This is a genomic window from Bacillus sp. z50, assembly GCF_058313585.1.
This window is the reverse complement of sequence record NZ_JBZFQL010000004.1, coordinates 57672-115342: the sequence shown is the minus strand read 5'-3', so window position 1 is coordinate 115342 and position 57671 is coordinate 57672. Positions and strand designations below refer to the sequence as shown.

Sequence of the window (57671 nt, the reverse complement as noted above, 5' to 3'; positions counted from 1 at the left end):
ATTTCAGGAGAGTTTTGAGGGTTATAGAAGTTTGGATAAGGTCCGGAAATTGGACGCAGAATTTCATCTGGAAGTGGCAAGCTTTGTGAATAACTGGAATGCTACAATGGAAAATCGGTTATTGTATGGTACCTCATATGATGGAAAAGTTGTAACAGATACTTGGGGAGAAATCATGAGACATACCATTGCCCATGAAATTCACCATATGGGACAATTATCAATTTGGGCAAGAGGAATCGGAAAAACGCCGGTTTCTGCAAACCTTATTGGACGGGGTCTTTCATGAATTCAAATTGAATTTACTTTAGTCGGTATCTGTAAGTGCAGTAATTAAAATGATACTGAATAGCTTATATGTAAAAGTTGGATGGATAGGAGGGTGTCTATTTTCTTCCGCAGCATAGAAAACTTTTTTTATTGATATTGGTTAAATTGTTCAAAGTAGATTTTAAACAAGAAATGTTTACGGTTAATGATATAAAATTTCCTGACTTATGATGTGGGAGGATACTGATGAGTATGGAGAATGAGTATTTAAGGATTATTAAGGAACGATTTAAAAGTGTTAAAAGTCTTGGAGATAAAGCAATTTCACAATTATCAGAAGAAGATATACATTGGGCTTTAAATGAGGAATCCAATAGTGTAGCTGTTATCGTACAGCATTTAAGCGGCAATATGGTATCTAGATGGACCGATTTCTTGAATTCGGATGGAGAGAAGCCTAATCGGAATCGGGAACAGGAATTTATAACTCATCTTTTAACAAAGGATGAAATGATCGGTATTTTAGAAGACGGATGGAATACTCTCTTTAAAGCATTACATAATTTAGGCGGTGAAGATTTATTAAAGAAAGTATATATACGTGCGGAAAGCCATTTGGTAATAGACGCTATTGAGAGACAATTAGCTCATTATGCGTATCACATTGGACAAATCGTCTATATAGGTAAACAAATAAAGAGTAAAGAGTGGGAAAGTCTTAGCATACCAAAAGGCCAATCAGAAGCTTATTTGCAGCAAATGCTGAAAAAACATCAATCCTGAAATAGGGTATCCTCCTAATAAAACCCCTCTAAAAAGTAATTTGCCTATAGCAGACAGCCTTTCATTTGAAGTAAACAGTATATAACCTAAAGTGCTCACGAGCTGAAAGTACTTTAGGTTATCACGATTTAAAATGGATTGGAGATGTGTGAAAATGAAATGAGCTGCCAGTGTCCTTAATCCTTGTTCTTTACTAATTTTTCAATGATCATTCGTTTTCCAGTATTCAGGGTAAATTCAAAGCGGTTTTGTTCTTTGTTGTGCTCGTTAAAATGGTGGTGGACAGAGCAGATATAATCACCATTATCAAAAATGAAAAAGTTCGTGCCTGATGACTGGGCTGTAGATGAAAAGGATAATTGGTTATAGCCATAGATACAGTCATAAGCAGAGAAATCCATGCTGTTTAACGTCGTGATGAATTGAAAGAAAGCATCATCCCTTAATTCCTCCAGTAATCGTTCCAAAGAGTATTGTAAATTTTTTTTAATACGAACCTGGTCTTCATCTTTTATAAAAATAAGCTCTTTGCCCGATAAAAGCTTCCCGTCTTCTACTAATGTCCCTTTTCTCCAACGATTATTACGATAAATGGATATCTCATTATTCATATATTCCTCAAGTGGGTATGCCTCATCTGTTTCTTCATCGAAGAAGACCCATTGATCATTGATGTTTTCAAAGATTCCTTCTGTATATGCTCGCAGCTGTTTACTTAATAGTTGATTTCTAAGTTGATTTTTCATTTGTGCGCCTCCAAGTGCAGATAAAAGAGTCTATGTAGAACTCAAATTACTGCATATCCGTTTTGTAATGATAAAATTTATGGCACTGTTTTCTATTTCTTAACATAAGCATCTTCTTTTATAACCCCACCCCTTAAAGTTGGACAATTAACAACTTTGTGTAAGATGCATATCATGTTAGCAGGAATGGGCCATTTGCTTGTTTGAAAGGATGATGCATTTTGTGCGGTATTACTGGCTGGGTTGAATTTAATCGATCTATTGATCAAGAGAAAGAGATTCTCATTAAAATGACAAATACACTCTCAAAACGTGGACCGGATGACACGAATATTTGGGATAGCCAACATGTCGGTTTGGGACATAAAAGGCTCATTGTGGTGGATCCGATCTGTGGAAAACAACCTATGATCCGTGAAAAAAATGGGAATCAATTTGTACTATGCTATAATGGTGAACTTTACAATACAGAAGATATACGAAAAGAACTATTATTAAAAGGATATTCATTCACTGGCCATTCGGACACTGAAGTTCTGTTAACTGCCTATATGGAATGGCAAGAAAAATGCGTGGATTTTTTTAATGGGATATTCGCCTTTGCGATTTGGGATGAAGCCAAACAACAATTATTTGTGGCAAGAGATCGATTAGGGGTAAAACCTTTTTTTTATTCCCTACAAAATGGCCAATTTTTATTTGGTTCTGAAATAAAAGCTATTATGGCTCACCCGGGAGTCAAGCCGGTTCTAACAAGAGAAGGACTTGCAGAAATATTCGGACTTGGTCCTTCACGATCACCTGGTTCAGGGGTTTTTAAAAATATTCATGAACTCCGCCCAGGACATACCTTAACCTTTAATAGAGATGGACTTAAAATTAACCGATATTGGAATGTGAAGAGTGAAACACATCAGGAGAGTCTAGATGAAACCGTGGAAAAGGTCCGTTTTCTAGTGACGGATGCTGTAAAAAGACAATTGGTTTCAGATGTTCCATTATGTACATTCCTATCAGGCGGACTTGATTCAAGTGCCATTACAGCAATTGCTGCCAAGCAATATCAGATGGACGGGAAACCTGCTCTTAATACGTATTCGATTGATTATGAGGATAATGCTGCTCATTTTCAAGCGAATGAATTCCAGCCCAATGCGGATGGTCATTGGATTGAACTAATGAATCAGGAATTTGGCACGAAACATCACTATTGTGTCATCAGTCAGGAAGAACTGATTAATAATTTGGGAGAGGCCGTAATCGTAAAAGATTTACCGGGTATGGCAGATATCGATTCTTCTTTGCTTTGGTTTTGCAGAAAAATCAAAGAGGACTATGTCGTCGGTCTTTCTGGAGAATGTGCGGATGAGATTTTTGGAGGCTATCCATGGTTTCATAATCCTGAACAATTATCAAACGATACTTTTCCATGGATGCGCTCTATCCATGAACGAAATCAATTACTTAGACAAGACTGGAGAAAAAAGCTATCTCTTGAAGAGTATGTAAAGCATAAATATCAAGAAAGTCTACAGGAGACGCCTTTGCTTTCGGGAGAATCTGACTTAGAAACAAAAAGAAGGCAGTTATTTTATTTAAATATGACCTGGTTTATGACCAATCTGTTGGATCGTAAAGACCGAATGAGTATGGGAGCAAGTTTAGAAGTACGTGTTCCATTTGCAGATCATCGTCTAGTGGAATATGCCTGGAATATACCGTGGGATATGAAAATGGCAGGTAACCGGGAAAAGGGAATTCTAAGGAAAGCCTTGAAGGGAATCCTACCGGAAGATGTTTTATACAGAAAGAAAAGCCCATATCCGAAAACGCATAATCCTCTTTATACAAAGCTTGTGAAGGATTGGCTTGAGGAATTATTAGAGGATGGGGATTCCCCCCTATTCGAATTCTTCGATAAAGATCAGCTGAAAGCCCTTGTTGATACTGGAGGATCTTCATTTAAAAAGCCATGGTTTGGGCAATTGATGTCCGGTCCGCAATTACTTGCTTATTTGATTCAAGTACATTTATGGTTTAAGCATTACAATATTACTTTGGAGGATTCATAAGTAAAACTAAGGCTGCCTATATCATGGCAGCCTTTTCTCGTGCAAAATACGGTATAACTGAAGAATCTCGTTATGTAATTTATATTTTACATTATGGAATATATATGTTACTTTAACATCGAGGTGTATTATGGAAAATTTAGTAAAAGTTGCTCGTGTAAGAGTAGGTTTGACGCAACAGCAATTGGCTGAAGCTGTTGGTATTACAAGGCAAACGGTTAGTCTTATTGAGAAAGGGAAATACAACCCATCATTAAAGCTATGCTTGCAAATTTGCTATACAGTAAATACAAAATTAGATGAAATCTTTTGGATTGAAAAGGAGAATATTGAATGAAAAAGATTACAGATGAGAGGCTTATCTTCAAAAATTTACAAAATATTAAAATAGCTTATACCATACAAACACTTGGTATTCTATGTATACTTGGATACGATTTTTTTCAGGGCGGCCTTGAACAAATGCGTTCAAATCCTTTTTGGTTTTTATTTATATTAACTTCTGTTGTGTCTGCTTATTTATCAATGAGTGTAAGTATCGAACATGAGAAAGAAAACATTAATCCTAAAAAATCATTTATGATAAGTTTAATAGTATTGACAGCTATTGTAGTCATTTCTGCCTCTCTCATTTCAATTACACCTGGCTATGGATGGGGGGAAGGTCTGCTTGTAGGAGGTGTTATTTTTATCTGTGGTTTTACACCTTTGTATTATGTTTACCGGTTAAGAATGAAATAAGGAAATAATTTTGTAGATGAATAAGTATATAGAGATATGGTTTAGCAGCTTTATAAGGTCTAAGAAAAAAGTGATTCTACATAAAAAAACATGAGACGGAGGTAGTATATTGATTGATTTCTCTTTTTGCTTCAGTCAAACCGAAAGTGAAAAAATAATTAATCGCTTTGGGTTGGATTTTTATAAGAAGGTCTTGTTAGATCTTGTATATTATGCTGACAAGTGGAGTTTAACAGCTATTCAATTCATTCCGTCTTATTCCGCAAAGGTAGTGTTTAAGTGTCAATCTAAAAAATATGGTGATGTGGTCCTGAAACTAGGTGATCCTTCTTTAGGAGAGATTATTTCAGAATATCATACATTATGTCAATATCATGCGCGGGGATTTTGTAGAGTGATTGAAGCGGACATTGAAAATGGTGTCATTCTTGAAGCCCGTATACAGCCTGGTACATCTTTGAGAGAAGAGAATTCACTTGAAAAAAGATTATCTGTTTTTTGTCACTTTTACAAAGGACTTCATATCTCCCCATCTAAATCTGTGGTTTATCCTAGTTATATGCAATGGGTCGATCGAATAACAGAATACATGAGCAAACAAAAAGATTGTAGAGAGCTATATTTATATATGAAAAAAGCAAGGAATATTTATTTATCGATTTCAGCTATGTATTCTGAAAAGGCGTTGCTTCATGGTGATTTACATCATGATAATATCCTTCTTGGTATGGATGGAGAATATATAATTATTGATCCTAAGGGTGTCATCGGTGACCCAGTGTTTGATGTTCCGCGTTTTATATTAAATGAATTTGATAATAAAAAAGATAGGGAAACGTATAAGAAAATAAACAATATCATTGAAGTTTTAGAAAAAGAGCTTACTATCCCAGATTCTATTATAAGGCAATGCCTATATGTCGAAACTCTTATGAGCGTGTGTTGGTGTATAGAGGATGGTGGAGAATATTCAAGTGTTAAGAAAGATATTATATTAGCAGAAGCTTTGTTGAATAGCTGCTCTTTAAATCTCTGAACTAAATAGAAAGTTATTGGAGGATTAATCCATTATACTAGAAGAAAAACAGAATGAAACAATATATATAAAGCCGGAAACCTTCAGAGTAAATTTAGTCTCCAAGGCTCCCGGCCATTATATTACTTGAATATATGGTTAATGACTTCATCCATGGACATTGTACTATCAACTTCAAATACGCCAGGCTTCAGTTTGTTTTCCAGCTTTCTGCTTTCAATTGTTTTCGTAAAGCTAGAAGCATCATTAATGATTTTTCCTTTAACCAACGCTTGAGCAACATCAATACTGGTCATTCCGCTAGCTACATTTATTACTGTTTTGTAGATAACTTTTTGATCCTGCTGTTCAGAGGTTTCTTTTGCAGTTTGCTCTGCTTCTTTCAGTTCAGCGGAATATTCATCCTCTGTTTTTATAACATATCCCAAAGAAGATAGCTCATCTTTCATTTCATTTTCTGTCATTTCTTTAGTGATGGTATTTTTGGGAGATTCTGCAGCTTGAGTAACCGTTTCTTCCTCAGAGGAGGAATAATATACGGCGCCGCACACACCTGCTGCCACAATGATCCCAGCAGCAAAGCTACTTAGAACTTTAGGCGTCATTGGCTACTTTCCTCCTTCTTTGGCTAGGGCCTTCGTATGGAGCAAGCAATTCTACTACTTCTTCCTCCGTAAGTTTGTGCATAGAGGCAATACTTTTAGTGGAATAGCCGCGCTTATATAAGTCTAGCATTTTCACCATAGCTTGGCGTTCTTCAGAGTGATGAGTCATGATACCAGCTTCCTGAGCAGTAACCTCTGCATTTAATTCTAGTCTATTGATTTGCTCCTGCAGTTTGTTCGTTTCATCGAGCATGACTGCATAATAACTTTCTAACTGCCTTTTTTCCTCCTTCGTTTGCTTCTTCATTTTCATAAATGCAATAAGAAGTAAAACGACAGCTGTACTAAATAAGATAATTAAAGCTATATTCATTTGTTTATATCCTCCTATAAAAATCCTCTATTTATTATACATATAAAAATAGCATTTACGACAGAAATTGCCCAAAAGAAAAAAATTTGTAATCTTCTTTTCAAAAAAAGTGCTCTTTAACAAGCGATATGGATGACTGTTATACATAACTTGTTATTTTATTGGTAATATAGTGAATATTTAGGTGTGAGTTAAAGCAGGTAAGTTATAGATAAGTTTCATTTAATAGGAGGAAGGCAATGGTTAGATTGGAAGAAATGAAATCAGATGAGTTTCAAAATTATCAAGTTATGCAATTAAAAACTATGCAAATGAACACTTAAAGGCTGGTAATTGGAAGGAGGCAGAAGCAATTGATCAGGCTGCTGCAGAATTTAAAAGGTTATTACCTGATGGAAAAGATACCGCTAATCATCACCTATTCTCTATTCGTGAGGAAGAGAGAGAAGTAGGTATGATTTGGCTTGCTCAGCTTTCAACGATTAATATTTGGAAGGATAATCAAGGACTTGGTTATGGAAAAGAGGCAATGTAAGAAATTAAAATCTTCGCCCAAAATCAGGGTCTTAACTATATAGGGCTTCACGTCTTTGGTCACAATAAGTGGGCACGAGATTTATATGAGAAATTAGGATATATAGAAACGGATATTATCATGAGGAAAAAATTAAGATAAAAACAGTCCTTAAGTGGATTATTTGTATCTATGGTAAGTTTTATGGAGATAATTGCTGAAGAATGGAAAGCATTTTGTTGAAAAAAGCCGCCCAAAAACAGGCGGCTTTATAGATACTTTATTTAGAAACAGAAAGAATCGTATATCCGTCTTCAGAAAGTGTAAGCTGACCTTTATCATTCCATTGACTTTTAGAATCCATGTAAAGTGGCTTAGCACTCTTCCATTCTTTCAAAGAAATAGACTTTGATTGTTTGCCAAGATTAATGCACACATAGGCAAGAGATTCAGAGCTTTCTCTTTTATACATAACTACATCAGGATCATGAGCTACAAAGAGAAGATCACCTTCATTGGCGAGGACCTTATGATCTTTACGTAAGTTAATTAAGGATTGCACATGCTTACGAAGCTCGAGGTCTTGATTTTTGTCCTCCCAAGGCATACATTTACGGCAGCCCGGATCATCTTCACCATCTAGTCCAATTTCATCGCCATAATAAATGCATGGCGTTCCCGTAAAGGTAAGTAATATCGTGAAAATTTGTTTGATTTTATCAAGATTACCTTCACATTCTGTTAAAATCCTAGGTGTGTCATGGCTTCCGATTAAATTGAAGGCCGCCATATTCACAATATGTGGATACATATGATAAACCTTCGTCATTTTTTCAGCAAACTGTGTAGGTGTGATGGTGTTTTTGGCGAAAATTTCCAAGATTGCAGTTAAGAATGGATAGTTCATTACAGCATCAAATTGGTCTCCACGCAGCCACGGCATGGAATCATGCCAAATTTCGCCGAGTATGTATGCATCCTCTTTTTCAGATCTGACTGCTTTACGGAAATCACGCCAGAAATCAAAATCTACTTCATTGGCTACATCTAGTCTCCAGCCATCAATATTGCATTCACGGATCCAATACTTAGCCACATTTAGCAAGTATTCTTTTACTTCTGGATTCTTTGTATTTAATTTTGGCATTGTTTCTACAAAACCAAAGGCATCATAGTTGAGATTTTCTTCAACCATTGGAAGGCTGCGCGTATGGAACCAATCCTTATACTTGGAATCTTCTCCTTTTTCTAATACATCCTGGAATGGCTTGAAATGATAGCCGCTATGATTAAATACCGCATCAAGCATGACCCTTATACCGCGCTTGTGGCTTTCTTCAACGAGTCGTTTTAATGTTTCCTTCGTTCCAAATTGTGGGTCAAGCTCCATATAATCAATGGTGTCATATTTATGGTTGGAATAAGCATGAAATACAGGGGTGAAATAAATTCCAGTAATGCCTAAATCCTTGAGATAATCTAAATGATCGATGACCCCTGCCAAGTCACCGCCAAAGAAATTGGTTGGTGTCGGTGCGGCACTTCCCCATGGCAAAGTACCTTTAGGATTTAATTTTGCATCCCCGTTTGCAAACCGTTCGGGGAAGATTTGGTACCAAACAGTATCTTTAACCCACTCTGGTGCGCTGAATACTTCTGTATGATGAAGATATGGTAAAGCAAAGAGAAGGCCGACTTTAGGAAGTTCCTCGTAAAAACCTTTTTCAGAATAATAGGCTGTTTTAGCATTCTTATCTGTTAAACGGAAAGTATAGCGAGCTCGGCGGTGGGGAAGATCAATGGTAGAACGCCAATAATCATACAGTTCATCACTGCCGGTATAGTCCATATTTTTTGCTTTGTAAATCCATTCACTGCCCTGAAAATCATAGGGATCACCATATAGTAACTCCATCTTTTCAATATCATCTTTTTTACTCATGATCATAATCGTAATGGAGTTTAATGATGAACTATACATAAATTGATCTCTTGCAAAGTGAATAACAGATGCTTTTTCCATGTAACCTTTCTCCTCTCAATATACAAGTGAATATTAATGCAAACGCTTGCGCCTTCTATTCATTAACTATATCAGTTAATGATAAATTTTCAATCTCGAAAATTTCAGATAATAACAATGTGTTTTTACCCATAAAACGATGTAAAATAACTTAATAAATAATTCACAATTTTATTATTGTTAAATTTTGATAAATAAGTATAATAAAGGTGTTGAGTCTGCAATCGTTTTCATTAGAAAATTAATACAAAAATTATTATATTTGAACATCAAGTGCATTCTTATGTGCAAACGTTTGTTTACTTAGCGATATTATAAGAGGAGGGGTTGACCCATGAAAAAAGCATACTCCATGTTAATGGTGCTCATGCTCGTAATTGGCGTACTGGCTGCTTGTGGACCAGACAGAGAGAAAGAAACAGGCAGTAAGGAAGATACGAATACGGATAAACCTGAAAAACTAGTCATTTGGGAAGATACAGATAAAGGACCTGGCTTAGAGCCGGCTATAAAAGCATTTGAAAAAGAGCATGGAATTAAAGTTGAATATAAAGAAATGGGTATGGCAGATAAGATTCGTGAACAAATCAGATTGGATGGACCAGCTGGAAAAGGTCCGGATGTTATCACATTGCCGCATGATCAAATTGGTCAATTAGCTATTGAAGGTGTATTAGCTGAACTAAAAGTAGACCAAAGTGTAATCGATACTTTTACAGAATCTTCTGTTCAGGCACAAACCTATGATGGTAAATTATATGGCTTGCCAAAAGCTACTGAAACACCAGTCTTTATTTATAACAAGAAACTTATGGAAAAACCGCCTGCAACAATGGATGAATTATATACATTTGCAAAAGAGAACACAAAAGGCAAAACATATGGATTTACAGCTAAATGGGATGATTTTTATCATGCATATGGTGTAATTGGCGGTATGGGTGGTTATGTGTTTGGAGAAAAAGATGGATCTCTAAACCGTGATGATTTGGGACTAAATAATGAAGGTGCAATTGAAGGCGCTGAATTTATTGCTAAATGGTATAAAGAAGGCCTGTTCCCTAAAGGGATTATTGGAGAAAGCGGCGGTTCAGCACAGGATGGTTTATTTAATGAAGGAAAACTGGCTTCCGTACAAAATGGACCTTGGGCTTTCCAAGGATATAAAGATGCAGGTATAGATATTGGAGCAACTGCATTGCCGACACTTCCAAATGGAGAACACATGAAAACCTTCATGGGTGTTAAAGGATGGCACGTGTCAGCTTACTCTAAAAATACAGATTGGGCTACTAAATTGGTTGAACACTTAACTAATTATGATAGCGCGAAAGTTCGTTATGAAAAAACACAGGAGATTCCTCCGGTTAAAAAATTGATTGAAGATCCAATTATTGCTGACAATGAATTTTCTAAAGCAGTAGCAGAGCAATCCCAATATGCGATTCCAATGCCTAATATACCAGAAATGGGAGAAGTTTGGTCCCCGATGGCAGCGGCTTTAGAGACAATCGCAACTGGTAAAGCAGATGCTAAATCTGCAATGGATGAGGCAGCGAAGACAATCAAAACAAATATTGATACCAACCATAAAAAATAATGCTAGGTAAGGGTTAGGCGGTATCCAATTATTCTGGATATGGCCTATCCTTTTATAACAAGGTATTGGTTATATTGCATTTTAGTGAAAACTCGGGAAGAGACTTTCTCTTTGTTCATCTTCCCTTTAGAAAGTTTGTTTCTGGGCTTTCACAGAATATAGCCAATTCTTTTCGTAGAAAGGGGAAAAACCCACGATGGATATAATTCCTGCTCAAACAAAAACCAACTATGCTAAAAAGGCTGCTTTATTTTCGATTATTCCAGGGTTTGGACAGTTTTTTAATAAACAATACATAAAAGGAATTATCTTTCTTATTTTGACAGCCTCTTTTTTTATTGCTTTTGCAGATATGTTAAATATTGGATTTTGGGGATTGGTCACTTTAGGTGAAATTCCGAAGCTTGATCATTCTGTTATTTTATTGATAGACGGCATTCTAACGTTAATTGTAACGATTATTGGTTTAGGTATTTACGCTTTTAATATTTACGATGCTTATAACAATGGTAAAAAGAGAGACCAAGAGATTGCATTAAATTCTATACGCGAGCAATATCAAAATTTAATTGATAATGGATTCCCCTATCTAATTGTTTCTCCGGGATTTTTGTTATTAATTTTCGTTGTTATATTTCCGATTATCTTCTCTTTCCTTTTGGCATTCACAAACTATGATTTGTATCATTCCCCGCCTGCAAATCTGGTCGATTGGATTGGATTTCAGAACTTTATTGATATTTTTAAAATAGAAATATGGAGAACCACATTCTTTAAAGTGTTTGGCTGGACTATTGTATGGACATTTACAGCAACGACTTTACAAATTGCACTCGGAGTCTTTCTGGCAGTATTGGTTAATCAGAAAGATTTAAAGGGCAAGGCTATCATTAGAACCGTCCTGATTTTGCCTTGGGCCGTTCCTGCCTTTGTATCCATCCTTGTATTTTCAGGTATGTTTAATGAATCATTTGGTATTATCAATACGACGATTCTTCCGGCTCTTGGATTACCTCCAGTGGATTGGATGACGGAAGCAAACTGGACAAGACTTGCTTTAATTCTCATTCAGGGCTGGTTAGGATTTCCGTTTATTTTTGCCATGACAACAGGAGTCCTTCAATCTATACCGGAGGATTTATATGAAGCGGCCACGATAGATGGGGCTAGCTTGATGCAGAAATTTAGAAAAATTACTTTACCGCTCGTTTTGTTTGCCACTGCGCCTATACTAATCACACAGTATACGTTTAATTTTAATAACTTTAATTTAATCTTTTTATTTAATAACGGAGGCCCTGCCATACCGGGTCAAAATGCGTGGGGTACGGATATATTAATTTCGTGGATTTATAGATTGACAATGACATCGGCTCAATATGGAAAAGCTGCCGCAGTTACGATGATTCTTTCACTAATTGTCATGTCTGTAGCATTATGGCAATTCAAACGGACTAAGTCTTTCCAAGAGGAGGATATGATGTAATGAAGAGTTCAAAAAAGAATAAAATGATCCGCTTAACCTTATCTTATATAGTCATAGCCATCATGTTTGCCATTGTCATCTATCCAATTCTTTGGATTATAGGCTCATCCTTTAATCCGGGGAACAGTTTGTCCGGTTCAACGATGTTTCCCAAAAATCCAACGCTCGACCATTATAAAGAGCTATTTGATATGAAAAACAGTGATTATCTGATTTGGTACTTTAACTCTCTTAAAATTAGTATTATGACAATGATTTTAACGGTTATTACGGTTTCTTTTACAGCCTATGCGTTTTCACGATATCGGTTTGTTGGGAGAAAAAATGGATTAATGACCTTTTTGATTTTACAAATGATCCCGAACTTTGCAGCCTTGATTGCCATTTATGTATTGGCCGTTCGGACAGGATTGCTGGATACACATATCGGCTTAATTTTACTGTATGTGGGTGGACAAATTCCGATGAATACGTGGTTGATGAAGGGGTATCTTGATACCATTCCACGTGAACTCGATGAAAGTGCGAAGATGGATGGAGCTGGTCATTTACGTATCTTCTTCCAAATCGTCCTGCCTTTGGCAAAACCAATCATAGCGGTTGTAGCGTTATTCGCTTTTGTTGCTCCTTTCGGAGATTTTATTTTAGCGAAAATATTAATTAGCTCAAGTGATCAGTATACGATTGCAGTTGGTTTATATGAACTGGTTGGTAAGAAATTTGGAGCAGAATTCACCAAGTTTGCAGCAGGTTCGGTTTTAATTGCTATTCCAATTGCTACCCTTTTCCTATTCTTCCAAAAATACTTTGTTTCCGGATTGACGGCTGGCGGTACAAAGGGATAAGGTTATTTTGATGGGAGAAATAAGGGGGAAATTAGTATGTTAAAAAAAGTAATGGCCATTCTGCTGGCGCCGTTTATCTTACTTTCGACAATTCCAGTATCTGCGGAGGAAATAGAGGGAAGAGATTGGCAGGATGAGTCCATCTACTTCATCATGGTGGACAGATTTTATAATGGTAATACGAAAAACGATCATAGTGTGGACCTTGATAATCTTAATACATACCAAGGCGGGGATTTTGCCGGTATTATGCAAAAGTTAGATTATTTGCAGGAAATGGGCTTTACCACTATTGCACTGAATTCAATCGTTGAAAACACAGAATCAGGCTATCATGGAGATTGGGCTCTGGATTATAGAAAGATCAATGCGAATTATGGAACATTAAAGGAATTTAAACAGTTAGTGCAAGAAGCTCATAAACGTAATATGAAAGTGATCGTTGACTTTAATGCGAATCATGTCGGACCTAATCATCCATGGCTTAAGGATTCGGCAAAAGAAGATTGGTTTCATGAAAGAAAAGATGTGACCTCTGCAAGTAACCAGGAAGGGAAGCAGGCTGGATGGATAGATGGATTACCAGATTTAGCACAGGAAAATCCTGAAGTATCTGCTTACTTGCTGGATGCTGCGAAGTGGTGGATTACAGAAACCAATATTGACGGCTATCGCTTGAATGATTTGGAGTATGTTTCTGTTGATTTTTGGAGTAATTTCAGTAAAGAAATGAAATCGGTTAAAAATGATTTCTTTCTACTTGGTAATGGTACTATAGAAAATACATCTGATTTGGTTGGCCTTCAGGAATCAGGCATTGATGGTGTACTAGATAAACAACAAATGGAAGCGTTGAGAGAGGTATTTGCTAAACCGGATCAGAAGATGAATTCATTATTCACTATCTGGAATGAACGAATGCAAACGATGAGTCAGCCACATCAGTTGGGAGTTATGGTTGATACAGAAGATATACCTAGATTCACTAAGTCAATGCAGGATCATAATCAATTCCCTGGAACGAGATGGGAATTACTAATGACCCATATGTATACCATGCCTGGTATCCCAATGGTTTATTACGGATCCGAAATAGCCATGAATGGTAATGAGATACCTGATAATCGCCGTATGATGGATTTCAGAACAGATAAGGATTTAATTGAATATATTGGTAAAATAGCTGCACTGCGTAAAGAATATCCTGCTTTAAGGAAAGGAACTCTTGAACTTTTGAACGAGCAGGATGGAATGGCCGTCTACAAAAGAGAGTATGAAGACCAAATAATGATAGTTGCGATTAATAATAGCTCGAAAACAAAAACCATTCAACTTGATGCAGCTAATCTTCCAGCAAGTGAAGAGTTACGTGGCAGGCTTAATGCAGATATGGTCAGAAAAAGTAATGATACCTATTCAATTACTTTGGATCGTGAAACATCAGAAGTCTATTTGGCAGCAGAAAAAAGCGGCGTAAATTATGTATTCATTGCTGTAATCGTTTTAGTTAATATCTTGTTCTTTGGGTTCCTTTATTTGGCACGAAGAAAAGGCAAACGGCAAAACAATCATAATTGAACGAAAATGGAGGGATGTTATTTCTCTCCTTTTTTTTAATAATAATCATAGACTAGCATAAGTGAGGATGAAAGTGCTTGAATAAGAAATGGTGGAAGGAAGCAGTTTGTTATCAAATATATCCAAAGAGTTTTAAAGATTCCAATGGAGATGGGATTGGAGATTTACGAGGGGTAATTAATAAACTTGATTATTTAACCGAACTGGGGATAGATGTTATCTGGATTTGCCCTATTTATCAATCCCCCAATGCGGATAATGGTTATGATATCAGTGATTACCAAGCAATCATGGACGAGTTTGGAACGATGAAGGATTTTGACGAATTACTGGAGAAAGTTCATAAACGGGGTATGAAATTAATAATGGATCTGGTTGTTAACCATACAAGTGATGAGCACCCGTGGTTTTTAGAATCCAAAACATCAGTAGATTCACCTAAAAGAGATTGGTACATATGGAGTGATGGAAGCCCTAGTGGCCCACCGAATAATTGGGAGAGTATTTTCTCCGGCAGTGCATGGGAATATGATGTGGAAAGTGGGCAATATTATTTGCATGTATTTGCAACAAAACAGCCTGATTTGAATTGGGAGAACAAGGATATGAGAGAGGCCGTTTATAATATGGTCAATTGGTGGTTAGATAAAGGGATTGACGGATTCCGTATTGACGCTATTAGCCATATAAAAAAGAAGGCTGGTTTTCCAGATGCAGCAGGATTAGATGATAACGGGATAAAAGGTTTCAAGATGTATACGGACCAGGATGGGATTCATGATTTCCTTCAAGAATTAAAGATGAAAACATACTCAAACTATGACATTATGACGGTGGGAGAAGCAAGTGGGGTAAGAGCCGAAGATGCAGACCCCTGGGTAGAAGAGCAAAAAGGTGCTTTTGATATGGTATTTCAATTCGAGCATTTGAGCCTATGGGAAAAAGAAACTGAAGTTGATCTCGACCTTGTATCATTAAAAAGAATCCTGTCAAAATGGCAAACTGTATTACATGGTAAAGGCTGGAATGCGTTGTTCATTGAAAATCATGATAAACCACGTATTGTATCCGTACTGGGAAACGATCAGGAGTATTGGCAAGAAAGCGCTAAGATGCTAGGAACTATGTATTTCTTCATGCAGGGTACCCCTTTTATTTATCAAGGGCAGGAAATTGGCATGACAAATGTAGCCTTTCCTTCTATTAATGATTACGATGATATTAGCATGAAGAATTACTATCAGTTAGAAACTGCCAAAGGAAGAGACCATCTTGAAATTATGAAGGTAATATGGAAAAACGGACGTGATAATTCCAGAACACCAATGCAATGGGATGATTCGTTAAACGGTGGTTTTACATTAGGAATACCTTGGATGAAGGTGAATCCAAATTACCAGGAGATTAATGTAAAGCATCAGCGTCAGGATTCCAATTCGATTCTTTCCTTTTATAAAAAAATGATTCGCTTGCGCAAGCAGTATGATTGTCTTGTTTATGGTGAATATAAGCTTTACCTTGAAGATGATCCTAATGTGTACATGTACTCCAGATATACAGATGAACAAACCGCTTTAGTAATCTGTAATTTCAATAAAGATAGTGAAGCTATTACTTTACCGGTGTTCAATGGGTTGACAGGGGAGCTAATCCTTAGTAATTATAATAATCATAGTGAAGAAACAGACGAACAGGGTAATATCTATTTATCACCATATGAATCAAGAGTCTATCTCTTCAAACAGATCGCTGAATAGGAAATGGGGAACAATCGTATGGCGATAACGATAAAAGACGTAGCGAAATTGGCAAATGTGGCACCTTCGACAGTTTCCAGAGTAATTGCCAACAATCCAAGAATAAGCGAGAAGACAAAAAGAAAAGTAAGAGAAGCAATGGAAGAACTCGGCTATCATCCAAATTTTATAGCGAGAAGCTTGGCAAACAAGTCAAGTGAGGTTTTAGGAATCGTTATGCCCAAGTCTGGAGATGGATCTTTTTTAAATCCATTTTTCTCTACGGTTATGAAGGGTTTAAGCCAGGCTGCGCATGAAGACTTGTATGGCTTACATATTACTACGGGGATATCGGATGAAGGAATATTTAATGAAGTTGAAAAAATGGTACATGGCGGCAGAGTGGACGGAGTTATTTTGCTTTACTCTAAAGTTGACGATACCGTATTGAACTATCTATATAAAATAAATTTCCCATTTGTTGTTATTGGAAAACCACCAATGCATGACAGCAGTATTACGTATGTGGATAACGATAATTTTCAGGCCGGCAAGGATGTAGCCGATTATTTACTTGCGAACGGGCATAAGGATATCGCCTTTATTGGAGGGAGTGCCCATCTGGTCGTCACGATTGAACGGATGAGAGGGTACGAGGAAGCATTGAAGGAAGCTGGAATACCTATTTTAAAAGAATATGCGATTCATGAAGATTTCATGCTTGAAGGCGGTAAAGAAGCAGTCAAGCAATTAATGAATCTTGAAAAACCTCCTTCAGCATTGATAGTTGCTGATGATTTTATGGCACTTGGTGTACTGAACATGCTTGATGAAATGGATATCAGTGTTCCAGAGGATATCTCAGTAGTAAGCTTTAATAATGTCTTAATTTCTCAATTGTCAAAGCCTCCTCTTTCCTCTGTGGATATCAATATAGAGAAATTGGGGTATCAGGCAGTCAAATTGCTGATTTCCAAAATAAAGAACCCTCAGGGACCAACAATGCGTATGATTATTCCGCATCAATTCATTATTCGATCATCTGTTACAAAAAAATAAGGTACTTTTATAAAGAAACGGTGAAGACATCTTAAAGGTGTCTTCACCGTTTTCTATCTTTATCCATTATCCATTAACGACACTGCCGCCATTTACATGCAAGGTTTGTCCAGAAACATAGGACGAGTCATCACTTGCCAGGTAAACATAAGTAGGAGCCAATTCATCAGGCTGCCCAATACGGCCAAGCGGTGTATTTTGACCCCAGCTTTCTTCAATTTGCTCAGCAGAGAAGGATGCGGGAATTAACGGTGTCCAAATAGGGCCCGGTGCAACGGCATTCACATAGATTCTCTTAGGAGCAACACTATTGGAAAGGGCACGGGTAAAGGATACGATCGCTCCCTTTGTAGATGAGTAATCAATTAACAATGGATTACCCTGGTAAGCTGTTACACTGGCAGAATTGATAATCTTGCCGCCCTTCGGAAGATGTTTCATGGCTGCTTTTGCCATATAAAAATATCCGAATATATTGGTTCGGAATGTGCGTTCCAATTGTTCTGACGTTATGTCAGTAAATTCTTTTTGAACATGCTGTTCTGCAGCGTTATTGACAAGAATATCGAGTTTACCGAATGTTTCAACGGTCTTTTCTACAGCATTTATGCAAACATCTTCATATCCAACATCGCCTGTGATTAACAGGCATTTTCGGCCTTCCGCTTCTACAAGCTCTTTTGTTTTTTCGGCATCTTCTTGTTCTCTATCGACATAAAGAATAGCTACATCGGCGCCTTCTTTGGCAAAGTAGACTGCAACTGATCGGCCAATTCCGCTGTCACCGCCAGTAATAATAGCCACTTTATCTTTTAATTTCCCACTGCCTTTATAGGAAGAAGTAACGGTAATAGGTTCGGGATCCATTTTATACTGCAATCCCGGTTGTACTTCTTGCTCTTGTCCTGGCGCATTATTAAATCTTTCACTCATAACTGAATACCTCCTATATTTTTCATCTATGTGTATACTTTTCCACTGTTTGTTGAAACAAAACATTTTTCGTCATGAAGGTCGCTGAATAAGATTATATAGTCGGCGTCAAGTGAGGGGCGATAAACTATATAGAAAGAAAATCGAAAAGGGTAACACCCTCAATTGAGAGTGTTACCCTGTCTTTGTGTATATGATCTAGAATCGTTAATTACCCATTCACAACAGAGCCGCCATTGACATGAAGGACCTGTCCGCTGACATAGCTGGAATCATCACTTGCCAAATAAACATAAGTTGGGGCTAATTCGGATGGTTGTCCAGCACGTCCAAGTGGAACGTTTTTACCAAATTCAGCCACTTTATCAGCCTCGAATGTAGCAGGAATTAATGGTGTCCAAATTGGTCCCGGTGCTACTGCATTCACGCGGATTCCTTTGCTGGCAATACTATTGGAAAGCGCACGTGTAAAGGATACAATGGCACCTTTCGTTGAAGAATAATCAATCAATTGTGCATTACCTTGATAGGCTGTTACAGAAGTTGTATTAATGATGGAGCTTCCTTTAGATAAGTGAGGAAGGACAGCTTTTGTTAAATAGAATTGTGAAAAGATATTGGTTCTAAATGTTTTTTCTAATTGTTCATCACTGATATCCAACAGGCTCTCCTGAGGATGCTGTTCAGCTGCGTTATTGACTAAGATATCAATTTTGCCGAATTCACTTTTAACTTTTTCGGCGACTTCGCGGCAAAAAGCACTGTCACCTATATCTCCAGCCAATAGCATGCATTGTACGCCTTCGTTTTCCACTAAATCTTTTGCTTTATTCGCATCCTCGTGTTCATTCAAATACACAATCGCAACATTGGCGCCTTCTTTAGCATAATAGTGGGCAACAGATCGGCCAATCCCACTGTCTCCGCCTGTGATAATCGCTACTTTTCCTTTTAATTTATCGCTGCCTTTATAATTTTCATCGACTTCTTTTGGTTCAGGATGCATTTCGTTTGTTACACCAGGTTGAGTATCCTGTTCTTGGGCTGGAAATCCATCTTTACCGATTTTTATATCTTCATTCATTTCACAACATCCTTTCCAATTAATGTTTCCCTATTGTTATTCCTCATTTATGGAAAAAGAAACATGGAAATAGGATTAAAGTTAAGGATGTTTTATTACTTACAAAAAAAGCACTGAAAAATAAGGTGTATGTAAAAAAATGTGATGATTTGCTGATTTTAATGTCGTTTTGTTAATGCTCAAAACAATAGGATCCAAGTAGTGATAGTGAAGAAATTCAGGATTTTTTAACCGAATTAAAAATAAACCCTTTGAGAAGGTTGGGCTATTAAGGGTAATGCTCACTGGATGGACTGAAAATTTTAAAGCATTAGAGAATAAGAGTTTTATTCCTGGGCTTCAGTGGGCATCACTGCACAAATAGTTCCCTATATTAAACCTGAAAAATAGAAAAAAAGCCATCGTGTAGCCGATGGCTTTTTAGATGCAATTCAATATGCCTCTATAAGTAGCTCTTCAAACCTATGTAACTACTAGCGGAAGTTGATAAATTGAACTTCAATAGAAAGATCCGCTTCCCGAATGGCTGCAATAACTTGCTGAAGATCATCCTTGCTTTTTCCGGTCACACGGATTTGATCGTCCTGTATTTGAGATTTAACTTTGTTACCCACATTTTTAACAATTAAATTAATTTTCTTTGCGTTGTCTTTATCTATTCCTTGAACTAATTTAGCTCGTTGACGAACTGTGCCGCCTGAAGCGCCTTCCATTTTTCCATAATCAAGGTTCTTGATGGGAACGCCGCGTTTTATGAGCTTGCTCATCAAAACATCCTTTAACTGCCCCATTTTGTAATCATCGTCAGAAACAAGCACGAGTTCCTCATTTTCCAGCTTAATATCACTTTTGCTACCTTTAAAATCATAACGTGTTTTTACTTCCTTCATTGCCATCGTTACAGCATTTGTTACCTCTGATAAATCGATTTTTGACACCACGTCAAATGAGCTTTCTTTAGCCATACGATCCCTCCGTTTTTATTTTATTATAAAAAAAGCACTATATAAGTTCAATTACAAGTAAAAAAGAGGATTTTTTATTGAAATCCTCTTTATACACAGTTAATATGTTGAAATGGAGATTTTACTTATAAGTGATCAGTCTTTTTTGAAAAAGATTTTTTTCCGGCTTTTCGGTTTTTCTCTTCCTGAATATTTTTAATTTCATTTTTAGCTTGGTTATCTCTGGCTTTTTTATCATTATCTGAAGTATGATATCCCATGTGTGCTTACTTACCCCTTTGCAAATTATTTACTACGAATATGTGTAGTATGCTGCAAGTAGGGGAAAATATGTATACATCAGAATGTATTTCAGGATAGTTTATTTAAGAAAAATATCGCAATGGTACCTGGACCGGCATGAGCGCCAACAGTTGCACCGACAGATGAAATATATACGGATTTTGGTTGGAAATTTTCTTCAATTAATTGCTTGAATTCCATAGCTTTTTCGATATCATCGCCATGACTGATTCCAATTATTTGTTTATCTAATTGGTCTCCTCGTTCTTTCATTACATCGATGACGGCTTGCATCAGTTTTTTGCGGCCGCGGAATTTATCCAGTGGAACCAGTTTGCCATCTTCAACATTTAGCAGTGGCTTGATATTCAATAACCCGCCGAAAAAAGCAGATGTTTTGGAAATTCGGCCACCTCGAGCCAGGTATTCCAAATTGTCTACCGTAAATAAATGTTCCATATGGGAGGCTGAAAACTGTGCTGTTTCTTTCAGTTCTTCAAGACTGGCTCCTTTAGCAGCTTTGCGTACGGCTTCCATGACGACTAGGCCATAGCCCAAAGACGCGCATTTACTGTCGACAATTTCTAATTGAAGATCCGGGTACTCAGCTTTAACTTCGTCTCTCATCATAACAGCTGTTTGATAGGTACCGCTTAATTCGGAAGAAAATGCGACATAAAGTCCGGGTTGTTTATTTTTTGCCAGCTCTTCGAATTTTTCGTAAAAACTTTGTGGAGACACCTGTGATGTTTTGGGTGCTTTTCCTTCGCGCATGGCATCGTAGACTACTTTTGGTTTGATTGTAACTTGATCATCATATTCATTGTCATCAAGATGTACTTTTAATGGAAAAAGAATGATGTTGTTATCCTGGAAGTATTCTAATGGCAAATCGCTTGCACTATCAGCCAAAATTTGTACACTCATATAGACACCTACTTTTTTAAAATTTACTTAGTTTAATTATAAGTCTATTATCTTTTATAGAAAACAAAAATTGTTCACATATCTATCTATCATGGGGAATTTATTTTCAGTTGTCAACTTAAGGAGGAGCTAAATTTGGTTTGGAATGAAACAAAAAAAATACTGGCTGTTGTGGTTGGAGCTTTATTAAATGCAATCGCAATGAATTATTTCTTGATACCTGCAAACGTGTTTGCGAGTGGGTTCACGGGTACAGCCCAAATTATATCAGCAGCATTGGACATGTTTACGAATATTAATTTATCTACAGGTATATTATTACTTGCTCTTAATATTCCGATTGCTATTCTTGCATGGTTTAAGGTTGGAAGGTCTTTCACAGTGTACAGCTTTTTAGCTGTTGTATTAATGTCATTATTCTTAGAAATATTACCGGTACAATCCTATTCAGATGATATTATCCTAAATGCTGTTTTCGGCGGTGTAATTGGAGCGGCCGGTGTGGGAATCACACTGCGATTCGGTGCTTCCACTGGTGGTATGGATATCGTGGCAATGATTCTTTCTAGAATCAATGATAAGCCAATCGGCATTTACTTTTTAATGCTGAATGGAGCTATTGTAGCCATTGCGGGGCTTATGTATTCAGAAGAACAGGCACTTTATACATTAATTTCATTATATGTTTCTACGAGAGTAATTGATGCTATTCATACAAGACATATAAAAGTTACAGCTATGATTGTAACAAGACATGCAGATGAATTGAAGCAGGCGATTCATTCCAAGCTGGTACGCGGAATAACAATGATTCCTGCTGTTGGAGCCTTTACAGGCGAAGATAAAAATATGCTAATGATTGTGATAAGCCGTTATGAGCTATATGATTTACAGAGTGTTATTCAGGAAGTAGACCCACATGCATTTACAAATATCGTTCAATCTACCGGAGTTATCGGTTCTTTCCGGAAAGATTGACAAGGAATAAACCCTTTCCATGTGCTTTAGAGCGAACGGAAAGGGTTTATTTTTGAATGTAGGATAAGAATGAAGATGCATAGAGAACTAACTATCCTCAATATAGAAAGCGCTTACAATAAATGCTTTTTTTTGCGAAAAACATTTATCTTATAAAAAAGCGAAGGTAAAGTAATTTAAATTATTTTGAAATGGTGTTAAGAAAACATGGCCAAGGGCTGTTCATTATAAATTATTACCTTTGATTATTAAATCGACTGGTGGATAAGTATATAAAAATACGAAAAGGCTTACATTCATTATTTAGAATCAATATAAACTGAAATACCGTAAAATAAATAAATTTTACCAAAATACAAATTTTGACAATTTAAACCCTTTTCTAATTCTAGGTTCTATACTACAATCAACAATAAGTTCTCTTTTGAGAACAAAAAAAGAAATGTATGGAGGTTGGGATGGAAGATACAGTAAGTTTTAAGGATATTTTAAGTGTATTAAAGAGACGGTTAGTACTTATTATTTTGATGACGTTAATAGCGGCTCTGGCCAGTGGCATTATTTCCTATCTCTTTTTATCTCCTTCGTATGAATCATCCACACAAATTCTTGTCAACGACACTATGAACACGAACGAACAACAAAATCAGGATAAGAAAACAAAAAAAGAGGACGCCAAAACTGATAGCAATGAAACTAATTTAATCGACCCTAATCAAGTCCGTGCGAATATTGAATTGATTCATACATACAGTATGTTGATCAAGAGCCAGGCTATTCTAGCAGATGTAATTAGTGAGCTCAGCCTTGACAGAAGCATCGATAAATTAAATGAGCAAGTCACAGTAAACACGACTCAAAATTCTCAAGTTGTTGAAATAGTCGTCAAGGATCAGGACCCTGTTCTGGCAGCGAAAATGGCCGATAGTATTGCGACAGTATTCCAGCAAGAGGTTACTACATTAATGAATATTGATAATATTCATATTCTCGCGAATGCAAATGTTGAAGAGCCTTATGGGATATTTAATCCAGATATGATTAGAAATGTACTGATTGGTTTTTCATTAGGCTTATTTTGTGCTATTGGGGTAGCTTTCTTGTTGGAGTACCTCGACCCTACAATCAGAGATGAAAAAGATATCCTTTATGAATTAGGTATACCGGTTATCGGAAATATCCCGGAAATTAAAGTTAGCAGCAAAAGCATGGAAAGGCAGATGGAGGACAGCCGGGTGAAAATAGGAGGACGTACATTTGAGTCGTAATAGAAATAAAGACTTGCTGGTGAGCAAGGAAAGAGCGAAATATGCACAAATTTATAAACAATCGATTGTGAGTGAGCAGTACAGATTGCTGCGCTCAAGCATAACGTTTTCTCGAATTGGTAAAGACATCCAGACTCTGCTTGTCACATCTCCAAACCACGGGGACGGCAAAACGACCACCGCCGCAAATCTGGGTATCGTGCTGGCCCAGCATGATAAAAAAGTCATCGTCATTGATGCTGATTTAAGAAGACCGAAGATTCATAAATTATTTGACCTTAAACAATCTGATGGCTTAACAGCTATTCTTGCTGGCAAAGCGACTGTGGATGAAGCTATATGCATTTCAGATATACCAAATCTCCATATCATCCAGAGCGGTCCCGTAACCAAAACATCGTACGAGCTCTTAACAGCAAATCGAATAGAGGACATTATCTCGATTCTAAGCCAGCAATATGACACCATAATATTTGATACTTCACCTATCTTGTATACCGCTGAAACGCAAATACTTGCTAATCTTTGTGAAGCTTCCATGCTGGTCGTGAAAAGCGGTCAGACATTAAAAGAAGATGCAAGAAAGGCAGTAAATGTTTTACAAGATTCCAAAGCGGAATTATTGGGAGCTTCATTAAATGGAAATCCAATAAAACCAAAGGCTTATCAATATAACTGATTATTAAGGAGTGGTTAAATGCAGGTTATCCTTTTATCTGGAGGATCGGGGCAAAGATTATGGCCTTTATCTAATGATTCACGTTCAAAGCAATTTCTGAAAGTATTGGAAGGGCATGATAAGACAAACGAATCAATGTCTCAGAGAGTATGGCGACAAATGGATGAAGTAGGACTAATGAAGTCGGCAGTTATTGCGACGAGTAAGAAACAAGTGGATATCCTGAAAAATCAGCTCGGCTCAAACGTTCCCCTTATTATTGAGCCAGAGCGGCGGGATACTTTTCCGGCAATTGCTCTTGCTGCCTCCTACCTATATTCGATCAAAGGAATCAGCCTAGATGAAGTAGTTTCCGTTTTGCCCATTGATTCTTACGTGGAAAATGATTTCTATGAATCTGTGAAAAAATTGGAGGATACGCTAAACACAACAGATTGCAGTATTGCTTTAATGGGAGTGGAACCAAGCTATCCTTCTACTAGTTTTGGCTACATCGTTCCAGAAAAGAAAAATGATGGGCTAGTTCTTGTTAGCCATTTTGTAGAAAAGCCGACAGAAGAGTATGCACAAAGATTGATAAAGGAAGAGGCATTATGGAATTGTGGTGTATTTGCATTTAAGTTAGGTTTTATGATTTCGATTTTAGAAGAAATGAATTTGCCTATAGAGTACGAACAGCTACAAAATGTCTATGAACTCCTGCCTAGTATTAGTTTTGATTTTGAAGTTGTCGAGAAAACGAAGAATATTGTCGCTCTCCCCTATAAAGGAATATGGAGGGACCTGGGGATTTGGAGCACCTTAACTGAGCAAATGATCGAGACTGTTCAAGGCTTAGGTGTTATTTGCCCAAAATCTCATAATACCCATATCATCAATGAGCTGGACATTCCAGTTGCGGTTCTTGGTATGCCAGATGCGGTGGTTGTCGCGAGCCCCGATGGCATCTTAGTTGCCAATAAAGGTTTGAGTCATGATCTTAAGAAATTCATATTTCATTTTAATCAAAGGCCGATGTATGAAGAGAGACGATGGGGGTCGTATAAAGTCCTTGATCAAACCGTCTATGATAATGGGACAGAAGTGCTCACAAAAAGAATAACCATTCATGCCGGCAGCAATTTAAGCTATCAGGAGCATAATAAGAGAAAGGAAGTTTGGACTATTCTCAAAGGTGAGGGTTCTTTGGTACTGAATGAATATATATACGATGTGAAGCCGGGAAGCGTAATTGAAATTCCAGCTGGCACAAGACATGCATTGAAAGCTATTTCCGACTTGGAATTAATTGAAGTTCAAAAAGGTAGTTCGCTGACGGAGGAAGATGTGCATAGAATTAGCATGGAATGGGATGAAATTCTTCCTATGATTAGCTCAGTGACTCTTTAGTACATTTATATAGTTCGTTATTAAGAACAAAGAGAGCTATATAGAAACGTAATAGAAGGACTGAATATTCAAGCCAAAAGTAAAAGTAAGCATATTCATGGGAAAAAGAGTGAATGAAATTCTTTCTCTGATTAATTCAATCACTCTTTAGTATACCTATAAAATTCGTTATTGAGAACAAAAGGGGGCTGGAATGGAAAAATAATTAAAGGACTGGAACAACTCAAACCAAAAGTAAAAGCCACCATATATCAGGAGAAAAAGGAGTGAATTCATTGATTTCTTCTAAGGCAGGGACTGCACAGGAAGCGTTCGCAGAACCGAATGAGCTTGATAACAAGAAATTATATCTAGTATCTAAAAGATACTTAGACATTATTCTAGCTGTAGTGGGTCTTCTGCTGTTAATTCCTGTATTTTTTATTGTAGCCGTCTTGATAAAAATTGAAGATCCTAAGGCTTCTGTGTTCTTTAAACAAATACGTGTAGGCAAGGATGGAAAAACATTCTGTATGTATAAGTTCAGATCTATGGTGATGAACGCAGAGCAACTGATAGAGACACTGCTCAATCAAAATGAGTCCAGTGGGGCTATTTTTAAAATGAAAGAGGATCCTAGGGTTACAAAAATAGGACGTTTTATTCGCAAGACGAGTATTGATGAATTGCCACAACTGTGGAATGTTTTGAAAGGAGAGATGAGTTTGGTCGGTCCCAGGCCGCCATTGCCGAGAGAGGTAGAAAGTTACTCTGACTATCATAAACAGCGTTTGTCCGTTATTCCCGGCTGTACAGGATTATGGCAGGTTACTGGTAGAAGCAGTGTCGGCTTTGAAAAAATGGTTGAGCTGGACCTTTATTATATTCGTAAGCGCCATTTCTTTTATGATATAAAAATCATTTGCAAAACGTTTATCGTAATGTTCTTTCCTAATAATGCTTATTAGGAAAGAACAATAAGAAAGAAGTGATAGTCATAAATAATATTTATGTTTTATATCGACTTATTCTAAATCGTACGGTGGGAGTTACTGATGATTAAAGAATCAATGTTGTTATCAATTAATCGATTTGCCAAATCAATTGTCCAAGTTTTTTTAACTATTCTTATAGCCAGATTACTGACCTTAACAGAAATGGGCCTTTATCAGCAAATCTTTTTGATTGCAGTAATGGTAGGTGCTTTTATTCCGTTTGAGATGCATACAACGTTCAGTTATTTCTTTAACAAAACGGATAATGAACGTGAAAAATCATTAGTGATAACCAATACGTTCTGGGTTTTGTTCATTCTTGGTGTACTGATGATTTTCGGCCTGTATACTCTATACAATATTGAGTTTTTATTAAAGGATAGCCCATTGCGCAAATATGAGATTTGGATTGGATTTTGGAGCTTTGCAACCATAATGGGCTGTTATTTAGAAAATTTGTTTGTTTCTATTAAGAGGGCTAAAATTTATAGCTTTATTAATTTATCTTATTATTTTGCCTATTTCCTGATTATTGGCTATACATTATATGCGACAAAGGAGCTACTCTTAACAATTAAACTGATTGCCCTGTTTGAAATCGTTAGAGTCATCATTTTGCATCTGTTTTTCCATAAGATTCATGGCATGTCTTTAAAAGGAGATCTGCCATTATTAAAACAGCAGCTTAAATATACAGCGGCAGTTGGAGCAGTAACAGCCATCGATGTGATTACACAGACAAGTGATAAAGTCATCATTTGGTTATTCTACTCAATAGAATTGTTTGCAATTTATTCAATATCATCAAAAGAGATTCCTTTCATGTCTATTATTACTGTAGCTGTTATAACAGCGATGCTACCAAGACTAGGTCGTTTATACAGCATACAAAGGCGGAAGCTAGAAGCCTTAAATCTCTGGTCAGAATCAAGCCGATTACTATCATTAGTCATGTTCCCTATTTTTTGGATTCTATTTTTCTATCATAAAGAGTTTATCGATCTTTTATACTCTGATACTTATTTAAGCGGATCCATCATCTTTTTAATATATTTAATGAAATTCCCGCTTCGCTTTACAGTTTTTTACACGCCTTTACTTATATCCGGTAATCAAAAGCTAGTTTTAAAAAACGCGCTTATCACGGTTATTTGCAATATCGTTCTAGGACTAGCATTGATGGGGTTATTTGGGTACATCGGGGTAGCTATAGCTTCTGTTATCTCATGTTTTATTAGTATTTACCTGCAGCAAAGAGATGTATGCAAAGTATTTGAAATTCGGCAAAGGGAGCTTCTACCCTACAGGTCAATTTTGATGACATTTGGAACCTCAGGTTTCACCGCAGGAGTGGTCTATTTAATTATCTCCTTTTTGCCTGGTCATCAATTTATCCATTTTTTTTCTGGCGGCATAATCACCATGCTGTTATGCATAGGGATCGCGCTAGTGAGAAAAGAAGTATCTATTCCCTTCTTATTCAATAAACCGATTGTTTTAAAGGTTAGGAGATAAAAAACTTAATAGGGAGTGTTGTAAATGAAAGGAATTATCCTTGCTGGAGGTACCGGATCGCGGCTTTATCCTTTAACAAAGGTCACCAATAAAAATCTGCTTCCAATCGGAAAATATCCAATGATTTATCATTCAGTTTATAAACTGAAGGAGTCCGGAATTGAAGAAATATTAATTGTAACGGGCAGAGAACATATGGGGGATGTAGTTGATTTGCTTGGCAGCGGCTTTGAATTTGGAGTTGAATTTTCTTATAAGGTGCAGGAAAAGGCCGGCGGTATAGCAGAGGCTCTTGGACTTGCTCGCGATTTCACTGAAAATGAGAAAATGGTCGTCATTCTTGGAGACAATATTTTCACAGATACAATTCGACCTTATGTGCAGCATTTTGCGCAACAGGAGAGTGGCGCGAAAATTTTAATTAAAGAGGTTGAGGATCCAAAACGTTTCGGTGTTCCGGTTATATATGACGGCAGAATCATCGCGATAGAAGAAAAACCAATGGTACCAAAATCGAACTATGCAGTGACGGGCATTTATATGTACGATTCGACCGTTTATAGGATAATTGACCAGCTTACCCCATCAGCGCGAGGTGAAATGGAAATTACAGATGTCAATAATCACTATATTAAGGAGGGTTTACTGAAATTTGATGTGCTGAGAGGGCGGTGGACAGATGCTGGTACACATTCTTCTTATGCACAGGCTAATATAATGGCTCAAAATATGGATTTCAGCAATTTATTTGAAAAAGAAGCAGTGCTCATGAAATAAAATTCAGCAATCATAGATAGATTCATTGAGTTTATAATGAGCAGATAAATGGACTGAAAATAGGGGTTAAGGAGACTGATCCAAATGAAAAAGTCCCATTTGGGCAATGTTGCAATGGATATCTTTAATATAAAGGAAGGCTTATGTGTGATAGAATCCCGTCTCATAAACAAAAAGAAAGCAGCAATCTATTTCTTAAATGCCCATTGTTATAATATCGCGCAAAGGGACAATGATTACAGGGAAATCATCAATAGAGCTGACTTTTTGCTGAATGACGGCTTTGGGATTAGATTAGGAGCTAAGTTGTTCGGTATCCAGCTTAAGGAAAATTTGAATGGGACTGATTTTATCCCAATGCTGTTGCAATTAGCGAGCGAAAAAGAGTACAGTGTGTTTTTGCTTGGAGCAGGTCCTGGCGTTGCTGAACTAGCTAAACAAAATATACAGGCAGTCATGCCGAATATTAAGATTGTTGGACAACGGAGTGGATATTTTAGTGATGAAGAGAATCAAGAAGTTATTCAGCAGATTAACGATGTATCGCCAGATATCTTAATTGTTGGCAGAGGAGTGCCTATCCAAGAAAAATGGATTGACCGGAATAAAGATGTACTTGATGCTAGAGTCATACTTGGCGTTGGCGCTTATATTGATTTTGCATCAGGTCGGATCCCGCGTGCTCCTAAGCTTATAAGGACCTTGAAGATGGAATGGGTGTTCCGTCTTATGTTAGAACCGAGACGCATGTGGAGGAGATATTTGATTGGCAATTTCCAGTTTTTTTATTACACCGTCAAAAATAAGTTGTTAGTTAATCAGGAAGCGGAGATCCAACGCTAATAGAGGAAGGAATATGGTGCGTATGAAGCCAAAGGTTTGTACGATAATTGTGAATTTTAATGGTACGCAAGATACGATTGCTTGTTTGAAATCACTGAACAATATAACATATGCCAATCATGAAGTAGTTGTCGTAGATAATGCTTCAAAAGAGAATGCTAGTTTAAAAGAATTTATAGAAGAGTCCAGGTTCCATTTTCTTGAACTGGGTGGGAATCACGGATTCGCCGCTGGGAATAACAAAGGGATTCACTATGCGCTTAGCCATATTGCTGATATTGACTACTTTCTCTTACTAAACAATGATACAGAAGTTGATCCCTATTTTCTTGAACCGCTTGTAGCTGAATGTGAGAAGGATAAAGAAGTTGGTGCTTGTTGTTCCCATATCAATTACCACAGTAAACGCAATAAAACATGGTATGGGGGCGGAGATATAAAGTGGTTAACAGGACGAGTACTGCATAAAACATTGGAGAGGAATGGAAAAATAGCTAGTGATGAGAATTTTCTAACTGGTTGTGTGTTTTTATTTCCGGTGGACATTCTTGATAAAGTTGGGTACTTGAATGAAGATTATTTTCTTTATTATGAGGATGCAGCCTATAGTCTTGAAATAAGAAAGGCTGGATATAAATTACGATATGTCCCTGATTCACTTGTTTTTCACAAAATCTCAGCAACTACCGGCTATCGTTCACCTCTCTCCAATTATTACGGAACAAGAAATAATTTGCTGTTTATGTCCATTTATGCCAACAAGTTAAATTTTCTTCTATTTTTAATGTTCTTTATCGGCAAAAATTTTGTTAAATACTGTTGGTATATTTTAAGGGGCAAACAATTTAAAAAGGTTGCGTTTGCCATCCAAAAAGCATTCTCCGATTTTGCTGCGTCAGCAAGCGGAAAACGTGAATATCCTTTTATGTAATAAATAAAGGAGGAGCTCATTATCAAATTTTTATATGGTCTGATCCCCCATTCGCTGAAAAGGGGATTGAGAGTCTATATATTTAAGAAGAATAATAAGTCAGTATTTATTGGTCCTTATGTTGAAATAGATCCGGCAACAACAAAGGTCGGAAAAAATTGCGCAATAAATTTATACACAAGTATTTCGAAGACAACTATTGGTGATTACACCTATTTTTCTGCTAACTGTAGTATCATGCATGCCAATATAGGTTCCTTTTGTTCGATAGGTCCAGACAGTAAAATCGGTCTCGGCAGTCATCCGACTGACTTCATATCGACATCTCCCATTTTTTATTCCACCTCAAAGGTGGTTAATAATATCAATTGGGTAGATCGGGATTACCATGTGGAATTTAAGAAAGTGAATATTAGAGATAACGTCTGGATTGGGGCAAATGTCTTTATTATGAATGATATCGAGATAGGTGAAGGAGCGATTTGTGCCGCAGGTTCTGTCATTACAAAGGATGTTCCACCTTATTCCATAGTGGGAGGAATACCTGCAAAAGTATTAAAATATCGCTTTGATGCCAATACGATTGAACAGTTGCTAGAGTTACGATTATACCAAAGAAGTGAAGAATGGCTTAAGGAAAATTTATGCGGTGCCATTACACCGGAAGAATTGCTAAATAAGGAAGTCACTAAGACGAAATCAATAATTTAAGAATACAAAGATTTGACTGAATTTATTAAATGGCAATCCACTAAAAGGGAGTAGACTAAATGATGCCCATACTTATACAAGTTCGTTTGACTTCACTATTGAAGGATACGAAATTTTGGTTAGTTATCTTGATTGTTATGAGTGCTCTTTTTTTTCTAGCTGTCCAAATCAAGCCCCCTGATAAGACAGATGGATTGCCAGAATCATCAGTTGATGAGGTGGCCAAGTCAATCGACCTTCAAGAGGAGATCGACCAGGTGAGTGCCAATGGGGGAGGGATTGTTAACGTGCCTAAAGGCGTTTACGAAGTCGATACAAAAATTATTTTAAAGTCAAATGTCCACTTAAAAGGTGAAGGGATAGGAAAAACCATTCTTAAGCTAAATCTAGAAAAGAGTAAAGGTACACCGGATGATTCTTCTATTCTCGTATCAGAATCGAATGCTCAAAATATTAAAATCAGTGCTTTAACATTTAATGGGGAGAAGGAAAAACGGGAAAAGCAAATTAATGACGGATATTCTCATACAGTTGTTTTGCAATTTGTGGATGGCTTTGATATTAGCGAGGTTGAAGTTGTTCGTTCTCCTAGTGCCTCTATCATGCTCTTTAATACGAAAAACGGAAAGGTCAGAGATTCAAGAATCATTGATGGGGGCTCAAATGGAATAATCGGGTTGCAGAGTACGGAAAATGTCCAAATCATGAATAATATCATCAACCACACCGATCATCAAAATGGTATATTCATCAGTTATCAGGAAGGAAAGTCCAGTCATAATATCACCATTGAGGGAAATAAGGTCGATGATGCCGGTGATTTTGGGATTGAAGTCGGGCATCTTGTTGAAGACGGCCATGAGCAGCATGAAAATATTGTTGTTCGAAATAATGAAGTGACTGGCTCACGGAATTCAGGGATTGCCTTTCGCACAGTCAGCGATGGGGTAATTGAAAACAATACAATTAAAGGCTATGGAAAAACAGGCGGATACGGTGGAGATGGCATCTTTGTAGAAGGCTGGAAGAATAAGTCCGTAAATGTCAAAGTTTTGAATAATAGGGTTGAGCAAACATATAACACTGGTGATGCCAATGCTATTTACGTGACAGGAATGGACAATACAATCATTGAAAATAATGAAATCATCGCCAGCAGAGGGAAAGGTTTATTCATTCAAGCATCCAAGATTGGAAAGCAGACAGGAGATTTTCCAGATGGAATCAGGCAATTCAATGACATTACTGTTCAGGGTAATCGGATTGCTGATGGGCGTAAGGAAGGAATCCACATCCAAGGTTATAAGGCGCACGGAATCAGCATTTCTGATAACGAAATTAGCCATAACCAGTCGACGGGACTCTTCATTGCAAATTTAAACGTAATGAGCTCTGGTCTTGAAGTAAGAAAAAATCAAATAAGTGAAAATGGGCTGGCTGGGATTGAAATGTATAGCCAGGAGGATTTTCTCCTTGAAGGGAATTATTTAAAAAATAATGGAAAAAAATCCGAGGAACTGAAGAACCGATCTGCAGTCGTTCTCTCTCATGTTGGAAATGGCAATCTTAATCAAAATACATATGAAGATGACCAAAAATTGCCGACGCAGAAATATTATTTACAGATAGCAGAAGCTACAGCAACAGTCAGTCAAGAAAATATGGACTTCATTGGTACTAATCCAAGATTAAGAAATAGTACGGCCCATTACTTAGAATAGTCATTGGAAATCATAACGGTGGAGTTCCTAAAAGGAGGGGGATCGGTGAACAGCTTGCTCATGAACACCAATAATCGGCAGTTTATTCAAATAGCAATGGCGGTCATTCTTGCGATGGTCGTTGGAGTCTTTGCTGCCTTACCGCTTGTCTATTTACCTATCATCATATTGATTATAGCGGTCATTTTTTTCTTTCCATTATCAGTTGAGAGAATTTTCACCTTCATTGCCCTGTCCATTTTTATTGACCGATCGTTTATTACCTTTCAGGGATCATATATACGGATCTTTCAAATATTGTTTCTAGCATTATTTTTAAAGTTTGCGATTGAATATTTGCTCTCTAGACGGGAAATTGTACATGCCCCCTTATTTATCCTGATTAATTTATGGGTCTTCAGCTATTTTTTTAGTATTGGCCATTTAATCAGTGTGGGGGATTTCTGGGAATCTGTCGTTGGGCAACTATTTTTGAACCTATTCTATTTTATTTCTGTGCAATGCATCTATAGTAAAGGACTTTCTTACTTTGACAAGATTTTGAAATACACCATTATTTCGGGTGTTATTGTAACTTTTGTCGGAATCCTGCAATGGATTGGATTCTTTTTTGGATTTGAATTTGGGCTCAGCCATTATGAAGAGATAGGAATTCCTAGACCTTCATCATTTGCCCATGAACCTGACTGGTATGGCTTATTTGCCGGATATTCCGCTGTCTGGTTTGTCGTGATGTATTTAAGAAAGGATTCCCGTTTATTTTCACAGCTCTTTATTTTGATTGGCATGTTTATGTGTTTTGTAGGTGTATTTATCAGTATGGCCAGAGCAAGCATTCTATCCTTAATTGTAGCAATACTCTTTATTTTAATTATCACAAAAAATATGAGAGCGATTAAACTGCTTGCCAGTTCAGCCATTATTATGATTGTGGGGGCGATGGTACTCTTCATCATAAACCAGGACATTTTCATGAACGTATATGATCGCTTCAATCCAAGCACAAGTCTTGAAACCGACCAGGGAGCAGCAGACAGCCGGTTTGCATCAATCCAGCTGATGCTTGATTATATCCCGAAGCATCCGCTAGTCGGCAATGGCAGCGGCGGAATGTCGGAATTATCAATGAGAGATGATATTAGGCAGGAGTATATTTATGGAGGGGAATTAAACGCTGGGAAAGGGAATGCCAATATTTTTTTAACCGTATTGTTTGATACGGGTATCATTGGTCTGATTATTTTCCTGCTGATTCTTGGAAGGGCCGCCTGGATGATTCTGTCTGTTTATCATAAATCTAATTTCATACCTCTTGGCTTTTTAGCAGCTAGTATTTTTATCTTAGTTGATTTCAATTTCAATAATGGATTTAGAATGGGATTCGTGTGGTTTCATGCTGCTTTAATTGCAAGCTATTTCCTTCTCATAAGAAAAGAAAAGAGAAGACTTAATACCATACCGGGGGGAGAATTGGATAGATGATGAAACAAAGAGTGGGCATTATCGGAAGCGGGTTTATTGGGAAAGGTTTAGTAAATGCACTACATTTATTTAATGATATAGAAGTGACAAAGGTATTAACAAGAAGTAGGGTAGATACTCGAGGAGATTACCGATATCCTGATTTACTGACCCATTCAGTCGATGAGGTGATTGAGCATTCAGATGTAATTGTTGAGTGTACAGGGGATGTTTTGTTTGGCACCGATATGATTGCTAAGGTGATGGAAGCAGGAATTCCTGTCGTGACAATGAATACGGAGCTGCAAGTTACAACAGGCTCCTATTTTGCCAAACGAGGTTACATTACAGAAGCAGAAGGAGACCAGCCTGGTTGTTTGGCGGCTTTAAGAGAAAATGTTCTTCAGATGGGATTTGAACCAATGGTTTTTGGCAATATAAAAGGATTTTTAAATCCTAATCCTTCACCCAAGGATATGCTTTATTGGTCGAATAGAAATAAAATCAGCTTAGAGATGGTTACCTCGTTTACTGATGGAACGAAAGTGGAGTTTGAACAAACACTTGTGGCAAATGGGCTTAATACAAAGTTTTTGCCATCAGGGATAATGGGAATAAGCGCGGAAGATTTACAGGAGGGGGCTAATGCACTCGCATTAGAAGCCGATCAATTAGGATATCCAATCAGCGATTATGTTCTGTCGTCAAAGGCTCCTGCTGGGGTATTTATTACGGCTAAGCATTTGGATATGCAGGGGCAGCGTAATGCACTTCAATATATGAAGCTAGGGGATGGTCCTTATTATACGATTATCCAGCCTTTTCATTTATGCCATCTTGAAGTGGTCAAAACAATAAGAAGGGTTTTTGAAAAGAAAGAAGTATTATTAAATAATAGCTGTTTTCCATCCTATAGCATGGGATCGATTGCTAAGAAGAAGCTGAATATTGGAACTGTCATCAATAGAGGCATTGGAAGTTTTGAAGTGAGAGGGAAAGCGTTAAAGATTGAAGATGAGCCTAACCATATACCAATTGGACTCTTAGATTCGGTAAGGATTATAAAACCTGTAGAAGAAGGGGAAATACTGACCTTCTCACATGTTGAAATAGACGATAGTCTGGCCTATAGGGCATGGATGGAAATAAAAGAACAGTCCATATTATTGCAGGAAATTTAATGAATATATGAGAGGATGTGAATCATCATGAGAGTTCTCCATGTCATCAGACAATACAAACCAGTTATTGGCGGTATGGAAAATTATGTGGAAAACTTGGCCGTCCACCTAAAAGAAAGAGGGATTTATTCGGAAGTATTAACGTTAAATGCAGATTTTTCAAATGGTGAAAAATTTTCCGATTCTGCCATTATAAATGGGATTAAAATCAAGAGAATTCCTTATTTCGGTTCGCGGAGATATCCTATTGCGTTATCTGCTGTCAACTATATCTCTGAATTTGATTTAATTCATATCCATGGGGTTGATTTCCTGCTCGATTACTTAGCTGGATTAAAACCATTTCATAAAAAAACGATGATTCTCTCTACACATGGCGGGTTCTTTCACACGAAGAAGTTTTACCTTTATAAAAAGCTTCACTTCCATACTGTAACGAAGTATAGTTTGAAGAATATGAAATGGATTGTCGCTGTCAGTGAAAATGATTATAAATCATTTCGACCAATCTGTCCTGAGAGGCTAGATTTGATTGAATGCGGAATAAACTTTGACCATTATCATACGATTGCAGAGGAAAATGGGTACCCGAATCGGTTTATCTTTGTTGGAAGATTCTCGAAGAACAAACGAATAGACAAGCTTCTGCTTTTGATTAAGAAGCTGAAGGTAGAATTCCCAGATGTGCACCTATCCATTGTGGGAAGGGATTATGATAACTTAAAGGGAGAGTTAGAGAAACTTATCGATGAATATGAAATTGGAAATCATGTGGCTATTTGTGAGGCATTATCTGAAGAGGAACTCCTCGAGGAAATGGCCAAGGCGTCCTATTTTATATCCGCTTCCGAATATGAAGGTTTTGGGTTATCTTCATTAGAGGCGATGGCAGCGGGAAGGGTAGCATTGCTGAACAATATCCCCTCCTTTGAAAAAATGATTCAGGATGGCAAGAATGGCTATTTGTTGTCTTTCGATGATGTCGATTCTGTTGAACAAAAGGTTAAGGAAGTTTTATTCAACAAAGATATGGAAAAAGTCAGGCGGGCAGGAGTAGAGAAGGCTAGGCAAAATTCTTGGGGAGCAGTAGTGGAAAGGTTCATTGATTTGTATGAATCTATTCATAAAGAGGCAAATGATACCCATTCAAAATTGGCAAGCAAGTGAAATAAAGAGAGGGCGCAAGGAGTGTACCTTGGTGCCCTCTCTTTTTATTATTGAATGCTGTTTTCTAGGGAGTCAAGCACATCTTGCATTTGATGGAGTTGCGCCTGCTCAGCCAGTGTTGAATTCGCAAATGCAGAAGATAGCTCATTGCGTGCTTTAGTGATTAGTTCCTGTTGATTAGAGCTTTCTATCTGTGCCAATTCCACAGCTTTTTGAGCCCGACTAAATAATTCATTGCGCATTTACAGTCCTCCACAGGTAGAAGAATCTTGATTCTCTTCAGCCTCAGCCATCGTTAAACGATATGGGAATCGCTCACTATGTTTAGACACAGCCGTTTTACCTTGTTGAACAAAGCGCTTTGATTTATTTCTTTTTCCCATGGAAGTACCTCCTGCATTCAAGGTGTGACTCGAAAGGAAGAGTCATATCTATCATAACCAGACGGAGATTATGTTAGTCACGCAGATTTTATATTAAATTTCTCTTCAAGGAAGACTGCAATTCCATCTTCCTCATTTGATAATGTAATGTGATTAGCAACATTTTTCAGCTGTTCAATACCATTTCCCATGGCTACGCCGGTTCCTACATAATCAAGCATTTCTAGATCATTATCTTCATCGCCAAATGCGATAATATTTTTTCTGGAAATTCCTAAATCTTTTGATACCAAATCAACACCAACTGCTTTGCTCATTCCATTTCTAACGATTTCGATGACATGCCATGGATCTGCCCAGCGTCTGTGATCAATGACTTCAGCATGGACATCCGAAAGGTGTTTCCTGATTCCGGCGACATCATTTTCATCGGAATGAATAAGCATCGAAGTAGGGGAAGCCTGTAGAAATTGGCGTAGATCACCTGTAGTTATATTGCTGCTGCCGTGATGCAAAATATCAATTAATTTTTCATCATGGTAATGGAAATACACATCATCCTTTACCTCGGCAATAATATTGTGTAAACGATAATCGTCCATAGCTTCCACAATGTCTTTTGCCACTTTTATATCTAGCGGCGAATGATGCATGCCCCAGCCTGTATGGAGGGGATGGTGAATAAAAGCTCCATTAAAATTCACAATCGGGGTTTTAAATTGCATTTCACGATAATAAGGTTCACTGGATCGGTATGGTCTCCCAGTAGCAATCATCACTTCATGACCATTATTTTGTAATGTTTGCAATACTTTTTTAGTACGTGGAGAAATGGTTTTATCATCTTTCAATAATGTTCCATCTAGATCAAGTACAATTAAATGTTTATCTGACATATGGCTCTCCTTCTAAAATTATAAGTTGAATTAATTCCATTTAGATTCCTATTTTATATATCATAACAAGTATAGCCGTTTAATGGTATCGTTTGGTTTGTAAAAAAATATATAGAGAAGGGGAATAATAATGATACAAGTAGAGAAAGTATATGTTGAACATATTCCAATGCTTATAGTAGGTAAGCAGGATATGAATAATGTACCTCTCCCCGGATTTATTTTTCTTCACGGTTTTACCAGTGCAAAAGAGCATAATCTGCACTATGCTTATCTTCTGGCGGAAAAGGGGTTTAGAGTATTTTTGCCTGAAGCATACTTGCACGGTGAACGAGAGGAACGGGACATGAAGAAGGATTTATCGAGTTCATTTTGGAAAATTGTTATTTCCTCTATAAAAGAATTGCATATGATCAAAAAATATATTACAGAGCATGGATTAGCGATTTATGATTGTATTGGTCTTGGCGGTACATCTATGGGTGCAATCACGACACTTGGCGCACTAACTCAATATGATTGGATTCGTGTGGGAGTCAGTCTGATGGGAAACCCGGAATATAAAGAGTTTGCGCAGTATCAAGTGGAGGAATTTGAAAAACAGGGGATTGATTTAGGGTTTACGGAGGAAGAGAAATTGAAAGTATTCAGTACTCTTGAAGAACTTGATTTATCCTTGCAGCCCGATAAACTAAATAATCGCCCTCTTTTCTTCTGGCATGGGGAAAAGGATCCTATTGTACCGATTGCAGGTGGCCGTGCGTTTGTTGAAAACCTCCAGGAAAAAGTAGATTCTGGCAGAATTACTTACATATCTGATAAGACGGCCGGTCATGCTGTTACTAGAAGTGGATTACTGCAGGCCGTTAACTGGATAGAAGAGAATCTTGTATAAGGATTAAGAATGGTCAGATTAAGTGAAATTTGGTAGGATTGAAACAAGAACGTTGAGGAAGGAGATTTAACATGGATCAAGATATGAAAGATAGCCTTATGAGTGCATTGGAAGAAGTTTTGGACCCTGAATTGGGAATTGATATAGTAAACCTAGGCCTAGTCTATAATGTCGATATGACCGACGAAGGCGATGTGACAGTAACGATGACCTTAACCGCGATGGGCTGTCCATTGGCAGGTACCATTGTCGATCAAGTACGTTATGCATTAAAGGAATTGCCTGAAGTGAAAAACGTAGAAGTAGACATTGTTTGGACACCGGCATGGACAAAGGATCGTATGTCACGTTATGCGAAAATTGCCTTGGGTATACAATAATAAAGATTGAATATATTTGGAGAGCTGAGTTTAAGGCTCTCTTTTTTATGAAAAAAAATATCTTTAAGATATTCAAATATCAACTGGGTTAATAGAATCGGTTGGTCCTATTGGAATTGGTTTTTATTTCTGATAAAGTTAAAATAATCAAATTATTTGCAGGGGGACTCTTGTTACGAGTTGAGAAGGTTAAAACCTGACCCTTTGAACCTGTCAGTTAATACTGGCGCAGGGAGCATGAAGTACATAAGTCTACTCGATATGTGCGAAAAGCTCTTTTAAGATGTATAGAAGAGCTTTTTTGTTTCCAATTAAATAGTTGATTGCGGGGGGACTCAAATTGCGAGTTGAGAAGGTTAAAACCTGACCCTTTGAACCTGTACAGTTAATACTGACGTAGGGAGCGATAACATCACTTTGTTGATGCGAGACCCTTTTTTAGTATAGGAAATACCTGGTGCAGATGGAGTGGCTGTTGTTTCTGCTATTGCTTTAAGTGATTATCCACTTCAAGCGGTCGAATCGTTTAAGCAGCAGTTTGTATGTTAAGTATCATGAAATGAATTAGGGTTTATGGGAAGGATAAAAGTGAAAGAGTGAGAATTTCTTCCGCTATTATTCTTGATAGGAGGCATAACAAACATGCGTGAATATGACCTAGTCCAATTAAATGAAGAACAGGTAAGGCAATTAAATGAGTACCAGGAAAAACTCAGCGAGCAATTAGGCCAAGATATTATTCTGATTGCTTATCATGATGAGGAGGAAAGCATTTAATTCCTGTAAAAAGGCGATCAGCTATATAGCAATGAATCGCCTTTTTACATATTAGAAAAAAGATTTGGTGAATTGATCAAGAATATAGGAAGATTATAGATAGATGGTTTACAGTTAATATAGGTATTTATGAATCCTAAAACCATGCACAGAAGAGAAGGATAGAAGAAGGGATAGAGAAGAGTGATAGGGAATATGCGCATATGTACGGAAATTACCGAAAAACACTGGCGGTTGTTAATGGAGGCAGATCCTTCAAGACAGCAAATCGAAAAATATAGCGATACAGGCTATACCTTTGAACTTCTTAGTGATGATGATATAGCAGGAATTATTATTGTAACTCCAAAAACAACGGAACGAGTAGAAATTATGAATCTATCCGTAGATGAAAAATGGCGGGGCAGAGGATATGCGAAGGCACTGATTGAGTATGCTTGTTCGTTTTCAGCTGCCAAAGGGTATCGCATCGCAGAAATAGGTACTGGAAATTCCAGTATCTATCAACTTGCACTCTATCAAAAGGTTGGTTTTAGAATTATGGGTATCGATCATGATTATTTTAGTAGGAATTATCCTGAGCCAATCTATGAAAATGGTATGTTATGCCGGGACATGATTCGTTTAGAAAGAAAACTTCAATTAAATAAGTAGTAGGTAGTAGCGCATATCATTTTGGGAAGTGATTTCATATTTGCAGTTTATCTATAAAATGAAGAATTAGAGACTGGGCATATGAATGTGACGGCCAGTCTCCATAAAAGATGTATATTATTTAGCCGAAGCTAAGACCCTACTAAATTTCTCTTTCCAGCTTTCTGATAAAGCATCGACGGAAAGGATACTTTGGATGGCCTCTCTATTGCTGGAGTCATGATGCATAATTTGATTGGCATATGCAATCGTAATGCTCTGTGGGGCTCGATCGATAATTTCAATGACAGAACCTTTAGTAAGGATACCCTCCTCCAAAACTCGTAAATAATAGCCCGAATAGCCACTTGCTCTAATCCAAAAAGGTAATTGGTCTATATTATGCCGAGCGGCAATTTTATAACAGGGTTCCCGTGGTTGGGTAACTTGAAATAGGCAGCCATCTGCCTTAAGAATGTCGCCAATCCTAACCTTATCCTCCGTTAATCCAAATATAGTTAAATTTTCTCCAAAATCCCCTGCTTTAAATAATTGTCCGATTTTCTCTGACCAGTAAGGGTAATGTTCTGAGGGATATACACATATTGCTTTATCAGGACCTCCGTGATGATTAAGGTCACTTTGTTTATCACCTTCTAAGTTGGTCTTTGAAACATGTATGGGATGGTGGACTTCATCTTTATAGATAGCAGATTGTACAATTTTACTCTTATAATGCAGAGATGCAGGTTTTCCTACACGTATTGACTCGATTGTTCCGCTGATCAAGCTAATCCCCTCTCTCATCTTTATTTCTTTAATAATAGCAAAAATAAAGACAGTCTATTCCGCATAGACGCAACTTATTACAAAATTAAAAATAGTGCCATACCCTTAGGGAAAAGTATACCTGGCAAACTAATAATAAGGAAATTCCATTATTTGTTTTTCAATGAAGAGAATGGTAGGATAGCTATGTGAACATGCTAATGTTTAGTAGAGATAGATTGAGATGGGAGAGAATAATATGTTTTCAAATATTGGAGTACCTGGGCTTATTCTTATATTAGTTCTCGCATTAATGATATTTGGGCCATCAAAGCTTCCTGAAATAGGAAGGGCATTTGGGAAAACATTAAAAGAGTTTAAAAATGCTACAAAAGATATAATAGAAGATGATGATGAAGTTAAAAAGAACAATAAGGTCAATATTGAGAAAACGCCAAATCCTTAATGTTTCATAAAAATTAAAAAGTACTATGATAAACCACCCTTTATTTTGCAGGCAGGGGTGGTTTTTAGTTTCTTCCTAGAGTAGTGCCCAAAGATGCAGCAATATATAGAGTACACGGTAATGAGGATATAGTAGTAAAAGACAATCTTTTTATATAACTATGTATAAAGGAAACTCCATTTTGAATCTTTTTTCAAAATGGAGTTTTTATTTTTTTGTTAAATGAATAGCTTTTAAAGCGACGAATAAATAATTAGGTCATTATTTAACCTGTCTGGCAGTGAATAACAGCATTTGTAGACTATAAAATGAAAGGTAAGGGGTAATTGTTTGAAAAATTTATGGAAAAGTAATCAAGGTCATAATACTACCTTTGACATAGTTTAATGATGATGAAGTTATATATTTTGAACTATATACATTAGGCAGATGACTATTTTTCTGAAAATAAATAAAAATACATTTGATTTTATAAATATACATACTATAATAGATAGATATTACAGAATATACAATCAATGGATGGGGTGGAAACATGAATGTATCTGTTGTAGGGGCTACAGGATATAGTGGAATGGAATTAATACGTTTACTTTCGAGTCATCCAACATTCCATTTAACGGCTGTATATTCATCTTCGAGTGCAGGTAATCGACTTGATCATGAAAATAGACAGCATTTTGGACTGATTCCCCATGTTTTAAGTGAAGTGGATCCAGGGCTAATTGCTAAACAAAGTGAACTTGTATTTTTGGCAATGCCCAGTGGCGTATCAAAGGAACTTGTTCCGGAACTGTATAAGAAAGGCTTGAAAATTATAGATTTATCCGGAGATCATAGGTTGAAAAGCGGAGAATTATATGAAAAGTGGTATAAAGGATCACCGCCATCAAACGATTTATTACAAAATAGTGTGTATGGACTATCTGAATGGAATCGGGCAGCAATCCGTGAGAGCCGTTTAATCGCAAATCCTGGCTGTTACCCGACAGCTACTTTGTTAGGATTGGTTCCGCTTTTATCAAATGAATTAATTGAATCATCTGACATTATTATTGATGCTAAATCAGGTGTTTCAGGAGCAGGTAAAAAGAGTAATGATTCGAAACATTATGCCCATGTAAATGATAACCTATCAATCTATAAAGTACATCAACATCAGCATATACCTGAAATAGAGCAACAATTATCAGAATGGGACTCTGAGCTGGCGCCTATTATGTTTACTACTCATCTCATTCCTATGACACGTGGAATAATGGTGACGATGCATGCAAAGGTAAAGCCTGAAGTAACAGCTGAACATATTCATAATGCTTTTCTAACAGCTTACCAAAATGAATTCTTTATTCGTTATAGGGGTGAAAATAGCTTTTCATCGACAAAGGAAGTGTATGGCTCCAATTTTTGCGATATAGGTTTCAGAATGGATGAGAGGACAGGAAGAGTCACCGTCGTTTCTGTAATTGATAATCTCGTCAAAGGAGCAGCAGGCCAAGCGATTCACAACGCAAATATTATGATGGGACTTGAAGAAACAGAAGGTTTACGTTTTTATCCAGTCTATCCTTAAGGAACAAAGGGAGTGGAGATAATCTATGAAGGTGCTAATGAATGGGGACATTAAGGCAGTAAAAGGAGGTATTCTTATACCAAAAGGGTATCAGGCAGAAGGAATCCATGCAGGCTTACGCTACGCGCGTAATGATCTAGCTATTTTATATTCGACTGTTCCAGCGAATGCAGCAGCCGTATATACGTTAAACACTTACCAGGCAGCTCCAATCCTTGTTACTAAGGAAAGTTTGAAAATAGAAGGAAAACTGCAGGCAGTCGTAGTAAATAGTGCGTGCGCTAACGCTTGTACCGGAGAACGTGGATTGAAGGATGCCTATTGTATGCGATCACATGTAGCGGATAAATTACACATACCTCCGTCCTACGTGGCGGTTGCTTCTACTGGAGTGATTGGTGAATTTTTAGAGATTGATAAGATATGCACTGGAATTGAAAATATTCATTTGACAGATCAGGAGGCGGGAGCTGAACATTTTGAAGAGGCTATTCTGACAACGGATACAAAGACCAAGAGCTGTGCTTTTCAAACTATAATCGATGGGGTTGTCGTTTCAATGGGAGGAGCGGCAAAGGGATCTGGCATGATTCATCCTAATATGGCAACGATGCTTGGGTTTATTACAACGGATGCAAATGTGGAACAGAGTTCCTTGCAAAGAGCATTAAGAACTGTGACAAATGTTTCGTTTAATCAAATTACAGTCGATGGAGATACTTCAACCAATGATATGGTTGTTGTTATGGCAAATGGAATGGCAGAAAATCAAATGCTCTCTGAAAAGCATCCGGAGTGGAATCGCTTTGTATATTTATTAAAAGAGGTTTCCGAATCGTTGGCAAAACAAATCGCGCGTGATGGTGAAGGTGCCACCAAGCTGGTTGAAGTGGTTGTAAAAGGAGCAGAAACAGACCAAGAGGCTCAAGCACTTGCAAAAACAGTCATAGGATCAAATTTAGTGAAAACAGCTGTTTATGGGGCCGATGCCAATTGGGGCAGGATTGTCGGAGCGATGGGGAGAAGCAATATCCCTTTTAATCAGGACCGGGTAAGCATTTTTTTCGGACCGGTGGAGGTTCTCCATTTTGGTGCACCCATTATTTTTGATGAGGAAAAAGCTCGTGATTATTTACTAGGCAATGAAGTCCAAATCAGAATCGAATTGACAGATGGACTCGGCACCGGAACTGCATGGGGATGCGACCTTACGTATGATTATGTAAAAATTAATGCAAGCTATCGAACTTAAGGGGAGATGTTTGGATGAAGATAATTGTTGTCAAATGCGGGGGAAGCATTATTGATCAATTAACCGATCATTTTTTCAATAGTTTAAGGGAACTGGAGGATAAAGGATATTCCTTTGTATTCGTCCATGGGGGCGGACCAGATATAAATGATATGCTCGCTAAATTTGAGATCCCTGTTCAGTTTGAAAAGGGTTTAAGAAAAACATCTGTCAAGGTCCTTGAGATAGCAGAGCTTGTCCTTGCTGGGAAGACGAATAGGCAGCTTGTGCATAAATTACAATCAAAAGGGTTTCAAACAATCGGAATAAATGGGTCGGACGGATTCATATTAGAGGCGGAGTATATTAATAAAGCAGAGCTTGGTGAGGTAGGAATGATTAAAAAGGTAAACAGCCATCTTTTAGAGAGTCTGTTATCGAATGGGGTCTATCCCGTACTCACCCCGATTTCCATGTCAAAAGAAGGACGAAAGCTTAATGTAAATGCAGATTCCGCTGCTGGTGCTGTTGCGGCAGCCCTAAGAGCTGAAATGTGCATTTTTATAACGGATGTCAATGGAATAAGGAATGGTACAAAAACCATTGAGCATATAACAGAATCAGAAATCACCCAAATGATTGATCAGGGAACGATATATGGTGGGATGATTCCAAAAGTGCAGGCTGCTTTATCTGCTAAAAAGCAAGGTGCGTCAACAATATTAATTACAAGCGGTGTATCCAGATTCTTTGCTGATGAAAAATGGCAGGGTACATTCCTTGGAGCTGAGGAGAGGGTGATGTGATGTCTGCGCTATTACCGGTCTACAAAAAATGGGATATCACACCAATAAAAGCGGATGGCTCATGGATTGAAGCAGAGGGCGGAAAGAAATATCTTGATTTTACATCCGGTATTGGTGTGGTTAATCTCGGGCATAAAAATGATGAAGTCAAAAAATCTGTCGAGGCACAAATGGAACTGTTCTGGCATACGTCCAATTTGTTTCAGCTTCCCATCCAGGAAGAAGTGGCATTAAAGCTGAACGAGCTTACCGGATTGGATGGTGTTTTCTTTTGCAATAGCGGTGCAGAAGCAAATGAAGCGGCACTAAAGCTGGCCAGAAGAGCAACTGGAAAAACGAAAATCATTACATTCCAACAATCTTTTCACGGTCGTACATTTGGAGCAATGGCTGCTACTGGACAAAGTAGTATCCATGATGGATTTGGCCCATTACTGGAAGGCTTTGTTTATGTTCCATTTAATGATATTGATGCAGTCCATAAGGCTATAGATGAAGATGTGGCGGCTATTATGGTAGAGATCATTCAAGGTGAAGGCGGGATTATTCTTATTGATGAGGGCTTTTTAAAGAGTATTAACCAACTATGCAATGAGAACAATATATTGCTGATTATTGATGAAGTTCAAACGGGAAATGGGAGAACAGGCTATCCTTATGCTTATTTAAAGTATAAGGGAATCAAACCGGATATTGTGACCACAGCTAAGGGTCTTGCTAATGGTCTGCCCATAGGTGCGATGGTAGCCAAAAAAGAGCTGAAAGAATCATTCGGCAAAGGTGTTCATGGTTCTACCTTTGGCGGAAATCCAGTATCATTGGCGGCAAGCAAAGTGGTGTTGAATCAAATAAGCAATCCTCAATTTTTAGCAGAAATCAGAGATAAAGCTGAGTGGTTTATTAGTGAACTGAAGATAGCAGCCGAGGATATCCCGGTTATAAAAGAGATCAGGGGAGAGGGTCTGATGATCGGGATTGAATTAAAGGAAGAAGTAGCTCCCTATATTAAACAAATAATTGAACATCAATTATTTGTCTTACCAGCCGGCTCGCATGTGATTCGTTTGCTTCCTCCGTTGACTGTTTCACGAGATGAGCTTTTATTAGCTTTAGCCATTTTAAAGGAAGTATGCAAAACCAATCTAACAATGACGAAGGCCTAAGTTATCTGATGCCTCGTTCGTATAGTCTATAAATTTCAAGTGAGAGGAAAGGCAGATATGAAACTACTGTATGGAACTAAACGAATAATCAGTCAAAAAGATTTTTTATCCATGGAAGCCATTACGGCGCAGCAATTGAATGAATTATTGGAGCTCGCAATGGATTTAAAAGAAAGGCTAAATAAAGGATATTTGGATACCCCATTAAAGGGGAAAATATTGGGGATGATCTTTGAAAAAAATTCAACAAGGACACGGGTTTCTTTCGAAGCAGGCATGCTTCAGCTAGGGGGTCATGCCATTTTCTTAAGTAGAAATGACACGCAGCTTGGCAGAGGTGAACCGATTTCAGACACAGCACAAGTGTTATCAGAATATGTGGATGCAATCATGATACGTACTACTGGCCATGATAGAGCGGAAACATTGGCAACAAGCTCCAGTGTGCCGGTTATTAACGGATTGACTGACCTTGAGCATCCATGCCAGGCATTGGCTGACTTGTTAACTATTAAGGAAGAGAAAGGAACTCTCCAGGGAATCAAGCTCGCTTATATCGGTGATGGGAATAATGTTGCCAATTCTTTGATGATGGCTGCTGTTAAATCGGGTATGCAAATTGCGATTGCAACGCCTCCTGGTTATGAACCAGATCCTCTTTTGGTCGAGAAAGCTATGACTGAAGCAATAATCAATGGAGGGAAAATAGAACTGTTTCACGATCCAGAGGCTGCTGTTAAGGAAGCTGATGTTATTTATTGTGATGTTTGGACCAGCATGGGCCAAGAAAAAGAAAATGAAAAAAGGCTGGAAGATTTTAAAAAATTTCAGGTAAATGAGCAATTGGCTGCTGGCGCCAAACTCGATTATTTATTTATGCACTGCTTACCAGCACATCGCGGTGAAGAGGTGACATCTTCCATTATTGACTCATCTAATTCCATTGTCATTAAACAGGCGGGAAATCGTTTACATGCTCAAAAAGCACTTTTGGTTGATTTAATGGTCAAACCTAACTAATAGTTGAACAATAATTGGGGATTCTAGAACAAAAGGAGGGATTTTTTTGGGACAGAATCGTCATTTTAAACATGGACAAAAGGCACCAAATAATGGTGAATATATCGAAATAGGGGAGACTGGCAGCAATGTCGTTAACCCAAAGAAGATTAAGCTGAAAGCAGGAGAGTATTTTCCTGAGACAACCAATGATGATCGTCATTGGACATATGTATCAAAAAAGGGCCGCTAATTAGCGGCCCTTTTTTGAAAATGAATTAATGTCCGGATTCCTGTACCGGATCATTTGGTATTACAGCTGAAACCACTAAAATTAATAGGGTAATGACCACACTAAGAATGGAAGCTGTATTGAAATCGTATTTACCGCCTTCAACCATTGAGCTTGTTACATAAATCACCATATGTGTTAATGCAAATGTCCATATAAATGTCAAAATATATTTCAATTTTCTCACCCCGTTCATCTACAATCCGTTATTATTTTATCATACCATACGTAACACTGGAAACAATTTAAATTATTTAGGTAAATATGGTTTGTACTTTATTACTTTGGGTTTTATCATAACATAGCCCAAAATGCAATTGATTATGAATACAAGTTAAAAAATAAATGGTTATTCTAAGCAATCAGAGAGATAAATAGCCCGGACAAATTGATTTATAGTGACATACATTAACATGGACTAAGGTTATTTGAGGGGAAAGCTATGATAAATCACAAAACGTTTCAACTGAATAAAGAATGGACAACCATTTTTTACCCGGAACAACCGAGTGGCTTTGCCATTATGTTACTCGGTGGAGATAAGCATTATATAAATGAAAAAGCTAATTTTTGGCTGGATCATCCAGGCAAAAAACAAATGCTTGAGTATCTGTTGAAGAGAGGGTATACGGTTTTTAGCTCTTATTTATCCGGTGCGCATTGGGGTAATGCTGAAGCTGCAGATTTAGCTATGGAAATGTATGCATTTTTTATCCGCAAGGAAATCGTAAACGAAAGAATTCATATCATAGCGGAAGGAACTGGCGCGTTGGTGTTAGATACAATTTGTCATAAATTAAAAGAAAAAGTACGATCTGTTGTATTATTAAATCCCATATTATCCGTAAAACAGAGCTATGAAAAAGAAGAAATAAATAAATTTTTCTTTAAGAAAATGAAAAAAGAATTGTACCAAGCCTACCATTTGGATGATCATACATTTAAAGAATGGATGGAGAAGAAGCCGGATACGACATTAGGAAAAGATATGCCGGTCTTAATCGTGCACGTCCTCGATAGGCTGGAAAGCAACCTGCCGGTTAAATATAGCTCATTCATTAACAATCATCCTTCATCAGAAATTAAGTATATTACACCGGAAAAAAGATATATTATTCCTTATCAAATCAATTCCTTTTTTAAAAACCATGAAAAAGATTTATAAATCTGAATAACCCTCGGGTTGGTTTAATACATTTATATAAACCGACAGGGGGTTTTTATATGCCTGAACATATTATTCTGTCTCCGTATTCCTTTGTTGGATTTGAGATATGCAATAGGTTAATGGAAGAGGGTGTAGAGGTTATTGGGGTGGATCTACCTGTTTTGGTCGATCCAAAAGAAAAGGAAGAAAAAGAATTATTTTTAGGTAGAAATTCAAATTTCAAAGTAAAGAAACATGATCAGGTTATTAATGAAATAAAGGATGGCTATTTTTTTTATATTACTGATATGGATAATGAGTGTGAAAAATGGCTTGAATATGTAGAAAAAATCCCTAAAAAAATTGAGGATACGTTTATTTATGTAGGTATGGATAAAGAGGGATTGGTTAACAAGGATATTCCTAATCGAGTGGATACCACTATCATATTGCCAACCGTATACGGTCCATGGCAGCCGGAAAATACCGTCTTTTACAATTGTCTTAGTCAATCTCAATTTCCTTTTGAGCTATATGATTTAGAAAACAAAAGAGATGCTATCTATATAAGCGATGCCATTACAGCTATTTTTGAAATATCAAAATTTGAGCATGGAATCTACCAGGTTCAATCTGATATAAAAGAACATTGGCACCTTTTATTAAAAGAGCTTGGTTATCGGATTATCGCAGAAACTGGTGAAAAGCGAAATCCTGACCTTCAAAAGCTGAACATTAGGGAATATTTAGCGGTAACAAAAATATCCCCGCATGTGGGGATCAATTTAGTTAAGCAGCATATAAAGATTAGGAACCTCATGAGCTATTAGAATACTTTTTATATAATCGCCCCTTTCTATCATTATTAAGGGGTTTTTACAATTATTTGGAAAGGCGGTGGTTAACATGAAGAGGAAGCTTGAATATATGGCAATGGGCATGAAACACTATTCAGAAATCAAAAAGAAATTAAGTGAAGCGGGCTTAGATATAGATCGTCAACAATTACAGCCATTTATGGACATTTTCTTTACGGTTATGGATGAGGCTTATGAAAAAGGATATAAAGATGGTCGTTTAAAAAAAGGTGAGTGAAAGTCCTTCACTTGATTAAATTTGTAAATTTACTTATAAGGGATGGAATCTTTTTGAAATAAGGACTCAATTCGCTGATAGTGGACATTAGAACATCAGATTGTTCCATCAGTCTAGTGAAATCAATATTGGATGCTTGCTGTTCTTCAGGGGGAGGATCTTCCTTCGCCTGATTTTTCGTATGACGATCACCAAACATAAATCGATTAAAAGCCTCCTGATTGTCTGACCTGTTTCTATGATCATTGTTCAAGACATTCACCTCGTTTTTCACATATTCTTACTAATTAATGTATGTTGATATTGCTGGCTTGTATGGACATTCATTCATCTTTTTCGGAAAATTTGTTGCAATAAGGATTGATTTCTTTTAGAATTAGTACCAAGTCATAATATCAAATAATATAATCAGATGAATATAGCAAGAGGGGTGTAAGGATGAATGCTGGCATAATCGGAATTGGCAAATATCTTCCTGAAAACGTGGTAACAAACTTTGATTTGGAAAAAAAGATTGATACGTCAGATGAATGGATCCGAACACGCACTGGAATAGAAGAAAGAAGAATTGCCGATGATACCGTTGATTCTTCACATATGGCCTACGAGGCAGCAGTCAGGGCGATGGAGAATGCTGGAGTGACTGCTGAGGAAATTGAATTAATTCTAGTGGCAACTGTCACACCGGACCAATCCTTTCCTACAGTTTCCTGTATGATTCAAGAAAGATTGGGCGCAGTTAATGCAGCAGCTATGGATATTAGTGCAGCCTGTGCAGGATTTACCTATGGAATTGTAACTGCAAGTCAATTTATTAGGACAGGCAGCTATCGCACAATCTTGGTAGTAGGTGTGGAAAAGCTTTCAAAAATTACGGATTGGAATGACCGTAATACGGCAGTACTATTCGGAGACGGAGCAGGAGCAGCAGTATTGGGTCCTGTCAGTGATGGAAAGGGCATTCTATCTTTCGAGCTTGGAGCGGACGGTTCTGGTGGCATTCATTTAGAGAAAAAGCAAGATTATCTCACGATGAATGGCCGGGAAGTGTATAAGTTTGCAGTTAGACAAATGGGTGAATCATCCATCAATGTTTTAAATAAAGCAGGTTTGACAAAAGAGGATGTAGACTTTTTAATTCCGCATCAAGCAAATATACGAATTATGGAAGCTGCGAGACAAAGATTGGAGCTTCCAATTGAAAAGATGTCCAAAACGATTCATAAATATGGCAACACATCGTCATCTACTATTCCGATTGCGCTTGCTGAAGAAGTGGAAGCAGGAAAAATAAAAGACGGTGATTTGCTCGTATTAGTTGGTTTTGGAGCCGGTTTAACATGGGGAGCAGTTGCGATGCGATGGGGCAAATAAGAAAAGCCGAGATTAACTCAAGGAGAGATTGTAATGGAGAGTAAACGTGTAGTTGTGACAGGTATGGGGACCATATCACCTTTAGGCAATACTATCCGGGAGAACTGGGAAAACTTAGTGGCCGGAGTTTCAGGAATCGGGCCATTAACCAGAGTTAATGCGGATGAGTACCCTGCTAAGACAGCGGGGGAAGTAAAAAACTTTGAGATAACAGATATTATTGATCGGAAAGAAGCTAGAAAAATGGACCGGTTCACCCATTATGCGATTGCAGCATCAAAAATGGCAGTTGAGGATGCTAAATTGGAGATTACTCCTGAGAACGCAAATCGTGTTGGTGTATGGATTGGTTCCGGAATTGGCGGCATGGAGACATTCGAACAGCAATATGAAACATTTCAAAAAAGAGGCTATCGTAGGGTCAGTCCATTTTTTGTGCCGATGCTTATTCCGGACATGGCTGCAGGACAAGTATCCATACTTCTCGGAGCTAAAGGGGTAAATTCCTGTACGGTGACAGCATGTGCTACAGGAACGAATTCAATCGGAGATGCGTTTAAAGTTATCCAGCGCGGTGATGCGGATGTGATGATTACAGGAGGTGCGGAAGCCCCTATCACGAAAATGTCTGTAGCTGGTTTCTGTGCGAATACTGCTTTATCCTCTAACCCAGATCCTAAAACATCAAGCCGTCCATTTGATAAAAATCGAGATGGATTTGTTATTGGAGAAGGTTCAGGCATTCTCGTACTTGAGGAATTATCACATGCAATTGCGAGAAATGCGCCGATATATGCTGAAATTGTCGGATATGGATCAACAGGGGATGCCCATCATATAACCGCTCCAGCCCCTGAAGGAGAAGGTGGCGCAAGAGCGATGAAAATGGCTATTGATGATGCAGGTCTTGATCCGGAACAGATTGATTATATTAATGCTCATGGAACAAGCACAGAATACAATGATTCCTATGAAACGATGGCCATTAAAACAGTCTTTGGTGATCACGCTTATAAACTGGCAGTAAGTTCAACAAAATCGATGACCGGTCATTTATTGGGAGCAGCAGGTGGCGTTGAAGCAGTCTATACGGTTTTGGCAATCAAGAATGGTATCATTCCACCGACTATTAATCTTGAAACACCGGATCCCGTGTGTGATCTTGATTATGTCCCGGGTGAAGCAAGAAAACGCCAAGTTGACTGTGCGATGAGTAATTCACTTGGATTTGGCGGCCACAATGCCACAATCGTTTTTAAAAAATATAACGGATAGAAAACTTCAAGCGGCCTCTCTTTTTGGATCATCTACCAAAAAGGGAGGCTATTTTGATTCCCATAAAATATATCCTTTCATATAATGCTCTATTCAAATATAAACAGGATAGGTGAATGGGATGGGAGTTATCAGAACGGATAAATGGTTGGAGGAGTCCTTTAATGATCGGTTAAAAATAGAAGAGAATATTTTAGACACAGTAAATATGCGAGAACATGTTCTAATTGAAGTTTTAAATAGAATTGGCCTATACCAGCCCAACCTAAAAACAAACAAGACATATCAAAATATGAAGGAACGGAAGGTGTGGCATAGAATCGCACTTTATCATAAAAAATATAAAAAAGCATGGGATGGTCCGGATATTCCTATTTTCCTATTTCCGATGGCAAGTGAAGTGTTCAGCTTATTTCGCTCTCCCAATAAACATAAATCAGGGATTGCTTTCATTGATAAATTGTTTTTATTTATATCGGAGAAGGTGAAGGATAAAGAACTGGAAGCTCTATTTGTCCATGAATATCATCATACAACGAGATTGGAATCCCTGGGGGGGCAGGTTAAGCATAGATTGGCAGACTCTATTATTATGGAGGGTCTTGCAGAATTTGCGGTATCAGAATATTGCGGTGAATCGTATTTGGCGCCTTGGATAACCAATTATCAAACGAAGGAAATCGAAGAACTGATTACAGAAAAATTCAAACCGAACTTTGATATGAAGCGATCTGATCCCCTTCATGATAAGTTGTTATTTGGGCATGGTACAATGCCAAAAATGGCCGGATATGCGGCAGGTTACAAACTTGTAAAGGATTATGCAGATCTTCATTCCATGAAGACTAGGGATATGATTGGTCTTTCTACTGATAAAATAATCAATGGATAATTCACTATGCAAAGAAAATCAATTTGCCACTCATACAAGGAATATTTTACAGGAAACTTGCCTATAATGATTGACAAATAGGATAGAAGTGAGGGATATTCGGGAATGTTGTATCTCCATGATGTTTGGGTAAATTGGTTTGAAGGTGAAGAAAACAGTTATAACATTTGCAGCTTTCACGAGTGGAGGAAAGAGGATACGGTTGAGTTACTTGACCAGGTTCCGCTTTTGAAGTTGGAGCCGGTTCTTTTTCACTACATTGAAAATGATTTATTGGAATTGCCTTCAAGTCTTCTACAGGATGTTTATAAGAAGGCGTATATTCGGAAGAATCATGAAAGACTTCCGATGGATTATTGTTTTGTTGCTACAGATGGGACAGGCATCATTGCTATTGATACGATAGGATACACCATACCAATCCGAAAGAGTAGATTAATTCCAAGGCAGGAGCAATTGGCTTATGATATGGTACGTAATGTGGATGCGCATCAGTATGACTATCAGTCAATGATTACAGATTATCAGAAGAAAGAGTATCATATCCTTTCCCCATCTCCTGATTTTATGCTGGGGTTAACACGCAAGGAACGTCAATTAAAGCAATTATTGTTCATGGTACTTGATCAATTAAAAAGTTCAAGCAATACAGCTGAAATTCGTTATTGGTATACAGAATGGGCGCCTGAACAATATTCCACAGTTTTAAAAATGGATTTTGATGAAATATGGCACAAGCTATACTCGGAAATGAAGATAGGCTGGTCAGAAAAACACGCCATGTTATGTGAACGTTTAATAAAAGGCCAACCATTTTTCGAAAAGCTCTGGGAAATAGAAGTAGGAGATCGACCATCCATGCTGTAATGGATGGTTTTTTTTATATAAAAAGCTTATGACTCAAGCTCCTAGGAGCCGAAGCTAGATTAAGTAAAAAGCTGAGGCGACTGTTCAGCTCCGACAAGCATAAGAGGAGGCACGTAGGGAGGCGCTCTTTCCTCCCGTAGTGGCTACACTTATGACCTCGAGGAGCTAGGAGCCGAAGCTAGATTGAATAAAAACCTGAAACTAACTTAAGGAACGAAGACTAAAAGCGCCACATCGTGTGGCAACGTCTTTGTGACCAACATCCTGTTGGCCTCCGCAGAGTATTTGCTTATGACTCGAGTTCCTAGGCCCTGAAGTCGAATATAATAAAAAAGTGCTGAAGCTAGATTCAATACAAATCTAGCTTCAGCACTTTAATTTAGAACAATCTTTATCTTCTTTTACGACCTAAACCAATTGCGTTTTTCATTTTTCGTAATGTTTTATTAGCAGCTTTATTTGCCTCGAGAGCTCCTTTGTCGAGGATTTCATCCAATTCAGGGGAATTCAGTAATTCCTGATGACGTTCCTGAATAGGTCGTAGTGTTTCAACCACTACATTGGCAACCTCTGCTTTAAAATCTCCATATCCCTTACCTACAAAGCGTTTTTCAATGGATTCTATGCTTTCACCGCTTAGTGCAGAGTGAATGGATAGAAGGTTTGAAATACCTGGTTTATTTTCCTTGTCGAATTTCACGATTCCTTCTGAATCCGTAACCGCACTCTTGATTTTCTTCTCAACCTGCTTTAGATCATCTAATAAAGAAATAGTTGATTTTTTATTTGGATCGGATTTGCTCATTTTTTTGGTTGGCTCCTGTAAAGCCATGATTCGCGCCCCTGAAGCAGGTAGTTGGATATCAGGGATTGTAAAGACATCTCCATATTTTTTATTGAAGCGTTCAGCAATATCACGTGTCAATTCAACATGCTGTTTTTGATCATCGCCTACTGGAACAATGTTGGTTTGATATAAAAGGATATCAGCAGCCATCAATGGAGGATAAGTCAGAAGACCGGCTGAAACAGATACCTGTGATTTAGATTTATCTTTATATTGAGTCATTCGCTCAAGTTCACCAATAGAAGTATTACATTGCATAATCCATCCGGCTTCTGTATGAGCGGGAACCTCAGATTGGATAAAAATTGTCGCTTTCTCAGGATCAATCCCAACAGCCAGATAAAGGGCTGCAAGATTTCGAATGTTCTTTCTTAGTTCGAGGCGATCCTGCGGAACCGTAATCGCATGGTGATCAACTATGCAAAAGTAACAATGGGAATCATTTTGCAATTCTACGAACTGCCGTAATGCTCCTATATAATTACCAAGGGTCACCAGACCGGTTGGCTGAATGCCAGAAAAAATAATACTCATTTTCATTCTCCTTTCAATATAAAAAATCCCATTCGTCTCCACTATTAAAAGGGACGAATGGGATTCGCGGTACCACCCTAATTGTTTACGTTCTATACATAAACCACTCAGGAATATCCAAAAAGATATTCTTGCCCAGTAACGCGGGCAAACGTCCTGTCATACTGTCATTTTTCCTACAGGAGGCTTAAAAGTCCATTCAGGTATACGGGCTGTTTGTTCGCAGCAACCACAAACTCTCTGAAAACCTTGTACTACCTTACTACTCTTTGTCATAGCCTATAATAAATATTAAGTAATGATATTCTACTTAAACCTGATTAGAAAAGCAACTATCCAAAGAAAATAATTGAGCAAATAAAGGTAATGACACATGAAAAGATACCTGCATAAAGTAAAGGGCTAGTCCAGGAAAAGGTAAGTACCTCCATATTCGGGCCTTTATCTTTAGAATCGCCTTCTAGTTCAGATATATATTCTTCTTTTTTTGAATTGATTTTCCAGAATTTTTTAAACGAGTAGGAAAAGAAAGAAAAGAAACCTCCTCCTATTACATATAGGAGAGCGCCGGCACAAACATAAAAGAGGCCTATCATAAAATAGCTATCAATCAATGAAAGCAGAAAGGGACTTTTTATATTAATTGAATAGATAATTGAAATTAGAAGGCTGATACCGTTTAATAAAAGAAATTTTTTTTGTGAAGACTTCATGGGTTTCCTCCGAATATAAGTTGTTTTATAAAGTGTATTTAAATTTTATACCAATAATTTAAAAATTAAAAGTTGCAAGTTTATTTATAAAATTTTATTATATTCATAACGTTTCATTTTAATTAAATATGCTTTTCTGGTTGGAATTATCTGAAAAATATAATTTTTTTGTTTTTATAGGATATTTTACCCAGACATTGGTGTATCAAGGTTTGTTGTTAATTCTTGTATTCGAAATGACATATGTTCGTAAACAAAATGTAAAAAAATGATTGCAAAAAATTCTGAAACGTTTTATGATTGGTTACGAAATCTTCTGAAAATTAGAAGAGTAAAAAATAGGGAGGTCATTTACTAGTATGAAAGCAAAAAAAATCTCATTATTTCTTGTAATGATTCTTGCTTTGAGCAC

Annotated in this window: 62 protein-coding genes, 1 pseudogene, 2 riboswitches and 1 other annotated feature (2 of these 66 cut by a window edge); of the genes and pseudogenes, 46 read left to right on the top strand and 17 right to left on the bottom strand. The window is 37.4% G+C overall.

What is annotated here, in order from left to right:
• Together AC4G3N_RS13145 and AC4G3N_RS13140 are read left to right on the top strand one after the other, a co-directional pair.
• Nucleotides 1–289 carry the 3' portion of a DinB family protein gene (locus AC4G3N_RS13145; protein ID WP_066101617.1) on the top strand. It extends 182 nt beyond the left edge of the window, so 289 of the gene's 471 nt are visible here — the last part of the coding sequence; its start codon lies beyond the left edge, outside the window; it ends in the stop codon at nt 287–289.
• A gap of 227 nt (nt 290–516) precedes the next feature.
• Nucleotides 517–1053, top strand: coding sequence for a DUF1572 family protein (locus AC4G3N_RS13140; RefSeq protein ID WP_066101614.1), 537 nt, complete (start codon nt 517–519; stop codon nt 1051–1053).
• Nucleotides 1054–1229: 176 nt separating this feature from the next.
• On the opposite strand, the gene AC4G3N_RS13135 is transcribed toward AC4G3N_RS13140, so the two are convergent.
• Nucleotides 1230–1799, bottom strand: a complete 570-nt coding sequence (locus AC4G3N_RS13135) for a DUF2777 family protein (protein WP_066101611.1) — start codon at nt 1797–1799, stop codon at nt 1230–1232.
• A 221-nt stretch (nt 1800–2020) separates the two neighbouring features.
• Between AC4G3N_RS13135 and asnB the strand changes: the two genes are divergently transcribed.
• The 4 genes from asnB to AC4G3N_RS13115 all read left to right on the top strand — a co-directional run bounded on the left by asnB (nt 2021) and on the right by AC4G3N_RS13115 (nt 5648).
• Entirely contained in the window at nt 2021–3871 is a 1851-nt protein-coding gene (asnB, locus tag AC4G3N_RS13130) for an asparagine synthase (glutamine-hydrolyzing) (RefSeq protein ID WP_491090321.1), read from the top strand.
• A 130-nt stretch (nt 3872–4001) separates the two neighbouring features.
• Nucleotides 4002–4208, top strand: coding sequence for a helix-turn-helix transcriptional regulator (locus AC4G3N_RS13125; protein ID WP_491090320.1), 207 nt, complete (start codon nt 4002–4004; stop codon nt 4206–4208).
• Entirely contained in the window at nt 4205–4612 is a 408-nt protein-coding gene (locus AC4G3N_RS13120; RefSeq protein ID WP_491090319.1) for a hypothetical protein, read from the top strand. The genes AC4G3N_RS13125 and AC4G3N_RS13120 overlap by 4 nt, the downstream gene beginning before the upstream one ends.
• Nucleotides 4613–4721: 109 nt before the next feature.
• Nucleotides 4722–5648: an aminoglycoside phosphotransferase family protein gene (locus AC4G3N_RS13115; protein WP_254654684.1), complete on the top strand. Its 927-nt coding sequence runs from the start codon at nt 4722–4724 to the stop codon at nt 5646–5648.
• A 122-nt stretch (nt 5649–5770) separates the two neighbouring features.
• Here AC4G3N_RS13115 and AC4G3N_RS13110 read toward each other — a convergent pair whose 3' ends face one another.
• The 3 genes from AC4G3N_RS13110 to AC4G3N_RS13100 form a co-directional block, all read right to left on the bottom strand.
• Nucleotides 5771–6253, bottom strand: a complete 483-nt coding sequence (locus tag AC4G3N_RS13110; RefSeq protein WP_066101599.1) for a hypothetical protein — start codon at nt 6251–6253, stop codon at nt 5771–5773.
• Complete coding sequence (locus AC4G3N_RS13105; RefSeq protein WP_066101598.1) at nt 6243–6626, bottom strand: hypothetical protein; 384 nt, start codon at nt 6624–6626, stop codon at nt 6243–6245. Before AC4G3N_RS13105 ends, AC4G3N_RS13110 begins: the two co-directional genes overlap by 11 nt.
• A 794-nt stretch (nt 6627–7420) precedes the next feature.
• Complete coding sequence (locus tag AC4G3N_RS13100) at nt 7421–9163, bottom strand: glycoside hydrolase family 13 protein (protein ID WP_066101596.1); 1743 nt, start codon at nt 9161–9163, stop codon at nt 7421–7423.
• Nucleotides 9164–9497: 334 nt separating this feature from the next.
• On the opposite strand from AC4G3N_RS13100, the gene AC4G3N_RS13095 reads away from it, so the two are divergent.
• The 6 genes from AC4G3N_RS13095 (at nt 9498) to AC4G3N_RS13070 (ending at nt 17467) form a co-directional block, all read left to right on the top strand.
• Entirely contained in the window at nt 9498–10763 is a 1266-nt protein-coding gene (locus AC4G3N_RS13095; protein ID WP_066101595.1) for an extracellular solute-binding protein, read from the top strand.
• Between the two features lie 196 nt (nt 10764–10959).
• The gene (locus AC4G3N_RS13090; protein ID WP_066101593.1) at nt 10960–12249 is read left to right on the top strand and encodes a carbohydrate ABC transporter permease; all 1290 of its coding nucleotides are present in this window, start codon (nt 10960–10962) and stop codon (nt 12247–12249) included.
• The gene (locus AC4G3N_RS13085; protein WP_066101590.1) at nt 12249–13094 is read left to right on the top strand and encodes a sugar ABC transporter permease; all 846 of its coding nucleotides are present in this window, start codon (nt 12249–12251) and stop codon (nt 13092–13094) included. Before AC4G3N_RS13090 ends, AC4G3N_RS13085 begins: the two co-directional genes overlap by 1 nt.
• A 36-nt stretch (nt 13095–13130) precedes the next feature.
• A complete protein-coding gene (locus AC4G3N_RS13080) occupies nt 13131–14672 on the top strand; it encodes an alpha-amylase family glycosyl hydrolase (protein WP_139891449.1) in 1542 nt (513 codons plus the stop codon).
• A 77-nt stretch (nt 14673–14749) separates the two neighbouring features.
• Nucleotides 14750–16429: a glycoside hydrolase family 13 protein gene (locus AC4G3N_RS13075; protein WP_066101584.1), complete on the top strand. Its 1680-nt coding sequence runs from the start codon at nt 14750–14752 to the stop codon at nt 16427–16429.
• Nucleotides 16430–16447: 18 nt separating this feature from the next.
• A complete protein-coding gene (locus tag AC4G3N_RS13070) occupies nt 16448–17467 on the top strand; it encodes a LacI family DNA-binding transcriptional regulator (RefSeq protein ID WP_066101581.1) in 1020 nt (339 codons plus the stop codon).
• A gap of 66 nt (nt 17468–17533) precedes the next feature.
• Here the strand turns inward: AC4G3N_RS13070 and AC4G3N_RS13065 are convergent, their stop codons facing one another.
• Both AC4G3N_RS13065 and AC4G3N_RS13060 read right to left on the bottom strand, forming a co-directional pair.
• The gene (locus tag AC4G3N_RS13065) at nt 17534–18400 is read right to left on the bottom strand and encodes an SDR family oxidoreductase (protein ID WP_491090318.1); all 867 of its coding nucleotides are present in this window, start codon (nt 18398–18400) and stop codon (nt 17534–17536) included.
• Between the two features lie 211 nt (nt 18401–18611).
• Nucleotides 18612–19484 (bottom strand): SDR family oxidoreductase, encoded by an 873-nt coding sequence (locus AC4G3N_RS13060; RefSeq protein ID WP_066101576.1) that lies wholly within the window; start codon nt 19482–19484, stop codon nt 18612–18614.
• A gap of 209 nt (nt 19485–19693) precedes the next feature.
• Here AC4G3N_RS13060 and AC4G3N_RS13055 point away from each other — a divergent pair.
• Nucleotides 19694–19874 (top strand): annotated as a pseudogene (locus tag AC4G3N_RS13055) (hypothetical protein); the annotation flags it as partial.
• Nucleotides 19875–19957: 83 nt separating this feature from the next.
• Here AC4G3N_RS13055 and AC4G3N_RS13050 read toward each other — a convergent pair.
• The 3 genes from AC4G3N_RS13050 to AC4G3N_RS13040 all read right to left on the bottom strand — a co-directional run bounded on the left by AC4G3N_RS13050 (nt 19958) and on the right by AC4G3N_RS13040 (nt 21658).
• On the bottom strand, nt 19958–20449 hold the full coding sequence (locus AC4G3N_RS13050) for a YajQ family cyclic di-GMP-binding protein (protein ID WP_066101573.1): 492 nt from the start codon (nt 20447–20449) through the stop codon (nt 19958–19960).
• A gap of 125 nt (nt 20450–20574) precedes the next feature.
• Nucleotides 20575–20709, bottom strand: coding sequence for a DUF3941 domain-containing protein (locus tag AC4G3N_RS13045; RefSeq protein ID WP_077247962.1), 135 nt, complete (start codon nt 20707–20709; stop codon nt 20575–20577).
• A 91-nt stretch (nt 20710–20800) separates the two neighbouring features.
• A complete protein-coding gene (locus tag AC4G3N_RS13040; RefSeq protein WP_139891446.1) occupies nt 20801–21658 on the bottom strand; it encodes a DegV family protein in 858 nt (285 codons plus the stop codon).
• A 135-nt stretch (nt 21659–21793) separates the two neighbouring features.
• Between AC4G3N_RS13040 and AC4G3N_RS13035 the strand changes: the two genes are divergently transcribed.
• From AC4G3N_RS13035 to AC4G3N_RS12970, 14 genes are all read left to right on the top strand, one after another.
• Complete coding sequence (locus tag AC4G3N_RS13035; RefSeq protein WP_066101567.1) at nt 21794–22636, top strand: YitT family protein; 843 nt, start codon at nt 21794–21796, stop codon at nt 22634–22636.
• A 458-nt stretch (nt 22637–23094) separates the two neighbouring features.
• Nucleotides 23095–23904 carry a YveK family protein gene (locus AC4G3N_RS13030; RefSeq protein WP_066101564.1) on the top strand — a complete coding sequence of 270 codons (810 nt, stop codon included), beginning with the start codon at nt 23095–23097 and terminating at the stop codon, nt 23902–23904.
• Complete coding sequence (locus AC4G3N_RS13025) at nt 23894–24583, top strand: CpsD/CapB family tyrosine-protein kinase (RefSeq protein WP_077247960.1); 690 nt, start codon at nt 23894–23896, stop codon at nt 24581–24583. The genes AC4G3N_RS13030 and AC4G3N_RS13025 overlap by 11 nt, the downstream gene beginning before the upstream one ends.
• Before the next feature lie 18 nt (nt 24584–24601).
• Nucleotides 24602–25972, top strand: coding sequence for a sugar phosphate nucleotidyltransferase (locus tag AC4G3N_RS13020; RefSeq protein ID WP_139891445.1), 1371 nt, complete (start codon nt 24602–24604; stop codon nt 25970–25972).
• A gap of 275 nt (nt 25973–26247) precedes the next feature.
• Nucleotides 26248–26919: a sugar transferase gene (locus tag AC4G3N_RS13015; RefSeq protein ID WP_066102381.1), complete on the top strand. Its 672-nt coding sequence runs from the start codon at nt 26248–26250 to the stop codon at nt 26917–26919.
• 87 nt (nt 26920–27006) lie between these two features.
• Nucleotides 27007–28461, top strand: coding sequence for an oligosaccharide flippase family protein (locus tag AC4G3N_RS13010; RefSeq protein ID WP_066101556.1), 1455 nt, complete (start codon nt 27007–27009; stop codon nt 28459–28461).
• Between the two features lie 24 nt (nt 28462–28485).
• Nucleotides 28486–29238, top strand: a complete 753-nt coding sequence (locus AC4G3N_RS13005) for a sugar phosphate nucleotidyltransferase (protein ID WP_066101553.1) — start codon at nt 28486–28488, stop codon at nt 29236–29238.
• Nucleotides 29239–29322: 84 nt separating this feature from the next.
• Nucleotides 29323–30081, top strand: a complete 759-nt coding sequence (locus AC4G3N_RS13000; RefSeq protein WP_491090317.1) for a WecB/TagA/CpsF family glycosyltransferase — start codon at nt 29323–29325, stop codon at nt 30079–30081.
• 13 nt (nt 30082–30094) lie between these two features.
• The gene (locus AC4G3N_RS12995) at nt 30095–31012 is read left to right on the top strand and encodes a glycosyltransferase family 2 protein (protein ID WP_066101547.1); all 918 of its coding nucleotides are present in this window, start codon (nt 30095–30097) and stop codon (nt 31010–31012) included.
• A 66-nt stretch (nt 31013–31078) separates the two neighbouring features.
• Nucleotides 31079–31723, top strand: a complete 645-nt coding sequence (locus AC4G3N_RS12990) for a CatB-related O-acetyltransferase (RefSeq protein ID WP_066101544.1) — start codon at nt 31079–31081, stop codon at nt 31721–31723.
• Nucleotides 31724–31782: 59 nt separating this feature from the next.
• Nucleotides 31783–33444, top strand: coding sequence for a right-handed parallel beta-helix repeat-containing protein (locus AC4G3N_RS12985; RefSeq protein ID WP_140461152.1), 1662 nt, complete (start codon nt 31783–31785; stop codon nt 33442–33444).
• 45 nt (nt 33445–33489) lie between these two features.
• Complete coding sequence (locus AC4G3N_RS12980; protein WP_491090316.1) at nt 33490–34926, top strand: O-antigen ligase family protein; 1437 nt, start codon at nt 33490–33492, stop codon at nt 34924–34926.
• Nucleotides 34923–36086 (top strand): NAD(P)-dependent oxidoreductase, encoded by a 1164-nt coding sequence (locus AC4G3N_RS12975; RefSeq protein ID WP_066101538.1) that lies wholly within the window; start codon nt 34923–34925, stop codon nt 36084–36086. Before AC4G3N_RS12980 ends, AC4G3N_RS12975 begins: the two co-directional genes overlap by 4 nt.
• A 27-nt stretch (nt 36087–36113) precedes the next feature.
• Nucleotides 36114–37253 (top strand): glycosyltransferase family 4 protein, encoded by a 1140-nt coding sequence (locus tag AC4G3N_RS12970; RefSeq protein ID WP_140461153.1) that lies wholly within the window; start codon nt 36114–36116, stop codon nt 37251–37253.
• A 47-nt stretch (nt 37254–37300) separates the two neighbouring features.
• On the opposite strand, the gene AC4G3N_RS12965 is transcribed toward AC4G3N_RS12970, so the two are convergent.
• From AC4G3N_RS12965 to AC4G3N_RS12955, 3 genes are all read right to left on the bottom strand, one after another.
• A complete protein-coding gene (locus AC4G3N_RS12965) occupies nt 37301–37495 on the bottom strand; it encodes a DUF3813 domain-containing protein (RefSeq protein WP_066101532.1) in 195 nt (64 codons plus the stop codon).
• Nucleotides 37496–37636 (bottom strand): competence protein, encoded by a 141-nt coding sequence (locus AC4G3N_RS12960; RefSeq protein WP_066101530.1) that lies wholly within the window; start codon nt 37634–37636, stop codon nt 37496–37498.
• A 77-nt stretch (nt 37637–37713) separates the two neighbouring features.
• Nucleotides 37714–38532: a Cof-type HAD-IIB family hydrolase gene (locus tag AC4G3N_RS12955; RefSeq protein WP_066101526.1), complete on the bottom strand. Its 819-nt coding sequence runs from the start codon at nt 38530–38532 to the stop codon at nt 37714–37716.
• A 130-nt stretch (nt 38533–38662) separates the two neighbouring features.
• On the opposite strand from AC4G3N_RS12955, the gene AC4G3N_RS12950 reads away from it, so the two are divergent.
• The 4 genes from AC4G3N_RS12950 (at nt 38663) to AC4G3N_RS12935 (ending at nt 41238) form a co-directional block, all read left to right on the top strand.
• Nucleotides 38663–39427 (top strand): prolyl oligopeptidase family serine peptidase, encoded by a 765-nt coding sequence (locus AC4G3N_RS12950; RefSeq protein WP_066101523.1) that lies wholly within the window; start codon nt 38663–38665, stop codon nt 39425–39427.
• Between the two features lie 71 nt (nt 39428–39498).
• Nucleotides 39499–39807, top strand: a complete 309-nt coding sequence (locus AC4G3N_RS12945; protein ID WP_066101520.1) for a metal-sulfur cluster assembly factor — start codon at nt 39499–39501, stop codon at nt 39805–39807.
• Nucleotides 39808–39957: 150 nt separating this feature from the next.
• A riboswitch (TPP riboswitch) is annotated at nt 39958–40059 on the top strand.
• Nucleotides 40060–40124: 65 nt separating this feature from the next.
• Nucleotides 40125–40227, top strand: a riboswitch (TPP riboswitch).
• Nucleotides 40228–40449: 222 nt separating this feature from the next.
• Nucleotides 40450–40584 (top strand): hypothetical protein, encoded by a 135-nt coding sequence (locus tag AC4G3N_RS12940; protein WP_257468970.1) that lies wholly within the window; start codon nt 40450–40452, stop codon nt 40582–40584.
• Nucleotides 40585–40779: 195 nt separating this feature from the next.
• The gene (locus AC4G3N_RS12935) at nt 40780–41238 is read left to right on the top strand and encodes a GNAT family N-acetyltransferase (RefSeq protein WP_491090315.1); all 459 of its coding nucleotides are present in this window, start codon (nt 40780–40782) and stop codon (nt 41236–41238) included.
• 117 nt (nt 41239–41355) lie between these two features.
• On the opposite strand, the gene AC4G3N_RS12930 is transcribed toward AC4G3N_RS12935, so the two are convergent.
• Entirely contained in the window at nt 41356–42006 is a 651-nt protein-coding gene (locus AC4G3N_RS12930) for an MOSC domain-containing protein (RefSeq protein ID WP_225983662.1), read from the bottom strand.
• A gap of 238 nt (nt 42007–42244) precedes the next feature.
• Here AC4G3N_RS12930 and AC4G3N_RS12925 point away from each other — a divergent pair, with 238 nt between their 5' ends.
• From AC4G3N_RS12925 to AC4G3N_RS12895, 7 genes are all read left to right on the top strand, one after another.
• Nucleotides 42245–42451, top strand: coding sequence for a twin-arginine translocase TatA/TatE family subunit (locus AC4G3N_RS12925; RefSeq protein WP_066101510.1), 207 nt, complete (start codon nt 42245–42247; stop codon nt 42449–42451).
• 535 nt (nt 42452–42986) lie between these two features.
• Entirely contained in the window at nt 42987–44024 is a 1038-nt protein-coding gene (gene argC, locus AC4G3N_RS12920) for an N-acetyl-gamma-glutamyl-phosphate reductase (protein WP_066101507.1), read from the top strand.
• A 25-nt stretch (nt 44025–44049) separates the two neighbouring features.
• Entirely contained in the window at nt 44050–45276 is a 1227-nt protein-coding gene (argJ, locus tag AC4G3N_RS12915; RefSeq protein ID WP_066101503.1) for a bifunctional ornithine acetyltransferase/N-acetylglutamate synthase, read from the top strand.
• Between the two features lie 14 nt (nt 45277–45290).
• A complete protein-coding gene (gene argB, locus AC4G3N_RS12910) occupies nt 45291–46061 on the top strand; it encodes an acetylglutamate kinase (protein WP_139891437.1) in 771 nt (256 codons plus the stop codon).
• Complete coding sequence (argD, locus tag AC4G3N_RS12905; protein ID WP_139891436.1) at nt 46061–47224, top strand: acetylornithine transaminase; 1164 nt, start codon at nt 46061–46063, stop codon at nt 47222–47224. The genes argB and argD overlap by 1 nt, the downstream gene beginning before the upstream one ends.
• Nucleotides 47225–47281: 57 nt before the next feature.
• Nucleotides 47282–48244: an ornithine carbamoyltransferase gene (gene argF, locus AC4G3N_RS12900; protein WP_140461155.1), complete on the top strand. Its 963-nt coding sequence runs from the start codon at nt 47282–47284 to the stop codon at nt 48242–48244.
• Between the two features lie 46 nt (nt 48245–48290).
• A complete protein-coding gene (locus AC4G3N_RS12895) occupies nt 48291–48476 on the top strand; it encodes a YjzC family protein (protein ID WP_066101493.1) in 186 nt (61 codons plus the stop codon).
• A 25-nt stretch (nt 48477–48501) separates the two neighbouring features.
• Here AC4G3N_RS12895 and AC4G3N_RS12890 read toward each other — a convergent pair whose 3' ends face one another.
• Nucleotides 48502–48693, bottom strand: a complete 192-nt coding sequence (locus tag AC4G3N_RS12890; RefSeq protein WP_066101490.1) for a YjzD family protein — start codon at nt 48691–48693, stop codon at nt 48502–48504.
• Nucleotides 48694–48957: 264 nt separating this feature from the next.
• On the opposite strand from AC4G3N_RS12890, the gene AC4G3N_RS12885 reads away from it, so the two are divergent.
• From AC4G3N_RS12885 to AC4G3N_RS12875, 3 genes are all read left to right on the top strand, one after another.
• Complete coding sequence (locus tag AC4G3N_RS12885) at nt 48958–49680, top strand: alpha/beta fold hydrolase (RefSeq protein WP_077247958.1); 723 nt, start codon at nt 48958–48960, stop codon at nt 49678–49680.
• Between the two features lie 59 nt (nt 49681–49739).
• Nucleotides 49740–50492 carry a Rossmann-fold NAD(P)-binding domain-containing protein gene (locus tag AC4G3N_RS12880; protein ID WP_491090314.1) on the top strand — a complete coding sequence of 251 codons (753 nt, stop codon included), beginning with the start codon at nt 49740–49742 and terminating at the stop codon, nt 50490–50492.
• Nucleotides 50493–50568: 76 nt separating this feature from the next.
• Nucleotides 50569–50757: a ComZ family protein gene (locus tag AC4G3N_RS12875; protein ID WP_066101485.1), complete on the top strand. Its 189-nt coding sequence runs from the start codon at nt 50569–50571 to the stop codon at nt 50755–50757.
• A 7-nt stretch (nt 50758–50764) separates the two neighbouring features.
• Here the strand turns inward: AC4G3N_RS12875 and AC4G3N_RS12870 are convergent, their stop codons facing one another.
• Nucleotides 50765–51010: a hypothetical protein gene (locus AC4G3N_RS12870; RefSeq protein WP_139063793.1), complete on the bottom strand. Its 246-nt coding sequence runs from the start codon at nt 51008–51010 to the stop codon at nt 50765–50767.
• 185 nt (nt 51011–51195) lie between these two features.
• On the opposite strand from AC4G3N_RS12870, the gene AC4G3N_RS12865 reads away from it, so the two are divergent.
• The 4 genes from AC4G3N_RS12865 (at nt 51196) to AC4G3N_RS12850 (ending at nt 55165) form a co-directional block, all read left to right on the top strand.
• Nucleotides 51196–52131, top strand: a complete 936-nt coding sequence (locus AC4G3N_RS12865; RefSeq protein WP_066101479.1) for a beta-ketoacyl-ACP synthase III — start codon at nt 51196–51198, stop codon at nt 52129–52131.
• 33 nt (nt 52132–52164) lie between these two features.
• Complete coding sequence (fabF, locus tag AC4G3N_RS12860; RefSeq protein ID WP_139891431.1) at nt 52165–53406, top strand: beta-ketoacyl-ACP synthase II; 1242 nt, start codon at nt 52165–52167, stop codon at nt 53404–53406.
• Nucleotides 53407–53527: 121 nt separating this feature from the next.
• Nucleotides 53528–54298, top strand: coding sequence for a DUF2268 domain-containing putative Zn-dependent protease (locus AC4G3N_RS12855; RefSeq protein ID WP_066101474.1), 771 nt, complete (start codon nt 53528–53530; stop codon nt 54296–54298).
• Between the two features lie 105 nt (nt 54299–54403).
• On the top strand, nt 54404–55165 hold the full coding sequence (locus AC4G3N_RS12850) for a YjbA family protein (RefSeq protein WP_066101471.1): 762 nt from the start codon (nt 54404–54406) through the stop codon (nt 55163–55165).
• A 391-nt stretch (nt 55166–55556) separates the two neighbouring features.
• Here the strand turns inward: AC4G3N_RS12850 and trpS are convergent, their stop codons facing one another.
• Both trpS and AC4G3N_RS12840 read right to left on the bottom strand, forming a co-directional pair.
• Entirely contained in the window at nt 55557–56546 is a 990-nt protein-coding gene (gene trpS / locus AC4G3N_RS12845) for a tryptophan--tRNA ligase (protein ID WP_066101468.1), read from the bottom strand.
• Nucleotides 56547–56592: 46 nt separating this feature from the next.
• Nucleotides 56593–56831: a binding site (T-box leader), on the bottom strand.
• A gap of 47 nt (nt 56832–56878) precedes the next feature.
• Nucleotides 56879–57259, bottom strand: coding sequence for a DUF3899 domain-containing protein (locus tag AC4G3N_RS12840; protein WP_077247957.1), 381 nt, complete (start codon nt 57257–57259; stop codon nt 56879–56881).
• A gap of 359 nt (nt 57260–57618) precedes the next feature.
• Here AC4G3N_RS12840 and AC4G3N_RS12835 point away from each other — a divergent pair, with 359 nt between their 5' ends.
• A protein-coding gene (locus AC4G3N_RS12835; protein ID WP_066101466.1) for a peptide ABC transporter substrate-binding protein crosses the window boundary here: on the top strand, nt 57619–57671 show its start. It continues 1603 nt past the right edge of the window; only the first 53 of its 1656 coding nucleotides appear in the window; its start codon is at nt 57619–57621; its stop codon lies beyond the right edge, outside the window.

Excerpts from the sequence above, each read along its gene's own strand:
- AC4G3N_RS13140 (WP_066101614.1), top strand. The coding sequence starts at position 517 with ATGAGTATGGAGAATGAGTATTTAAGGATTATTAAGGAACGATTTAAA.
- AC4G3N_RS13135 (WP_066101611.1), bottom strand. The coding sequence starts at position 1,799 with ATGAAAAATCAACTTAGAAATCAACTATTAAGTAAACAGCTGCGAGCA.
- AC4G3N_RS13125 (WP_491090320.1), top strand. The coding sequence starts at position 4,002 with ATGGAAAATTTAGTAAAAGTTGCTCGTGTAAGAGTAGGTTTGACGCAA.
- AC4G3N_RS13120 (WP_491090319.1), top strand. The coding sequence starts at position 4,205 with ATGAAAAAGATTACAGATGAGAGGCTTATCTTCAAAAATTTACAAAAT.
- AC4G3N_RS13110 (WP_066101599.1), bottom strand. The coding sequence starts at position 6,253 with ATGACGCCTAAAGTTCTAAGTAGCTTTGCTGCTGGGATCATTGTGGCA.
- AC4G3N_RS13105 (WP_066101598.1), bottom strand. The coding sequence starts at position 6,626 with ATGAATATAGCTTTAATTATCTTATTTAGTACAGCTGTCGTTTTACTT.
- AC4G3N_RS13100 (WP_066101596.1), bottom strand. The coding sequence starts at position 9,163 with ATGGAAAAAGCATCTGTTATTCACTTTGCAAGAGATCAATTTATGTAT.
- AC4G3N_RS13095 (WP_066101595.1), top strand. The coding sequence starts at position 9,498 with ATGAAAAAAGCATACTCCATGTTAATGGTGCTCATGCTCGTAATTGGC.
- AC4G3N_RS13090 (WP_066101593.1), top strand. The coding sequence starts at position 10,960 with ATGGATATAATTCCTGCTCAAACAAAAACCAACTATGCTAAAAAGGCT.
- AC4G3N_RS13085 (WP_066101590.1), top strand. The coding sequence starts at position 12,249 with ATGAAGAGTTCAAAAAAGAATAAAATGATCCGCTTAACCTTATCTTAT.
- AC4G3N_RS13080 (WP_139891449.1), top strand. The coding sequence starts at position 13,131 with ATGTTAAAAAAAGTAATGGCCATTCTGCTGGCGCCGTTTATCTTACTT.
- AC4G3N_RS13070 (WP_066101581.1), top strand. The coding sequence starts at position 16,448 with ATGGCGATAACGATAAAAGACGTAGCGAAATTGGCAAATGTGGCACCT.
- AC4G3N_RS13065 (WP_491090318.1), bottom strand. The coding sequence starts at position 18,400 with ATGAGTGAAAGATTTAATAATGCGCCAGGACAAGAGCAAGAAGTACAA.
- AC4G3N_RS13060 (WP_066101576.1), bottom strand. The coding sequence starts at position 19,484 with ATGAATGAAGATATAAAAATCGGTAAAGATGGATTTCCAGCCCAAGAA.
- AC4G3N_RS13050 (WP_066101573.1), bottom strand. The coding sequence starts at position 20,449 with ATGGCTAAAGAAAGCTCATTTGACGTGGTGTCAAAAATCGATTTATCA.
- AC4G3N_RS13045 (WP_077247962.1), bottom strand. The coding sequence starts at position 20,709 with ATGGGATATCATACTTCAGATAATGATAAAAAAGCCAGAGATAACCAA.
- AC4G3N_RS13040 (WP_139891446.1), bottom strand. The coding sequence starts at position 21,658 with ATGAGTGTACAAATTTTGGCTGATAGTGCAAGCGATTTGCCATTAGAA.
- AC4G3N_RS13030 (WP_066101564.1), top strand. The coding sequence starts at position 23,095 with ATGGAAGATACAGTAAGTTTTAAGGATATTTTAAGTGTATTAAAGAGA.
- AC4G3N_RS13020 (WP_139891445.1), top strand. The coding sequence starts at position 24,602 with ATGCAGGTTATCCTTTTATCTGGAGGATCGGGGCAAAGATTATGGCCT.
- AC4G3N_RS13010 (WP_066101556.1), top strand. The coding sequence starts at position 27,007 with ATGATTAAAGAATCAATGTTGTTATCAATTAATCGATTTGCCAAATCA.
- AC4G3N_RS13005 (WP_066101553.1), top strand. The coding sequence starts at position 28,486 with ATGAAAGGAATTATCCTTGCTGGAGGTACCGGATCGCGGCTTTATCCT.
- AC4G3N_RS13000 (WP_491090317.1), top strand. The coding sequence starts at position 29,323 with ATGAAAAAGTCCCATTTGGGCAATGTTGCAATGGATATCTTTAATATA.
- AC4G3N_RS12995 (WP_066101547.1), top strand. The coding sequence starts at position 30,095 with ATGGTGCGTATGAAGCCAAAGGTTTGTACGATAATTGTGAATTTTAAT.
- AC4G3N_RS12985 (WP_140461152.1), top strand. The coding sequence starts at position 31,783 with ATGATGCCCATACTTATACAAGTTCGTTTGACTTCACTATTGAAGGAT.
- AC4G3N_RS12975 (WP_066101538.1), top strand. The coding sequence starts at position 34,923 with ATGATGAAACAAAGAGTGGGCATTATCGGAAGCGGGTTTATTGGGAAA.
- AC4G3N_RS12970 (WP_140461153.1), top strand. The coding sequence starts at position 36,114 with ATGAGAGTTCTCCATGTCATCAGACAATACAAACCAGTTATTGGCGGT.
- AC4G3N_RS12965 (WP_066101532.1), bottom strand. The coding sequence starts at position 37,495 with ATGCGCAATGAATTATTTAGTCGGGCTCAAAAAGCTGTGGAATTGGCA.
- AC4G3N_RS12960 (WP_066101530.1), bottom strand. The coding sequence starts at position 37,636 with ATGGGAAAAAGAAATAAATCAAAGCGCTTTGTTCAACAAGGTAAAACG.
- AC4G3N_RS12955 (WP_066101526.1), bottom strand. The coding sequence starts at position 38,532 with ATGTCAGATAAACATTTAATTGTACTTGATCTAGATGGAACATTATTG.
- AC4G3N_RS12950 (WP_066101523.1), top strand. The coding sequence starts at position 38,663 with ATGATACAAGTAGAGAAAGTATATGTTGAACATATTCCAATGCTTATA.
- AC4G3N_RS12945 (WP_066101520.1), top strand. The coding sequence starts at position 39,499 with ATGGATCAAGATATGAAAGATAGCCTTATGAGTGCATTGGAAGAAGTT.
- AC4G3N_RS12940 (WP_257468970.1), top strand. The coding sequence starts at position 40,450 with ATGCGTGAATATGACCTAGTCCAATTAAATGAAGAACAGGTAAGGCAA.
- AC4G3N_RS12935 (WP_491090315.1), top strand. The coding sequence starts at position 40,780 with ATGCGCATATGTACGGAAATTACCGAAAAACACTGGCGGTTGTTAATG.
- AC4G3N_RS12925 (WP_066101510.1), top strand. The coding sequence starts at position 42,245 with ATGTTTTCAAATATTGGAGTACCTGGGCTTATTCTTATATTAGTTCTC.
- argC (WP_066101507.1), top strand. The coding sequence starts at position 42,987 with ATGAATGTATCTGTTGTAGGGGCTACAGGATATAGTGGAATGGAATTA.
- argJ (WP_066101503.1), top strand. The coding sequence starts at position 44,050 with ATGAAGGTGCTAATGAATGGGGACATTAAGGCAGTAAAAGGAGGTATT.
- argB (WP_139891437.1), top strand. The coding sequence starts at position 45,291 with ATGAAGATAATTGTTGTCAAATGCGGGGGAAGCATTATTGATCAATTA.
- argD (WP_139891436.1), top strand. The coding sequence starts at position 46,061 with ATGTCTGCGCTATTACCGGTCTACAAAAAATGGGATATCACACCAATA.
- argF (WP_140461155.1), top strand. The coding sequence starts at position 47,282 with ATGAAACTACTGTATGGAACTAAACGAATAATCAGTCAAAAAGATTTT.
- AC4G3N_RS12885 (WP_077247958.1), top strand. The coding sequence starts at position 48,958 with ATGATAAATCACAAAACGTTTCAACTGAATAAAGAATGGACAACCATT.
- AC4G3N_RS12880 (WP_491090314.1), top strand. The coding sequence starts at position 49,740 with ATGCCTGAACATATTATTCTGTCTCCGTATTCCTTTGTTGGATTTGAG.
- AC4G3N_RS12875 (WP_066101485.1), top strand. The coding sequence starts at position 50,569 with ATGAAGAGGAAGCTTGAATATATGGCAATGGGCATGAAACACTATTCA.
- AC4G3N_RS12865 (WP_066101479.1), top strand. The coding sequence starts at position 51,196 with ATGAATGCTGGCATAATCGGAATTGGCAAATATCTTCCTGAAAACGTG.
- fabF (WP_139891431.1), top strand. The coding sequence starts at position 52,165 with ATGGAGAGTAAACGTGTAGTTGTGACAGGTATGGGGACCATATCACCT.
- AC4G3N_RS12855 (WP_066101474.1), top strand. The coding sequence starts at position 53,528 with ATGGGAGTTATCAGAACGGATAAATGGTTGGAGGAGTCCTTTAATGAT.
- AC4G3N_RS12850 (WP_066101471.1), top strand. The coding sequence starts at position 54,404 with ATGTTGTATCTCCATGATGTTTGGGTAAATTGGTTTGAAGGTGAAGAA.
- trpS (WP_066101468.1), bottom strand. The coding sequence starts at position 56,546 with ATGAGTATTATTTTTTCTGGCATTCAGCCAACCGGTCTGGTGACCCTT.
- AC4G3N_RS12840 (WP_077247957.1), bottom strand. The coding sequence starts at position 57,259 with ATGAAGTCTTCACAAAAAAAATTTCTTTTATTAAACGGTATCAGCCTT.